The 57,671-nt window shown below is 46.4% G+C and carries 43 protein-coding genes (1 of these 43 running past the window's edge); 33 read left to right on the top strand and 10 right to left on the bottom strand.

What is annotated here, in order from left to right; translation table 11 throughout:
- From J2Z65_RS22805 to J2Z65_RS22755, 11 genes are all read left to right on the top strand, one after another.
- A protein-coding gene (locus J2Z65_RS22805; protein ID WP_167052602.1) for a sensor histidine kinase crosses the window boundary here: on the top strand, positions 1–917 show its 3' portion. 808 nt of this gene lie to the left of the window's left edge; 917 of the gene's 1,725 nt are visible here — the last part of the coding sequence; the start codon falls outside the window, past its left edge; the stop codon is at positions 915–917.
- Entirely contained in the window at positions 910–2,019 is a 1,110-nt protein-coding gene (locus J2Z65_RS22800; RefSeq protein ID WP_167052541.1) for a response regulator transcription factor, read from the top strand. Before J2Z65_RS22805 ends, J2Z65_RS22800 begins: the two co-directional genes overlap by 8 nt.
- 160 nt (positions 2,020–2,179) lie before the next feature.
- The gene (locus J2Z65_RS22795; protein ID WP_167052542.1) at positions 2,180–3,901 is read left to right on the top strand and encodes an extracellular solute-binding protein; all 1,722 of its coding nucleotides are present in this window, start codon (positions 2,180–2,182) and stop codon (positions 3,899–3,901) included.
- A gap of 73 nt (positions 3,902–3,974) precedes the next feature.
- Positions 3,975–4,865, top strand: a complete 891-nt coding sequence (locus J2Z65_RS22790; RefSeq protein ID WP_167052543.1) for an ABC transporter permease — start codon at positions 3,975–3,977, stop codon at positions 4,863–4,865.
- Between the two features lie 17 nt (positions 4,866–4,882).
- Positions 4,883–5,767: a carbohydrate ABC transporter permease gene (locus tag J2Z65_RS22785; protein ID WP_167052544.1), complete on the top strand. Its 885-nt coding sequence runs from the start codon at positions 4,883–4,885 to the stop codon at positions 5,765–5,767.
- Positions 5,768–5,959: 192 nt separating this feature from the next.
- Entirely contained in the window at positions 5,960–11,482 is a 5,523-nt protein-coding gene (locus J2Z65_RS22780) for a glycerophosphodiester phosphodiesterase family protein (protein ID WP_167052545.1), read from the top strand.
- A 102-nt stretch (positions 11,483–11,584) separates the two neighbouring features.
- On the top strand, positions 11,585–12,172 hold the full coding sequence (locus J2Z65_RS22775; RefSeq protein WP_167052546.1) for a glycerol-3-phosphate responsive antiterminator: 588 nt from the start codon (positions 11,585–11,587) through the stop codon (positions 12,170–12,172).
- A 188-nt stretch (positions 12,173–12,360) separates the two neighbouring features.
- Positions 12,361–13,203, top strand: a complete 843-nt coding sequence (locus J2Z65_RS22770) for an HAD-IIA family hydrolase (RefSeq protein WP_193580752.1) — start codon at positions 12,361–12,363, stop codon at positions 13,201–13,203.
- A gap of 60 nt (positions 13,204–13,263) precedes the next feature.
- A complete protein-coding gene (locus J2Z65_RS22765) occupies positions 13,264–14,604 on the top strand; it encodes an ABC transporter substrate-binding protein (RefSeq protein ID WP_167052547.1) in 1,341 nt (446 codons plus the stop codon).
- Between the two features lie 83 nt (positions 14,605–14,687).
- Positions 14,688–15,584, top strand: coding sequence for a carbohydrate ABC transporter permease (locus J2Z65_RS22760; protein ID WP_240159468.1), 897 nt, complete (start codon positions 14,688–14,690; stop codon positions 15,582–15,584).
- A 15-nt stretch (positions 15,585–15,599) separates the two neighbouring features.
- A complete protein-coding gene (locus J2Z65_RS22755; RefSeq protein WP_167052548.1) occupies positions 15,600–16,415 on the top strand; it encodes a carbohydrate ABC transporter permease in 816 nt (271 codons plus the stop codon).
- A 75-nt stretch (positions 16,416–16,490) separates the two neighbouring features.
- Here the strand turns inward: J2Z65_RS22755 and J2Z65_RS22750 are convergent, their stop codons facing one another.
- Positions 16,491–17,048, bottom strand: coding sequence for an S-layer homology domain-containing protein (locus J2Z65_RS22750; protein ID WP_167052549.1), 558 nt, complete (start codon positions 17,046–17,048; stop codon positions 16,491–16,493).
- A 519-nt stretch (positions 17,049–17,567) separates the two neighbouring features.
- Here J2Z65_RS22750 and J2Z65_RS22745 point away from each other — a divergent pair.
- A complete protein-coding gene (locus J2Z65_RS22745) occupies positions 17,568–20,162 on the top strand; it encodes a discoidin domain-containing protein (RefSeq protein ID WP_167052550.1) in 2,595 nt (864 codons plus the stop codon).
- Between the two features lie 87 nt (positions 20,163–20,249).
- On the opposite strand, the gene J2Z65_RS22740 is transcribed toward J2Z65_RS22745, so the two are convergent.
- Positions 20,250–21,245 (bottom strand): LacI family DNA-binding transcriptional regulator, encoded by a 996-nt coding sequence (locus tag J2Z65_RS22740; RefSeq protein WP_167052551.1) that lies wholly within the window; start codon positions 21,243–21,245, stop codon positions 20,250–20,252.
- A 395-nt stretch (positions 21,246–21,640) separates the two neighbouring features.
- Between J2Z65_RS22740 and J2Z65_RS22735 the strand changes: the two genes are divergently transcribed.
- The 5 genes from J2Z65_RS22735 (at position 21,641) to J2Z65_RS22715 (ending at position 28,346) form a co-directional block, all read left to right on the top strand.
- Positions 21,641–22,909, top strand: a complete 1,269-nt coding sequence (locus J2Z65_RS22735; protein WP_167052552.1) for an ABC transporter substrate-binding protein — start codon at positions 21,641–21,643, stop codon at positions 22,907–22,909.
- Between the two features lie 73 nt (positions 22,910–22,982).
- Positions 22,983–23,876 (top strand): ABC transporter permease subunit, encoded by an 894-nt coding sequence (locus tag J2Z65_RS22730; RefSeq protein WP_167052553.1) that lies wholly within the window; start codon positions 22,983–22,985, stop codon positions 23,874–23,876.
- A gap of 17 nt (positions 23,877–23,893) precedes the next feature.
- Positions 23,894–24,772: a carbohydrate ABC transporter permease gene (locus J2Z65_RS22725; RefSeq protein WP_167052554.1), complete on the top strand. Its 879-nt coding sequence runs from the start codon at positions 23,894–23,896 to the stop codon at positions 24,770–24,772.
- Positions 24,773–24,827: 55 nt separating this feature from the next.
- Positions 24,828–27,443, top strand: a complete 2,616-nt coding sequence (locus J2Z65_RS22720) for a GH116 family glycosyl-hydrolase (protein WP_167052555.1) — start codon at positions 24,828–24,830, stop codon at positions 27,441–27,443.
- A gap of 69 nt (positions 27,444–27,512) precedes the next feature.
- Positions 27,513–28,346: a nucleotidyltransferase domain-containing protein gene (locus J2Z65_RS22715; protein ID WP_167052556.1), complete on the top strand. Its 834-nt coding sequence runs from the start codon at positions 27,513–27,515 to the stop codon at positions 28,344–28,346.
- A gap of 481 nt (positions 28,347–28,827) precedes the next feature.
- Here J2Z65_RS22715 and J2Z65_RS22710 read toward each other — a convergent pair whose 3' ends face one another.
- The gene (locus J2Z65_RS22710; protein WP_167052557.1) at positions 28,828–30,285 is read right to left on the bottom strand and encodes a hypothetical protein; all 1,458 of its coding nucleotides are present in this window, start codon (positions 30,283–30,285) and stop codon (positions 28,828–28,830) included.
- Between the two features lie 144 nt (positions 30,286–30,429).
- Positions 30,430–30,846 carry a GNAT family N-acetyltransferase gene (locus J2Z65_RS22705; protein ID WP_167052558.1) on the bottom strand — a complete coding sequence of 139 codons (417 nt, stop codon included), beginning with the start codon at positions 30,844–30,846 and terminating at the stop codon, positions 30,430–30,432.
- 370 nt (positions 30,847–31,216) lie between these two features.
- Between J2Z65_RS22705 and J2Z65_RS22700 the strand changes: the two genes are divergently transcribed.
- From J2Z65_RS22700 to J2Z65_RS22680, 5 genes are all read left to right on the top strand, one after another.
- A complete protein-coding gene (locus tag J2Z65_RS22700; RefSeq protein WP_167052559.1) occupies positions 31,217–31,672 on the top strand; it encodes a CBO0543 family protein in 456 nt (151 codons plus the stop codon).
- A gap of 131 nt (positions 31,673–31,803) precedes the next feature.
- Positions 31,804–33,036 (top strand): TolB family protein, encoded by a 1,233-nt coding sequence (locus J2Z65_RS22695; RefSeq protein WP_167052560.1) that lies wholly within the window; start codon positions 31,804–31,806, stop codon positions 33,034–33,036.
- 120 nt (positions 33,037–33,156) lie between these two features.
- Positions 33,157–34,776 carry a histidine kinase N-terminal 7TM domain-containing diguanylate cyclase gene (locus J2Z65_RS22690; RefSeq protein ID WP_167052561.1) on the top strand — a complete coding sequence of 540 codons (1,620 nt, stop codon included), beginning with the start codon at positions 33,157–33,159 and terminating at the stop codon, positions 34,774–34,776.
- A 98-nt stretch (positions 34,777–34,874) separates the two neighbouring features.
- Entirely contained in the window at positions 34,875–36,074 is a 1,200-nt protein-coding gene (locus J2Z65_RS22685) for an MFS transporter (protein WP_167052608.1), read from the top strand.
- 52 nt (positions 36,075–36,126) lie between these two features.
- Complete coding sequence (locus tag J2Z65_RS22680) at positions 36,127–37,098, top strand: 2-hydroxyacid dehydrogenase (protein WP_167052562.1); 972 nt, start codon at positions 36,127–36,129, stop codon at positions 37,096–37,098.
- A gap of 19 nt (positions 37,099–37,117) precedes the next feature.
- Here J2Z65_RS22680 and J2Z65_RS22675 read toward each other — a convergent pair whose 3' ends face one another.
- The 5 genes from J2Z65_RS22675 to J2Z65_RS22655 are packed head-to-tail and all read right to left on the bottom strand — an operon-like array spanning position 37,118 to position 42,401.
- Positions 37,118–38,230, bottom strand: coding sequence for a GerAB/ArcD/ProY family transporter (locus J2Z65_RS22675; protein ID WP_167052563.1), 1,113 nt, complete (start codon positions 38,228–38,230; stop codon positions 37,118–37,120).
- Between the two features lie 16 nt (positions 38,231–38,246).
- Positions 38,247–39,350, bottom strand: a complete 1,104-nt coding sequence (locus J2Z65_RS22670; RefSeq protein WP_167052564.1) for a GerAB/ArcD/ProY family transporter — start codon at positions 39,348–39,350, stop codon at positions 38,247–38,249.
- A 27-nt stretch (positions 39,351–39,377) separates the two neighbouring features.
- A complete protein-coding gene (locus J2Z65_RS22665) occupies positions 39,378–39,620 on the bottom strand; it encodes a hypothetical protein (protein ID WP_167052565.1) in 243 nt (80 codons plus the stop codon).
- A gap of 5 nt (positions 39,621–39,625) precedes the next feature.
- Positions 39,626–40,819: a Ger(x)C family spore germination protein gene (locus J2Z65_RS22660; protein ID WP_167052566.1), complete on the bottom strand. Its 1,194-nt coding sequence runs from the start codon at positions 40,817–40,819 to the stop codon at positions 39,626–39,628.
- A 19-nt stretch (positions 40,820–40,838) separates the two neighbouring features.
- Positions 40,839–42,401, bottom strand: coding sequence for a spore germination protein (locus J2Z65_RS22655; RefSeq protein WP_167052567.1), 1,563 nt, complete (start codon positions 42,399–42,401; stop codon positions 40,839–40,841).
- Between the two features lie 253 nt (positions 42,402–42,654).
- Between J2Z65_RS22655 and J2Z65_RS22650 the strand changes: the two genes are divergently transcribed.
- Positions 42,655–43,077 (top strand): universal stress protein, encoded by a 423-nt coding sequence (locus J2Z65_RS22650; protein ID WP_167052568.1) that lies wholly within the window; start codon positions 42,655–42,657, stop codon positions 43,075–43,077.
- Between the two features lie 715 nt (positions 43,078–43,792).
- Here J2Z65_RS22650 and J2Z65_RS22645 read toward each other — a convergent pair.
- Positions 43,793–44,842 (bottom strand): LacI family DNA-binding transcriptional regulator, encoded by a 1,050-nt coding sequence (locus tag J2Z65_RS22645; protein ID WP_193580753.1) that lies wholly within the window; start codon positions 44,840–44,842, stop codon positions 43,793–43,795.
- Between the two features lie 273 nt (positions 44,843–45,115).
- Here J2Z65_RS22645 and J2Z65_RS22640 point away from each other — a divergent pair, with 273 nt between their 5' ends.
- From J2Z65_RS22640 to J2Z65_RS22595, 10 genes are all read left to right on the top strand, one after another.
- On the top strand, positions 45,116–46,549 hold the full coding sequence (locus J2Z65_RS22640; protein ID WP_167052569.1) for an L-fucose/L-arabinose isomerase family protein: 1,434 nt from the start codon (positions 45,116–45,118) through the stop codon (positions 46,547–46,549).
- Between the two features lie 13 nt (positions 46,550–46,562).
- Positions 46,563–47,408: a transketolase gene (locus J2Z65_RS22635; RefSeq protein ID WP_167052571.1), complete on the top strand. Its 846-nt coding sequence runs from the start codon at positions 46,563–46,565 to the stop codon at positions 47,406–47,408.
- 1 nt (position 47,409) lies between these two features.
- On the top strand, positions 47,410–48,351 hold the full coding sequence (locus J2Z65_RS22630) for a transketolase family protein (protein WP_167052573.1): 942 nt from the start codon (positions 47,410–47,412) through the stop codon (positions 48,349–48,351).
- A gap of 5 nt (positions 48,352–48,356) precedes the next feature.
- The gene (gene glpK, locus J2Z65_RS22625) at positions 48,357–49,853 is read left to right on the top strand and encodes a glycerol kinase GlpK (RefSeq protein ID WP_167052575.1); all 1,497 of its coding nucleotides are present in this window, start codon (positions 48,357–48,359) and stop codon (positions 49,851–49,853) included.
- 29 nt (positions 49,854–49,882) lie between these two features.
- Complete coding sequence (locus tag J2Z65_RS22620) at positions 49,883–50,821, top strand: nucleoside hydrolase (RefSeq protein ID WP_240159469.1); 939 nt, start codon at positions 49,883–49,885, stop codon at positions 50,819–50,821.
- 390 nt (positions 50,822–51,211) lie between these two features.
- Positions 51,212–51,655 carry a MarR family winged helix-turn-helix transcriptional regulator gene (locus J2Z65_RS22615; protein WP_193580754.1) on the top strand — a complete coding sequence of 148 codons (444 nt, stop codon included), beginning with the start codon at positions 51,212–51,214 and terminating at the stop codon, positions 51,653–51,655.
- Positions 51,652–52,311, top strand: a complete 660-nt coding sequence (locus J2Z65_RS22610) for an HlyD family secretion protein (RefSeq protein ID WP_167052577.1) — start codon at positions 51,652–51,654, stop codon at positions 52,309–52,311. Before J2Z65_RS22615 ends, J2Z65_RS22610 begins: the two co-directional genes overlap by 4 nt.
- A gap of 9 nt (positions 52,312–52,320) precedes the next feature.
- Entirely contained in the window at positions 52,321–53,637 is a 1,317-nt protein-coding gene (locus J2Z65_RS22605; protein WP_167052579.1) for an efflux RND transporter periplasmic adaptor subunit, read from the top strand.
- Positions 53,638–53,651: 14 nt separating this feature from the next.
- Positions 53,652–55,277 (top strand): DHA2 family efflux MFS transporter permease subunit, encoded by a 1,626-nt coding sequence (locus J2Z65_RS22600; RefSeq protein WP_167052581.1) that lies wholly within the window; start codon positions 53,652–53,654, stop codon positions 55,275–55,277.
- Between the two features lie 86 nt (positions 55,278–55,363).
- Positions 55,364–57,112, top strand: a complete 1,749-nt coding sequence (locus J2Z65_RS22595) for a hypothetical protein (protein ID WP_167052583.1) — start codon at positions 55,364–55,366, stop codon at positions 57,110–57,112.
- Positions 57,113–57,671: the final 559 nt, after the last annotated feature.

Raw genomic sequence — 57,671 nt, 5'->3', positions numbered from 1 at the left:
AAAGGGACTACAATAAAGAAATGAATCAATGGTTCTTTCAAATCTTATTGTTTGCGCTCATTTTTCTGGGGCTGAGTCTGCTGATGGCCTGGCTTTTATGGAAAATGGTCTATCTCCCTTTGAACGGATTTAATCGAGAAATCAAATTGATGGCGCAGAATCGTACGCAAGCCGTCACCGTTAGAACCAAAATACCGGAGTTTGACTTCCTTTTGAACCAGTTCAGGCAAATGAAAGAACAAATTTGGAATTTATTCGCCGAGGTTGAACGCAAAGAGAAGCGGAGAGTGGATCTTGAAGTCGAAAAACTGCTCTATCAAATAAATCCCCATTTTCTCATGAATACGTTGGATACGGTGCATTGGTTAGCTGTTATGAACGGACAGAATGAAATCGACCGTCTTGTTTCGTCGCTCAATAAGCTGCTCCACTATAATTTAGGCAAGCTTGGTACGGCTTCAACGATACATGAAGAAATCGAAGCTTTAAAACAGTATTTAACTCTTCAACAAATTCGCTATGATTTTAAGTTTGATGTGCAGATGCATGTGGATGAAGAAGTATGGAGCATGCCAGTCCCTCGTTTCATCCTTCAGCCGCTGGTGGAAAATTCCCTCTACCATGGGTTAAGCGATGACGGATATATACGGGTAGATGTCAATTTAACGAATGCGATTCTGGTCTCTATTCAGGATAACGGTTCAGGCATGTCGGAAGAAACGATTCATCACCTCTTGCATAATTCGGAAATTGAAAACAAAAAAGTCGGGATGGGCATTGGGTTAAATTATGTCAAGCGAATGCTCGAATCGCAATATGGCGATCAGGCGGAGCTGCGCATTCAGAGTGTGATTGGCAAAGGGACAACCATATTCGTAACGATTCCTATTTCGGAGGTGAACCGCCATCATGATTAAAGTGATGATTGTCGATGATGATAAATTGGTTCGTAAAGGACTAATGTCTGCGATGCCTTGGCGCGATTTTGATATGGAGGTTGTCGGGGAAGCGAGCAATGGCGAGAAAGCGTTAGAATTTATAGCCGCCAATGCGGTAGATTTACTGCTAACGGATTTAGCGATGCCCGTCATGTCCGGGATTGAATTGTTAAAAATTGTGCGCAAGCAATATCCAAGCATGTATACGGTCGTGCTCACCTTCCATCAGGATTTTGAGTATATCCAAGAGGCGCTGAGACTTGGGGCTATTGATTATATTGCGAAGGTTCAGCTTGAAAAAGAGCGCTTTGAAGAAGTGCTGGGAAGAATTCATAAGCGAATTCTGGAGGAGCAAAAGCACGCTCCACAGTCCGATCTTTTCTATGAGGGTTCCTTCACACAAGACGAGGATATTCAGGGAAATGTCCAGACAGAGAGAGCCGGCAACGAGATAGACCGAGTGAAGGAACAATGGTCGGGGCACGAATGGATTAGCCAAGATCATCTATTTAGAGCTCAGGTCCTTCAGTTGAAGCAAATGCGTTTGCCTCAAACGAAGCTGATTGGACTGTTGTATGCGTTAACGGATAAATGGAATCTGTTGTTCAATCCTGTTCATATGGCGAAAATTGGGCTCCCGGATACCTTTGAAAGCTGGCAGGGGGTAGAGGAATGGCTAACGGCGACTCGTGATATGATCCGTAAGGCTAAGGACAAACCTGCCTTCTCGCAAGAGGTTGTGGAAAGTATCATGAAAGCTGTGCACATCGTCAATGGAGAAATCCAGGAGCAGATTACGGCCGCAATGATTGCGAAGCGGGTGAATATGAGCAGAAGCTATTTCAGCCAATGTTTCAAAGAAATTATCGGCATTAATTTTAGCGAGTATTTACGCAACCATCGAATCGACAAAGCCAAGGAGTATCTGCTTTATACGAACAAAACGATTCTGTGGATTGCTGAACATGTTGGCTATATGGATGAGAAATATTTCAGCCGTACCTTTCGGGAGCAAACAGGCGTACTGCCAAGCGAATATCGATTGAAGGGTGCAGTAGGTAGAAAAATGTCCGAAAACTAGGGGGTCAAATGCTGAAAATGCCTGAGAAAAAAGCGAAGGCCGGAAAATTCTCGGTCATTTTCCCAACTAATTGTGTAACCGTTTTCCATCCTAGTACCGTAACGGTTTATGGTACTTTTAGGGTGTAGACAAATTCTTAAAGCGAAAGAAGGGGATTTATATGAGCAAGCCTAAAAAAAGCATGCTGCTTTTACTTGCAGGGATGCTAGTTGTATTATCTGCATGTTCAGAGGCCAATACGGCTAAGGAATCACCCAAAGCTTCAACAGCACCGGCGCAAACGGGTGCAGCACAGACGGCCTCAACACAAACGGAGGCAGGTCCTTTCACCAAATCGGCCAAACCGATTACGATTAAAATCGGCAAAGATGTAGACGCAGCGGACAAGAGCTTGCCGGCCGGAGACTCGCCGGAAAGCAACCAATATACCCGCTATATCAAAGACAATTTGAATATCGATACCAAAATTGTTTGGCAAGCGGCTAGCGGGAAGGATTACGATCAGAAGGTTAATTTATCGATCGCCAGCAATGATTTGCCGGATGCGTTAGTCGTGAAGGATACGCAGTTCAGACAAATGGTGAAAAGCGGTCAGCTCGCGGATCTGACAGAGGTTTATAACAAATATGCCTCGCCTGCGATCAAGCATATCATTGAAACGACGCAAGGTCTCGCGCTTAAATCTGTCACCGTTGATGGGAAAATGTATGCCCTTCCGAACGTCACGACGGAATCTGACATGGTTCATATGATGTGGATTCGCAAGGATTGGCTGGATAAATTAGGCCTTCAACCGCCGAAGACGATGGATGATCTGGAGAAGGTCGCCAAAGCCTTCGTTGAACAAGATCCGGACGGGAACGGCAAAGCGGATACCATAGGCATTACGGGACCGCAACTAGGCGGCTTGTTGAATGCGGATTTTATCAATCCTAATAACAATAACTATGGCTTCGATCCCATCTTCGCTTCCTTCCATTCCTATCCGGGATTTTGGCTAAAAGGCGCTGACGGAAAAACAACGTACGGTTCCCTGCAGCCAAAAACGAAGCAAGCACTCTCGAAATTGCGTGATCTTTACTCCAAAGGCTTGATCGACAAGGAAATGACCATTCGTAAGGATGCTCAGGAGTTGATCAAAAATGGAACTTCCGGCATTTACTTCGGCCTATGGTGGGCTGGCGGTTATGGTCCATTAGCGGATGCCATCAAAAATAATCCGAAGGCGAACTGGCAAGCCTACACGGCTCCTCTGGATGTGAACGGTGAATTTACACCGCACATGGGGAACCCGTCGAATCAATATCTCGTTGTTCGCAAAGGTTACGAGCATCCGGAAGCCGCCATTCAAATGGAAAATTTATTGCTGCGCGATGAATCCAAATTCGATGTCAAAGTGAACATTGGCAACTATCCGCTCCGTATCGTGTTTGCTCCAATGGATGAAATGGATGTCACCTACAAGATGATGAAAGAAGTGCTGGCCGGCACGAAGAAACCGGAGGATTTGGACCTCCCCGGCTACAAATTGCTGAAAGCTGACGCGGAAAAAGTGAAAAAGGTGAAGCTAGAGCCGTATGACAAGTATGATATTCAATACTGGGATCCGAACGCAGATTTAGGGGCATGGAAACGGTTGTATTCAACCTTTGTGGGCATATCGCCGCTGCAGCAGCCGTTTAAGAAAACGTATAGCGTGACGTATGCCCAAACGAAAACGATGGAGAGCAGATGGGCTGCCCTTGATAAGTTAGAGAAAGAAACGTTCCTCAAGATTATTATGGGGGCTGCCCCGCTGGATACATTTGATAAGTTCGTTGAAGATTGGAAAAAGCAGGGCGGAGATCAAATTTTGGCTGAAATCGATGCGAACTTGAAGTAGTTAGCTCACACCCAGGCGTCAGAATACTCTGGCGCCTTTCCCTTAACAACAATGAATGGAAGTGATTGATAGCATGGTTACGAAGGGATTTGCCAAACATTACTATCTCATGCTTCTTCCTGGTTTTATATGGTTGACGCTGTTTAGTATCGTGCCGATGTTCGGCATTGTGATTGCTTTCCAGGATTTTAATCCAGGTCTAGGCATCCTTCACTCCGAATGGATCGGCTTGGAAAATTTTAAGTATATGTTTTCATTGAATGATAGTAAAACGGTATTTTTTAATACCTTATTTATTGCCGTCATGAAAATTATCGCGAACATGATTGTTCCGCTGATCTTCGCGTTATTGCTGAATGAGCTGCGCATCGCGGTTTTGAAAAAATGGGTACAGACGATTGTGTATTTACCGCACTTTTTATCTTGGGTTATTCTTTCCGGTATTTTGCTCGACATATTGTCCTACAAAGGGCCTGTTAACGGGTTGTTGGCTATATTCGGCATAAGTCCTACCTTGTTTTTCGGGAAGGCGGAATGGTTTCCTTTTATCATTGTCGGAAGTGATGTTTGGAAGGAATTTGGCTTTAATACGATTATCTTTTTGGCGGCTTTAACGGGGATTAACCCTGCTCTCTATGAAGCGGCCGCCATTGACGGCGCCACGCGCTGGCAGCGTTTGCTGCATGTCACGCTTCCCGGTATGATGACAACGGTCATTTTACTTTCAGTACTAAGCTTAGGGAATGTCTTGAATGCCGGCTTTGACCAAATATTCAATCTCTACAATCCACTTGTGTATTCAAGCGGGGATATTATTGACACTTGGGTATATCGGACAGGTTTATTGAATCTGCAGTACGGGCTGGCAACAGCAATGGGGCTTTTAAAATCCGTCATTAGTTTTGTTTTAATTACCACTTCCTATTTTTTAGCTGCTAAGTTTGCAAATTATCGTATTTTTTAATATAAAGGAGCAGAATTATGGTCAGAGAAACAACAATGGGCTCCAGAGCATTTGATCTTTTCCTTATCGTGCTGTTGGTTGGCATCGCTCTTTTATGCGTGCTTCCTTTGTGGTACACATTGGCTGTCTCGTTAAGCGATAATGCGGCAGCGTCCTCGGGCAGAGTGAGTTTCTGGCCGGTAGGATTTAACTTGAATTCGTATCATGAAATTATGGGCGACAGTAAATTTTTCAATTCATTTTGGATTTCGATACAGCGTGTTGTGCTGGGATCTAGTCTTAACTTTGTCATTATTGTGCTGATGGGCTACCCGTTATCCAAAAATGCGAAAGACTTGCCATATCGAAATGTGCTGATGTGGATTTTGGTATTCACCATGCTTTTTAATGGCGGCTTAATTCCTTGGTATCAAACGGTTAAATCGTTAGGCTTGATTAATAATATTTGGGCGCTTGTCCTTGGGAACAGCGTTCCAATATTCAGTGTCATATTGGTGATTAACTATTTCCGTAATTTGCCTAAGGAGCTGGAGGAGGCGGCACTTGTAGATGGTGCGGGTCCTTGGTATATGCTTGTTAAAATATTCATCCCGCTGGCGGTGCCCGTATTGGCAACCGTAACCTTGTTCAGTATCGTGTATCATTGGAACGAGTTTTTTAACGGCCTGGTGCTCATGTCGAATGCGGATCATTATCCCTTACAAACGTACATTCAGCAGCTGGTTGTCATTGTGGACGCCAACACGATGACTGCGGAACAAATTCAGAAGATGAGTGAGCTCTCCAATCAGACATTGAATGCGGCCAAAATTTTTATTGCCATGATTCCGGTTCTTGTCATTTATCCGTTTCTGCAGCGCTTTTTTATTCATGGGATTACGCTTGGATCTGTCAAAGAATAAGGGTACGGGGATTTTTTACAATATTTTCATAAGAAATTGATGCGTGGATAACAAAGTAAGGATATGCTTAGCTTATAAATACAAAAGAATACTCAGGGTATGAGTCCAGGAGAAAACCCTTTTATTCAGTAAATGAAAAGTGCGCCCGTAAGGTGGGTGTGTACTTTCCGTTTGATGAATGAGGGTTTTTTTGTGTTTTGGAAACATCATAAAAAGCCGAAAGGAATGAAGAGCGAAGTGAAAACAATGTCCACAAGGGTTCTAGGTATTGTAACAATAACGACTTTAATCAGCGGCCTTTTTCAACCAAACGCATGGGCAGCCCAACCTCTTGCAGGAGAAACAGGAAGAAAGGCGATGGAGGTCAACAAAACGTTAACGGCTCCAATCATTGATGGCAACCTGGACGAATCGATTTGGAAAATGGATCAGCCATTAAGCGTTCAAGTTGGACAAGGCTCATTCAAAGCGTCGAAATTCGGACTGCTGTGGGATAATCAGTACTTATATATCGGGGTGAAGGCTGACGACGACACGCTGTTGACCGGTCAATCCGGCAACTGGTTCGAGCAAGACAATATTAACGTTTTTCTTGATCCGAGTCAGCACCAGTCTGCCCCTTTTACCAATAATGATATGCAGATTGGTGTCATGTATCAGCCTGGGACAACAACTCCCGAATTTCATTTCGGTGCTGCACTGAACAATCATGCCGGCAAAGATGAGAAAAAAATACTCCGGGCGATAAATAAAACGGCTTCCGGATGGTCTACAGAGATCGCTGTGCCGTGGGACATGCTTAATTTTGATCCTGTGATACAGAAGCAGTTGGGACTGGAAATTGGAACGACGGATCGGTACGGGTCAACGACGGCAGAGCAAAGATCAAGTTATTGGAGCGCCTTCCAATCCTCCTCCTTCTGGAATGATACCTCAGGTTACGGCACGCTTAAGCTGATCGATACATCGCCAGTCGCAGGAAGTCCGAATCCGGTGCTCTTGGAAGAGAATTTCGACACTTATGCGACCGGTACAGTACCTCAGAATTGGCTATCCGATGTGAATGCGGGCAGCCCTTCCTTTACAGTTGTGCAGGATACTTATGGCAATGGCCGTATGACCTTCGACGGAAATGCCTCAGGCAAGCAAAGCCGGATAATCGCTCCGGTACAATGGGATAACTATACAATTGAAGCGGATGTACGCTTCGATGGCTTTTTGAATACGGGAAGATGGGTTTCCATTATGTTCCGGGCACCTTCCAGCGGGAAGCCTCCTTATCCGCAAATGGCGATCAAACAAAACGGGACGATTGAAACGGCATACCGAAATCCGGATGGCAACTGGTTCTCTCCGACGCCGATCAGCGCGACAGGGCCTCAGCTGCTGACGAATAAGGATTACACGATGAAGGTAAGGGTATTCGACAGTAACGTTAAGCAATATTTTAAAGCTAAGAGCGACACGAACTTTACGTTGTATGGGGACAAAAATCTAGCAGCTAATGTGCTTCCAGAGAAAGGGAGAGTCGGATTTCAGGGGGACCAGAGCAAGGTATCTTTCGACAATTTGAAAGTAACCCGGATCACTGCTGATCGGCTGGATATAACGGTGCCTGCCACCTTGGAAGCATTAAGCGGCGCGGCAAGCGTGACGAGCAGCGTCTATTATTCGGATGGAATTACCGAAGCGCCGCCAGTAAATCGAGTGAAGCTGTATTCTTCTGATGAAAGTATTATCAAAATCAACAACAACCAAATGGTGCCCCTCAAGGCTGGGAAGGTAAGCATTAGAGCTGTCTACGGCAATGTGGAGGCTTCCAAAGAGATTACGGTCACGCCATCTTTGTCGGGAGTCAAGGTTGTTTCCATCAAAGGCAATGAGAGCGGCTATGTGCTGGCGACAGTCGGCGCTTCCCTAGACCTAGGCACCGTGGAGTTTCAAGCAGAATTTAACGATCTCACTACAGGTGTAGTAAAGGGCAATGAGCTAACTTGGACATCGGCCAATCCAGCGGTTGTCTTTGCAAACGGCACCCTGAAGGCGCAGCAAAAAGGTGTTTATACGATGACAGGAACAAAGGATAGCGCGTCTTTCAGTATGCTAGTGCTGGCAAAAGATGCAGGAGATACGGAGTATGTTCTGTACGAGGAAAACTTCGATCATTTGGCCGATGGTACGCTTCCTGCTGGCTGGACCCGAAAAGAAGGAACGACTGCAGCGAATGCTGCGGTAAAATCGGGGGCTTTTGAGATCAATGCGCTCGCTTCTCCGGATAATCCTTCCAGGGTGATCCTTCCATCGTTCTTAAATACATTTGGCAATTACAAAATTGAAGCGGACGTTACCCACTTGCAGGCAAATGATACGGCAAGATGGCACTCCATCATGTACCGGATTCAAAATAACGATTACCCTTATTACCAAATGGCAGTCAGGAAAGATGCCACAGCAGCAAACGGAATTGAGTTCGCCGAGAGAACGCCCGCGAATGCGTGGAATGTAATCGACAGAGGTTCCTATACGGAAGCCATTGATCCGTCCAAAATGTATCACTATACGGTAAAAACCTATGGAAATCGCGTTCAGGAAATGATTAATAACCAAATCTTCGTCGATACGGATCAAGCTTACGCCTATGCCAAAGGCGCAGTGGGCTTACAAGCGAACGGGAGCAAAATGAAGCTGGATAATATTCGCATTACCTTGCAAGAACAGGCGCTGCCTGCCATACCGAATGGCCGGTTCGTAGAAGTGACCGAGCCGGAAACCCGTATTGCGATGGCTGCATCGGTTGTAACTGAGCTTCGAAGCGCAGCAGATTTCGCGAAGCTGAATGCGCCAGAACTGCCTTCAACTGTTATTGCTCATATTGGGCAAGGTCTCAAAGTGACCGATCCGACAGGTCAAACTGAAATCAGCTCTCTGGATGCTTTCTTAGGCTATTTAAGTGAGCGCATGATTCCTGCTTTTTATGTCAAGGACGAAGCCACCGTAGATCAACTGGTCGATTATTTGAGAAAGAATAGTTGGGAAGATGTCGCTATTATTTCGGACAATGGAGAGCTTATCAAACGAGCGAGAAAAGCTTACCCCATCATCCGGGGGATTCTGGATTTTAGCGGCAAGACGAATTTGACCAAAGATAGCCTCTTGGATATACGCAGACAAACAGCGGCAAGCTTAGCTAGAGTTGCGATTTTGCCGCAATCGCTATCGACCCGAGAGAATGTAGCTTACCTTCAACAACGGATGATCATGGTATGGTCGAAGGAAGCGGCCAGCTCCGCCGAGAAGCTGGTTTCCATGCATCAACTGATTACATCAGGCGTGAATGGGATTGTGACGGATTCGCCTGCCGTGCAGTGGGAAGCATTGAAGACGTATAACCGTAACACGACGCTTATTCGCAAGCCATATATTATCGCTCATCGGGGGATGCCGGCGAATTCTCCGGAAAATACGATCGAGAGCAATCGGCTAGGTTTAGAAGCCGGCGCCGAATTCATCGAAAACGATATGTACCTTTCCAAAGACGGACGTATCGTGATTCTTCATGATGGCTCGTTGGAACGGACAACGAATGGAACAGGCTTCATCGAAAACTACACGCTTGAGGAATTGAAAAAGTTAAATGCCAATAAGCCTTATCCGAGCGGATTCCCGGATGTGAAAATCCCGACCTTGGATGAACAAATTGACCTTGCCAAGGAAAAGGGCGCGATGGTCATGGCTGAAATCAAGACAGCTACGCCAGCGCTCATAGAGGCTTATATCCAGCTGCTCAAAGATAAAGATGCGGAGGCGCTTGTGGATACGATGTCTTTCGATGCCAATCAGCTAAAGCGGATGGCCGAGCTAATGCCGGAGATGCCCCTCGGACTGTTGACCAGCGGATATGCAAACGAGACAAACGTCAAAAAATCGCTGCGTGAGACGATGAAGCTTCTTCAAGAGTTGAACGCTTCGTTTAACACGAGTTATACCGGTGTTGGCAAAAATTTCATGGAAGCGGCTAAGCACCGTGGCTTAATCATCTCCCCTTGGACATTGAATGACAAAAATGCCTTTATTCAATTTATGGGGCTTGGCGCGTTCGGGATTACGACGGACTATTCCTATTACGCGTCGGATTGGGCGGCTTCCATTCAACCTGAGAAGATGAATGTTGAGCTGACCACGGATGGAAGTACGACGTTATCGGCTGTTGTTCAGTCCTATAAAGGAACGAAAACGACGATTACACCTGATCTCGTTCTACTTGATGGCCAAGACTTAATCACATTGGACGGTGCGAAAGTAACGGCCAAGAAGCCTGGTACCGCCCATGCGCTTATGAGATATACAAGCTCCATGGACGAATCAAATAAGTATGATATTTATACGGCTCCAATAACCATACAAATAGCAGGCAAAGAAGACGGTGGCGATGGCGGTGATGACGGCGATCATGGTGATGATGGCAATGGAGGGGATCATGATTCAAATTCGGGTTCCGGTTCTACTGTCACTGACGGCAGCCAAACAACCGTCCCATCTATAGCTCCAGCTTACCTAGAGGCTAAGGAAGGAAAGCTCAACGCCTCAGAGCTGAAAGCATCTTTAAGCGCTCACTCTAAGGTAGAAGTGAAGCTTAACGGAGAAACGCTGGAAATGGAAGCCGCCGGTCTACTCGAAGCAAGCCGGGTTCAGGGGAAAACGCTGCTTGTCTCAGGTGATCACGTTTCCTATACGTTGCCATTATCGGTATTGAAGCTTGATGAATTAGCCAAGCAGCTTGGCGTCAGCATGGAGGATGTATCCATTCGCATGACACTCAAAAAATTGAGCGGGACGGATGCGGCGTCCATAGACAACGCGATAACGGCAGCCGGCAGCAAACCGCTAACGAGTGCTGTAAGCTTCGAGGTGGAAGCGGTCAGTCAAACAGGACAATCCGTTCCTGTGAAATTGGGAGCGACATATGTGTCTCGCGATATTATGTTGGATAAGGCGGTTGATCCGAAGAAAGCTACCGGTGCGCAGCTGATGCCGGGAACGAATGAGCTTCGTTTTGTGCCGACACTGTTTGTGACAAAGGATGGCAAAACCACAGCGACATTGAAACGCAGCGGGAATAGTGTGTACACTGTCGTGGAAAATAACAAAAGCTTCCATGATCTTAAAGATCATTGGGCCAAAATGGACATCGAGCTATTGGCAAATAAACTGGTTGTAGAGGGCGTAGACGATAATCGCTTTGAAGCAGATCGTTCCATCACCCGGGCAGAATTCGCAGCGTTATTAGTTCGCGCTTTGGGCTTAGATTATGCAGCATCAACGATCGACTTCAAAGATATAACGGCTAACGATTGGTTTGGCCAAGCGGTGGGTACGGCTGCTGCAGCAGGTCTGCTTAGCGGCTATGAGGACGGAACATTCCGTCCGAATAAAGAAATCACGCGTGAGGAGCAAGCGGCCATGGTCATCCGCGCGATGAAATACGCAGGTATCGATCCAAGCGTAACTTCAGCTCAGCAGGCTGCAGCGTTGGCCCCCTTTGAGGATGCTGACCGCATTGTTTGGGCGAAGGCTGAGATGGCTGCTGCTGTTCAAGCTGGGTTGATGAACGGAATGACTGCCAATACGTTAGCGTCCGATGGTTATGCAACTCGCGCTCAAACGGCTGCGATGTTGAAACGATTGTTAGTCAAAGCCAATTTTATAAATGAATAGCTAACAAAACAAAAAGCTGTTGGCATGGTTTGGATTAATACTCAGAAAACAATCCCATGCTACGATTTTGGTGCAGGTATGTTTCTTTTGGAGGTGCTCAAGATGAACCCATTCCCTATTATCGCTTCAGTCACGAAAGAGGAACAAATTCCGAAGATGCTGGAGAGTAACGTGGATCGAATCAATTTAATGACCGGGCATATTGGGAATTTGGAGTCGATTATTCGACAAGCACATGATTCGGGTAAAAAGGTTTATGTCCATACGGAAATGGTTTCTGGACTTGGCAAAGATGCTTATGCCATCAGCTATTTAGCAGATCAATTTCGTGCAGACGGTATTTTGACAACGAAATCGGCTGCGGTTACAGCTGCGAGACAAGCGGGTCTGAAAAGCATTCAACGTATTTTTGCGATCGATACGGCTGCTATTCAAACGGCGATTCGCATGATTAAAAGCAGTCAGCCTGATGAAGTTGAACTGATGCCTGGCTTAATGCCAAGAGTGATTCGCGAGCTCAAGCAAACGATTAAACAACCGTTAATCGTCGGTGGATTAATTCGCTATGAGCAAGAGATCATAGAAGCGCTGGCTAGCGGGGCTGATTTTATCTCGACAGGCGATCCTTCTATGTGGGTAAACCCATTTACAAACTCTACACACAGTTTTAATATGGCTGTGACAAAATGAAGGTATAGTTACCGTAATAACTAAATATTCAGCACCTAACTAGTGATGATGGGTTGAGAATAGGAGAAAACCCTTGTTCAGCAAAGTGCGAAAATAAGCTCGAATATAGGTAGGTCTATGTTTCGATAAGGCTTGTTTTTGCATGCTTGAACAAGGGTTTTTATTTTTGTTGAAAAAGGGGGAGAACGTTGTCAGAGCACGTGAAAAGTGAAAAAGGAAAAGCACAGAAAGGACTTCTTGCTTTCGATGGATACTTGTTTGATTTGGACGGTACGGTGTATGCCGGCCATCAAATCTTGCCAGGCGTGCTAGCGACACTGGACAAGCTGCGTAAAGAAGGGAAGTCCGTCCTGTTTGTGACGAATACGACAACACATACGCGTGAAGGCGTAAGAGAGCGCCTTTCACACTTCGGAATTACTTGTTCGGAAGAGGACATTTTAACAGCGCTATGCGTTTCTCGCATGTACTTTCAGGAGTATCTACCTGAGGCCAAAGTGTTCATGATTGGTGAGCAAGCCATGAGGAATGAACTGGAGCAATACAACGTAGAAACGACGGAAGATCCATTAAGCGCTACGCATGTTCTAGTCGGGCTCGATAAGCATTTTACGTATGAGAAATTAACGCTTGGCATGAATGCCCTTCGTAACGGAGCCCGGCTGATTGCCGCTAACCCCGATCCGTTCTGTCCGCTTGAGGATGGCGCGATACCGGATACCTGGTCATTGGTCAAAGCACTGGAGACAGCAAGTTCGCAGCCGGTTTATCAAGTGATTGGCAAACCTTCCGTTTATTACGCGAAAAAGGCATTGGAAAAGCTGAATATAGCGCCAGAAGCATGCTTGATGGTAGGCGACCGGGTTACGACAGATATTCGCTTCGGCAAGTCCAGCGGCATGTATACGGCCCTTGTTCTGACAGGAGCGGATTCTCGAAAAGACGTTACGCTGCACGGGATTGAGCCTGACTATGTGCTCGATACACTCAGCGAAATTATTGATGAATCTAGGAACTACGCGCAGTGGTAGGCACGAACCTCCGGTATTCGGAGGATACATATAAAACGAAATCTTGGGAGGATACGAACAATGAGGAAAGTATTTTTGACACTAGCTGCTGCAGCGCTTGTCACAACGGCATGCGGCCAGGGCGAAAGCACACAGAAAGCTGCACCAGCCAGCATCACAGCTTCTACGCCTGCAACGACCGTTAAACAGGATGCGAAACCTGTGGAGCTGCAGTTTTATTTTCCGGTGGCTGTCGGCGGCCCCATTACGAAATTAATCGATCAACTGGCAAATGACTTTCACCAAGAGAATCCGACGATTACAGTTAAACCCGTCTATGGAGGAAGTTATCAAGATACGATGACCAAAGTCGTCACGGCTGTACAAGGCGGGACTTCGCCAGATTTAGCGGTGCTGCTTTCAACGGATTTGTACAGCTTGCTGTCCATGAATGCGATTGAGGATCTGACACCTCGATTCAATAAAGAGTATTTTAATGGCTTTTATGAAGCTTTCATGGGCAATACGAAGTCTGGAGATACAGTGTGGAGTGTTCCTTTCCAACGCAGTACGATCGTTCTTTACTACAACAAGGATTTGTTTAAAAAAGCGGGACTTAATCCGGATAAAGCGCCGTCCAACTGGACTGAAATGCGTGAAGCTGCGAGCAAACTGACGGTGAAAGACAGTGCAGGTAAAACTTCGCAATGGGGAATTGAAATTCCAAGCACAGGCTACCAATATTGGATGCTGCAGGCACTGTCTCTTCAAACAGGCACGAACATTGTTTCAAACGACGGGAAAAATGTTTATTTTAACAAGCCTGAGGTTCAAGAAGCGCTGCAGTACTACACGGACCTGGGTCTGAAAGATAAAGTGATGCCGGAAGGCACATTGGAATGGGCGACCGTGCCATCCGATTTCATTAGCGGGAAGACGGCAATGATGTATCATACGACAGGGAACCTTACAAAAGTGAAAACAGATGCCAAATTCGACTTTGGGGTATCGTTCCTGCCAGCGAATAAGAAATACGGCTCTCCAACAGGCGGAGGCAACTTGTATGTATTCAAAAGCATTTCCGAAGATAAGAAGCAAGCTGCCGTTAAGTTTATACAATTCCTGACGCAGCCGCAGCGTGTCGCACAATGGTCGATTGATACCGGATATGTGGGAACTACAAAAGCGGCTTATGAGACCGACCTGCTCAAAAATTACGTGAAAGATTTCCCGCAAGCAGCAGTAGCCAGAGACCAGCTTCAATATGCGGACAGCGAACTATCCACGTTCCAGAATGGGCAGGTCACCAAGTTGTTTAATGACAACATCCAAGCCGCATTGCTGGGCAAGATGTCGGCGAAAGAAGCGCTGGATAAATCGCAGCAGCAGGCTGATGAGATTTTGAAAAATTTCCGCAAATAACGCAGGTGCCTGAGAAAAGTAGTTATAGAGACTATCACGGCTATGATGCCGTGATAGTTTTATCACAATATGGGGGGATCAACTTGAGACAGCTTGCGCTGCAAACAAGAAGAAAAATAAATTGGAAAGAAAATGCCTTCGCTTATGCGCTGCTTCTTCCTTCCCTTGTGCTGCTTGGTCTTTTTACTTTTTATCCAACGATAAAATCCGTATATTTAAGCTTCTTTCAATCAACGCTTTCCGTCAAGAAGTTTGTAGGATTTGAGCAATACGGGCAAGTGCTGCAAGATGAGGTATTTATAAAAGTAATGAAAAATAATCTGCTCCTCTCTGCTGGCACCGTGCCGACCAGCCTAATCCTGGCCATTTATTTGGCGGTTTTGGTGAATAACAAGCTGAAGGGAACAAGTATCCTGCGAGCTGCCTTCTTCTACCCGACTATAATCCCGATGATTGCAATTGCTAACATCTGGTTGTTCATTTATACGCCTGACTATGGTTTACTCGATAAGTTTCTAGGTTTTCTGGGATTGCCGGTACACAACTGGTTGGGGGACCCGCATTGGGTCATTTTTTCGATGATTGTCATGGTGGTTTGGAAGGAAGCCGGTTTTTTCATGATTTTCTATTTGGCCGGCTTGCAAAATATGCCGAAGGAAGTATACGAAGCCGCTGAAATAGAAGGTGCCGGCTCTTGGCAAGTATTTCGTAAAATTACATTTCCCTTGCTGATGCCGACTACCTTATTTGTCTTAATTATCGCCATAACCAACTCCTTCAAGCTGGTCGACCATTTGTATATTATGACGAAGGGTGGCCCGGACAACGCTAGTAATCTGCTCCTTTACCACATTTATGAGACCGCTTTTAGTTTCTGGGATATGGGCAGGGCATCCGTACTGACTGTTGTGCTGCTAGTTATTTTACTGGCTATTTCTATTTTCAACTATGCTTATCTGGACAAGCGCGTTCATTACTAGGAGGGAAGCTGGCTTATGTTGGCTAGAGCAATTCATCAGACTGTTGTAGTAGTATTAGGACTTATATTTCTAGTTCCCTTGGTGTGGATCATTTTCACTTCTTTTACGCCTTCCAGCGAAGTCATAACCAGAATAAACCCGTTTGCGATCGTCAGTCCGACGTTCAGCAATTACGTTGATGCGTGGGAGACCGTTCCCTTTCTGAGATACTATAGCAATACGATTATTATTGTTGGTGGAGTTTTGGTTGTACAGCTGATTACGGCAACGCTAGCTGCCTATGCATTTGCACGCTTGCGGTTTATCGGTCAGAGCCTTGTTTTTATTTTGTTTCTCGTGCAAATTATGATACCTGCAGAAGTTCTTATTTTCCCAAACTATACCATTATCAAGCAGCTTGGTTTAGTCGATACCAAATTAGCGGTCATGCTGCCGTTCTGGGCATCGTCATTCGGTGTTTTCTTGCTGCGCCAGACATTTAAGCAAATTCCGATTGAACTGGATGAAGCGTCGAAGGTGGATGGATGCCAATGGTGGCGCACCTTATGGCATGTGTATTTCCCCTCAGCCAAGCCGACTTACGTTGCGTTTGCTCTCATCTCGATCAGCACGCATTGGAGCAACTTCATGTGGCCGCTTATCGTGACGAACTCGGTGGAAAACCGCTCCCTTACGGTTGGGCTGGCTATTTTCGCCCAAACATCGGAAACCGGGGCGCAGTGGGGGATAGTGACTGCTGCAACACTTCTGGTCGTTATGCCGCTGCTGCTGGCCTTTTTCGTCTTTCAGCGTCAATTTGTAGAGAGCTTCATGCATACGGGACTTAAATAAAAACGGCTGCCTCTGTGTGAATAACCAGAGCAGCCGTTTTCCGTTTTTTAGAAGGATTGTGTCAGGTTCGGTCGTTTACTCCAAGCTGTTCAACAATCGTTTCATTTCGGGATTGAGATTTAGTATATTCATGATGACAGTAAGAGCTTCAGCACGAGTAGAAGGCCGATCCGGATAGAAGTTGCCATCGCCTGATCCGGTAATAATTCCAGCTTTTGCTGCCTCTTTAATTTGTTCCTCGGCATAAGAGCTGCCGATATCAGCGAAATGAGAGTTGCTTTCTTTTTGTATCGCGCGCATGTTTACGATGCGGCTTAAGAGGGTCACCATCTCCGCACGACTGATTGTTTCGTCTGGCCTGAAGCTCGCATCTATTGTTGCTGTTCCTGACTTGATGCCTGTAACAACGACTTTATCACCAACTTGCTTAATAGCTGCGACGGTTGGATCACTCGTGGTCCATGTCACGTTTGTATTGCTGGCCGTGGCAGGGAGGACCTTCGCGCCAAGCTCGGTCGTTTGACCTTCCCAAATCATCAGATTTGCGTTCGTTACTTCAACGCCTGTAACAGGGATGACATCACTTTCTTGTTTTTCAGCGCTTGTAAAGTTTGGCATCGTTTCTTTTGCCAATGAATCGGCAATCATGGCTGATTTTAGGCGGCAGACGGATCGCTTCCTTGGGATTCTACATGGATTTTCACAATAGGCCCATCAGAAACTATCCCTGTGTCTGAGGAAAGGACGAGTCTTGTCACGCCATTTGCTGTTTCATTGCGAAGCACCTTAACGCCGGCACTCGAAACAGAGGAACTAGGGGGCGTTATTTATCTAGCTTTTGGATATTTGACGGATAAGGGGAAACGATGGTCCGCTATTGTGGTGATTTTAGTCAGCATAATGCGATCTGATGGGAAATAAGTCCCTGTAGTTCCGTTAGGGTAGGGAAAACGGCTGATTTTGCTGAAATAGCGCCTTGTAGTTCCCTCATTGCGAAAGGTTGGAGAGATGTTGGCAGACTTCGCTAGCTTCTGGTCCCATCGCCTATCGTAAAAAAAGACATAGCAGTGTAAGTTCAGACAATGATGGAAAAACACATAGGTAGTAAAATCAAGGGATGATCAAGTGACAGTAGGAGGATAAAAGAACGGTATGAATGTGAATCTAGCCTTAAATCGACCCGTATATAACAGTTCAGAGAGCCCGAATGCCAAGGGAGGCCACGCCGTGGATGGAGAAGCGGGCACTTTTTGGCAGCCATTAAGTTTGGACCGGAAAGAAAACAACAAGGTTTGGATAACGGTTGATCTGGAAGGAGTCGTTTCGTTCAACCAAGTATGTTTGAAATTTGCTTCCGGTTTCATAAGCGGTTACAACATCGCCTATTCGGATGACAATCTCATTTGGCAAGAGGCCTATCGGAAAGCAACGTCCCAAGGAGGAGTCCGTAATACAAGTGTCGCCATATTTCCTCGAGTTATAGCGAGATATGTCAAGCTTGAGATCGAGCTTTTCGATCCCGATCGCGATTTTCAACTGATCGATTTCGCTATTTACGAGATGCCGTCGATTCCATTGGGACCTCTGTTGAGTAGAGTATATGTAACGGATGCTTCCCGGCATTCTTTTGATCAGGATGATACATTGCCGCTATTAAGGGGAGGCAGCACGAAACTGTCAGTAAAAGGCATCATGACAGACGGTACAGAGGCTGATCTGACCCATGCTGATGTTGCGATTTCCTCAACGAATCCGAATATTGCCGCGATGGATGAAACGTACACGCTATATGCGCTTAACCCAGGCATAGCTCAAGTCAAATGCGTTGTTAACCTGCATGGGGTGTCGCAAGAGAACAGCTTCTTTATCGACGTTTGCGATCCGGCTGAACAAATAGCAGATTTATGGCTCACACATTCTTCCCTGGTTATGGAAATCGGCCAACCTGCTCTTCTGTCGTTAGGGAGCGAATATCCAGTCTTGCACGTTCTGGCAAATGAGCGCATGACAGTGAAAGCATCCTTGCTCGACGATTCATCGGGCGAGATCATCTTCGAACTGCCGGAACAGGGAATCGAGCCGCAGATGGAATGCGCACTAACGTTTCCGGGCTATGCGGAGCAACCTGCGCATTATCAAATGCATGTGGAGCTGCAAATGAAGGGAAGCGTTGTATACTATGACACGTTTTATTTTACGGTTCCTGGACCTGAAGCTATTAAGGAGGGCCAGAGCCAAATCGTTTATTTGAATGAAACCGGCAAGCTTTCCTACGTACCGGATTTCAAAGGAAATCGAGTTATCGATTTTTCGAATAGCGGTTATGGAGGGGGCGGTGTCTCTTTGCCGGATGTACCAACGGTCATCAGCGTTGAACCTGTTGAGGGTGACAATACGGACCATATCCAACGGGCCATTGATACGGTCTCGGCTTTGCTGCCTTCTCCAGATGGCTTCCGAGGGGCTGTTTTCTTGAAGAAGGGCGTTTATCTGATCAGCGGGCAGCTTCGAATTTGTACGAACGGAGTCGTATTACGGGGGGGAGGCGCCGGCGAGGACGGCACTATCCTGCATGCGACTGGCACAACGAAGAGGAATTTAATTGAAATAAGAGGGACGCAGACGCCGGAGTTGTTGTCTAACACGTTAAGGTCTATAACAGATCTTTACGTTCCATCAGGCTCACGCCGCCTACATGTCGAAGATGCTTCCTGCTTCCGTCCGGGAGATACCGTGAAGGTGTTCCGAAACGGGAATGAACGATGGATTCATGCCATTGGCATGGATGCGATCCGCCAGAGACCGGTAGCAGGCGGGACTATACAATGGCCTCCGTTTCAATTGGAGTTCGATAGAGTCATCACGCATATAGAAGGTAATTGTATAACTGTCGACGCTCCTATTGCCAATGCCATTGAAAAACAATGGGGTTCTGGAGCGATCGTGAAATATAAGGATGCCGGACGCATCGAGCAAATCGGTGTGGAACATCTGCGGGTAGATGTGGCATTCGATCCAACCATTACGGAAACGAGGATTGACGGCAATGAGGGGGATATCCCTTACTTGGCCGATGAAAATCACGCCATTACTTGTGTCTACATGGACCACGTTAAGCATGCCTGGGTACGGAATCTGGTTGGTTTTCATCTGCAGCATGCGCTCGTGCAAGTTGAACGCGATACCAAATGGACGACCATTCAGGATTGTGCTGTGTATGATTTTGTAAGCATCATCACCGGTGGACGCCGTTATTCGTTTCATTTAGTAGGAGAGTTAACGTTGGTCCAGCGCTGTAAATCCACAACCGCGAGACATGCTTTTACAGTGGATTCACGGGTTGCAGGTCCGAATGTATTTATCGATTGTGAATCCCAACAGGATTATAATACCAGCGAACCGCATCACAGATGGTCGGTTGGCTGTTTGTATGACAACGTAAATGGTCGTATTCACATTCAGGATCGGGCTTGGTTAGGCAGCGGGCATGGATGGTCCGGTGCCAACTACGTCACCTGGAACACGACGAATGAGCTCGTCTCCCAGCAGCCGCCGACAGCGCAAAACTATGCCATCGGGCATGTGGGGAACAAAGGTAGGGCACTGCTGCCTAACCCTTATGATCCCAGACCAAGGCAGGAGGCCTTCTGGGAAAGCTTTGGAACGCATGTAGCTCCGCGCAGCCTATATTTGCAGCAGCTACAGGACCGCCTTGGCCCAGAGGCTGTCCGCAGCATTAGAAGCTGAACATAATCGAATCGAAGCCCGTGGGCAGCTCTGCCATGGGTTTCTTGAGCGAACGGGGGATGTTGACTGTGGTTGATTCATGGGTGTTCATGGCGTCACCGACTCCCCCTGCAGCACATGATGAGCAATCAGTGTCTCAGCAGGAACCTCGTCAGCGTTAATGCGGCGGATTAACAAATCAGCGAGCTTCGTACCGATTTCGTTCACATTGTAATCGACGGTCGTTAGTGCCGGATTAATATATTTGAGAAAATCAATGTTGTCGAATCCCATGAGTCCGACTTGCTCAGGCACGCGGATTTTACGGGCTTTTAGCCATTTCAGGACTTCCAAAGCATACACATCGCTGGAGCACAGGATGGCGCATTTACTGTCGTCAATTTTATCCAACAATAACTCTAATTCTGACAAATAATGCTTCTGTGCGATGACGTTATACTGCATGTCCGGGATCTCGTCGCACGCGCTAATAAAACCTTGATATCTTTGTTCGGGTACATAAATGTTTTCTTTCCCTTTGCGCATGAGCGGCGGACTAAGATAGATTAAATGGCGGTAGCCTTGGTTTGCAAGAAAGGCAACAGAATCACAAATCGCTTGCTTGTCGTTAATCCAAATGTATGGAAACGGACCGGATAGCCGGTTGCCGAACGTAACAATCGGTGTTCGCGAGCGAAGGAGGAAAGACTCGAACTTTTTGTTGTCATTGGCTGGAAGCAGTGCAATTCCATCGACTCTGCGATCTAACAAGTTGTTAATATATTCGAGTTCAAGCTCCTTGTCACGATTGGAAAGCACAAGATAAACGATATAACCCCGTTTCCGAGCTTCTGCCTCAAAGGCATGGAAGAGTTGGGAAAAAATTTGGTTATGAATATCGAACAAAACGATGCCAAGTGTTTTCGTGTGTCCTTTTACAAGGCTCTGTGCCAGAAAATGTGGGCGGTAACCGAGCTCTTCGGCAACGCGCATAATCTTCTCGCGAGTTTCGGGATGAATGCCGGGACGGTTGTTCAACGCGCGATCTACCGTTCCCCGGGTAACGCCGCACAATTCGGCGATTTGTTTGCTGGTTACGTTCATAGGAAGGGACCTCCATAAAAGGCTCTGGTGGTCTAATCGTAGCTTAACCGGGCGTGAAGGTCAATACCCGTGCTCGTGAACGATAAGGGGAGAGTGGTGGTAGGCACTTGGAACGATTTTTCAAATAAAGCGTTTACAAAACAAAATGAATTTGTTAAGATGAGTTCGTTCACGTGCACGATGCAAGTGAGCGGAGCTCCAATGCAGGAAGAGCCAAAGCGGGGGACGCCCCTAACGGCACAGTTAACTTAATGTGAAATTTTTTTCGTCATTTCCGTTCACGTGCACGGAGATGTGTATCCAACCGCGTTTCACAGCTTAGAAAGACATCAGGCCGCACCGGTCTTGCCATTCCGGGAGCGCGGCGCCACAATCTGTTAAGGATGGTGCCCTGTATGAAAAAGGTTTGGGTCTCTTTATTGATTTTTGCACTCGGGTGGTCGTTAGTCGCATGCAGTTCAGAAAGTACAACAACCTCATCGAAATCAGGCAAAGCCGAATTAACGTTAGTTTGGAGCAAAAATGAAGCATCCGATGAGCAATTATCCAATATTTTAGCTGAATTTAATAAGCAAAATCCGGATATTACCGTCAAGAGGGTTGAAGTGGTGAGCAGCGGTTGGGCTGATTATTTCAATAAAATCCAGACGATGATTGCCGGCGGCAAATCGCCTGACGTCATTCGCGTTGCGATCGAAGGCATTCAGATGTTTGCCAAACAAGATTTGCTTCTCCCGTTGGATACCTACATGAAATCAGATCCGGCTGCATTGGAAAATTACAGCGATTTGCATCCAAAGCTTCAGTCGCCATTTGTCATTGACAAAAAAACATACGGCTTCGTATGGGACTGGAACAACGTCGTGATGCACTTTAACACAGATATGCTCAAGCAAGCTGGATTGTCTCTGCCTAATAAAGGCTGGACAAAAGATGATTTCCTCCAGTACGCTCAGAAGCTAACCACCGAAAAGGACGGCAAAAAGACATACGGATTTGCGATTCCGAATTATTATTTCGGCGCTTCCGCCTGGTTGTTTAACAATAATGCCAGTATTCTGAATGACGAAATGACAACAAGTAAATTAGACGATCCGAATGCCATCGAAATGATGCAATTTTTCCAGGATCTCATTTATAAATATAAAGTTGCACCGGTGCCAGGGCCGAAGGATGATCAAATCCAGATGCTAATCAATGGTCAGGTCGGTATGATTTCAGCAGGTAAATGGCCATTTGGCACGTATGATAAAAATAAATTCACGAACATTGATGTGCAGTTCTTGCCGACGTTCAAGACGAACAAAGTTATTTTCGGTTCCGGAGCGTTCCCTGTACTCAAATCGACCAAATATCCGGAAGCCGCCTATAAGCTTTCAGCTTTCCTCAGTGGCGTCTATTCACAAAAAACAACGCTCTCCAACACTTCGATTCCTACTCGGATCTCCGTTATGAACGAAGTACTGCCAAAAACACCGGCTCAAAACTGGAAGGTATACGCAGACAGCGCCGATATTGCCAAAGCGGTAGAGGCTCCGATGCAATACGGCGAAATTCAAGGCGTATTTGATCGCCATGTATCGGAAATTTTGGCTAATCAGTCTGATGCGGCGACAGCGATGAAAAAGGCCAAACAAGAAATCGACGCTATCCTGAAAAAATGACGCCGAATCGTTGGCAGTCCGCCGGCGATCCGCTCGGATCGCCCGGCTCCACGGTTCATGGGAGGAGTCAAGAGTGGGAACCTATCGTAAGATGTCTAATACTATTGTCGGACTGTTATTTCTGGCGCCAGCTCTGTTGTTTTTTGTGCTGTTTATCGGTGAGCCGGTTGTAGCAACTCTTTATTTAAGCTTCACTAAATACAACGTCATTACGCCAGCCAAATGGATCGGCTTTGACAATATCAAACATTTGTTTTCGGATGATCGTTTATGGCTAACCTATGGAAATACGCTCAAATATGTATTGATATTAACGCCCATGCACGCGATATTCGGTCTTTTGATTGCATTAGCCGTAAACCGGAATATTGCCAAAGGGTGGAAATATTTGTACCGCACCATTTTTTACTTTCCCGTGTTAGCGACTTCTGCAGCTGTTGCGGTTGCTTGGCAGTTCATCTTCAGCAAAGATTTCGGCATTCTGAATTACATGTTAGGCAAATTTGGCGTAAGTCCGATTGCTTGGATGCAATCTCCCCAGTGGGTTTACGTAGCTGTAGCGATCTATAGCTTTTGGAAATTTATCGGCAATGCCTTTCTTTATTACTTAATTGGACTTCAAAGTATTCCAGCCGCTTTGTATGAAGCTGCCGAAATCGATGGCGCGAACAAGACGCAGCGCTTTTTCTCCATCACTTTGCCAATGCTTTCTCCAACCATTTTCTTTGTCTTGGTGACTACGCTGATTGGTGCGACGCAAATCTTTGATGAACCGTATTTGATCACATCGGGCGGACCTGGGGACGCTTCCCGTTCAGTGAATATGTATATTTATGAAGTGGCGTTCCAGCATCATGAAATGGGATATGCATCTACGCTCTCGCTCAGTTTGTTCTTGATCATTCTGTGTGTTACGGTCTTTCAATTTTCCATCAGTAATAAATGGGTCAATTACGATCGGGATTAAAAGAGGAGTTGATACATATGGAGGCTTCCAATCTGCAGGCCGCAGGGACTGGGACTAAAATGGGCGCCATGCGGGGACTCAAGCCGGGACGCATTCTTTTGGATGGCGCACTGCTGCTGTTATCCTTTCTCATGCTGACCCCCTTCCTTTGGATATTCTCCACCTCGCTGCGATTGCCGAAAGATTCATTCACGCTGCCGCCTGCTATTTTTCCGACAGCGTGGCATATCGGCAACTATGCAGAGGTGTTTGCGAAGGTACCTTTTTTTGATTTTATATCGAACAGCTTGAAAATTTGCTTAATCATCGTGCTGGGTCACATATTTATTTCGAGCATGGCGGCTTTTGCCTTTTCTCGTATCGCCTTTCCGGGACGCAACGCCCTTTTTCTCGTTTTTCTTTCCGGTCTTATGATTCCGGGACAAGTGACCATTATCCCTCAGTTCATTCTCATGTCGAAGCTAGGCCTCGTCGATACGCATTTAGCGCTTATTTTGCCGGGACTGATTAACCCGTTCGGTATTTTCATGATTCGGCAGACGATGATGTCGATATCCAGTACGTATGATGAAGCCGCTTATATGGATGGTGCCAGTCGAATATGGGTGTTCCTCAAAGTCATCCTTCCGATGTCGTATCCGGCGGTAGCCGTCACTTCAGTCATTAGCTTTATTGGGAATTGGAACGATTTTTTCCGGCCGCTTATTTTTCTGAATTCGTTTGAGAAAATGACGCTGCCGATCGGTATGACCGCATTAACCGGAGCGTTTGGGACCGCGAACCTTTCGGCCATTTTGGCTGGGGTGACGTTGTCGCTCGTCGTGCCGCTGCTTTTTTACATATTCGGACAAAAGTATTTGCTGGATGGCATTACGGCAGGCGGACTTAAAATGTAATTAAGCACAAAGGACTATGTCTATATCATGAGGATTTTAAGGAGGCAATCATCTTATGAGCAACAATCGGTTAAATGAGCAGTTTGCTATGGACAAAAATTTTGTGTATTCAGGTGCCAAAACGAGTCAGATCTCGTTTCCGCTCGGCGGCATAGGTACGGGCAGCATCGGTCTGGCCGGCAACGGGCGGCTCATCGATTGGGAAATTTTTAATCGGCCGAATAAGCTGAGCTTTAACGGTTTCTCCTTTTTTGCGGTAAAAGCGGAACGGCAAGGCGAGGTGATCCTGACCAAAGTGCTGAACGGGGATTTGCAAACACCGTATACCGGCGAAGGAAAGGGGAAATTTGAAGGCTACGGCTATGGTCCCAGACGGGAGAATATGGCTGGATTCCCGCATTTTACGAATACATCGTTTCGTGGTGAATTTCCGTTCGCCGAAATGACGTTTGATGATAGCGACGATCCCATTCATGTCAAATTGAAGGCCTTCAATCCCTTTATACCGCTGAACGATCGGGACTCATCGATCCCCTGCGCTATTTTTGAATATGAAGTGACGAACCGTTCTGCGGATGAACTAGCGCTAAGTGTGGTAGGTAATTTGACGAATCCGATTCGCAAGGGTGGGGTTAATGAAGCCATCGAGGTAGGCGGACGAAGAGCAATTCGAATGTCCTCCGTTCATTATAAAGAGGATGAAGCTGATTTCGGTGATTTGACGCTGCTTGCCGATCATGATGACGTTAGTTATCAGTCGTATTGGTTCCGCGGGAGCTGGTTCGACAACTTGACCGTATTCTGGAAAGATTTCCAGCGACCAGGCCGCTTTCAGGAGCGGAAATATGAAACATCAAGCGAGTTGGATCCGAGGAGGGTTCATGAAAAGCACCAGGATGTCGGTCTGCTGAGCGGGCATCGTACAGTGCCTCCAGGCGGTAAAGCAACGTTCAGGTTCATCCTTACTTGGAGTTTTCCGAATTATGTGAACTTCTGGAATCCAGGCAGTGATCAATTGCCTTCATGGAAAAATTATTATTCGACGCTCTTCCGGGATTCGACCGATACAGCGAATTATGTCATGACGCATTATGATCGCTTACATGCGGAGTCACGATTGTTTAAGGATACGCTTTTTGCATCTACGCTGCCTGATACCGTTCTTGATGCGATCAGCGGAAACATTTCGATACTAAAATCTCCAACCGTACTGCGTTTGACCGATGGGACCTTATACGGCTTTGAGGGCGTGCATACCAATGAGGGCTCTTGTGAAGGTTCTTGTACGCACGTATGGAATTACGAACAGGCTACGGCTTTCTTGTTCCCGGCGCTGGCGCGCTCGATGCGAAAGATCGATTACACCTATGCCCAGTTTGAAAATGGAAAAATGGCGTTTCGCCTTATGCTGCCGGCCGAGAGAACAACTCGCGATAACAAGTTCAGAGCCGCTGCAGATGGTCAAATGGGCGGGATTATCAAGTCATATCGTGAATGGAAAGTGTCCGGCGATACACAGTGGCTGCGATCCCTCTGGCCTAACATTCGCAAGTCGCTTGAATTCGCCTGGGAACCAACCAACGAAGACCAATGGGATGCCGACAAGGACGGCGTTATGGAAGGGCGGCAGCACCATACGCTAGACATGGAATTGTTTGGCCCGAACTCTTGGCTGACGAGCATGTATTTGACGGCTTTGAAGGCAGCGGCAGAGATGGCGAATGCCTTGGGCGAGCCGGAGAAAGCGGCGGAGTACGATGAGATCCGACTCAAAGGAGCGGCATGGACGAATGAGCATTTGTTCAATGGCCGTTATTTCCATCAAATGGTAGATCTCAAAGACAGGTCTATTCTCGAAAAATATGGTGCGGAAGCTGTGTACTGGAATGAAGAGGCTGGCGAGCATAAATATCAAATCGGTGAAGGCTGCGGCATTGATCAAGTGCTCGGCCAGTGGTTTGCTCATCTGGCAGGCCTCGGATATGTGCTTGATTCTGAAAAGGTCAAGCGCGCGGTCCAATCCATTTATGAGTACAATTACATTGGACATTTAGGCAACCACCCGAATGCTTGCCGCATTTATGGGTTAAATGACGAGTCCGGCCTCGTGATCTGCTCTTGGCCAGACGCGAACTCTCCGATTGTGCCTGTTCCCTATGCGGAAGAATGCATGAATGGCTTCGAATATCAGGCTGCTTGCCATATGATTTATGAGGGATATGTGACGGAGGGTCTGCGTGTCGTGAAGTCTATTCGCGAACGTTATGACGGCGAACGCCGCAACCCGTGGAATGAATTCGAATGCGGCAGCAATTACGCACGTTCCATGGCTTCCTTCGGATTGCTGCTGGCGCTGAGCGGCTTCGAGTACGATATGGTTCAGGGACATATCGGCTTTAGCCCGAAATGGCAGGAAGACGACTTCTGCAGCTTTTGGAGCTTGAATGACGGCTGGGGCGAGTTCCGCTGCTCGGACGGGCAGCTGGAGCTGGAAGTCAAGATGGGGAAACTGGCGCTATCCAGCTTTGGAAGCGGATTGTTGACAGGCCGAGGCGTTCAAAGAGTCATGCTTGGCGGTGATCTTATTTCCTTTGAGAGCTCAGAGGGTAAACTTTTATTTAAAGAAAAGTTGATTCTTGAACCGCAAAAGACCCTTATTGTAAAGTTTTAATATGAACGTATGCGGTCTGATGGTCCAACAAGGAGCTGGGCCGCCTTTCCTTTGGAGGCGAAACCATAAATGGAAGCGAATGATGTGATTCAGTCGGTTGTGGGGCAACTGCAAAAAGTGGAAGGAGTCGCGGCCATTGTTTTAGGAGGTTCACGAGCCTGCGGTACAGAAACAGCGGAGTCTGATATTGACATCGGCGTTTATTACCGACCAGAGCAGCCGATCAACATTTCGGCGCTTGAAAAGGCAGCAGAGGCCATGGATGACAAGCATCGCAGCGGTCTCATCACGCCTTTAGGCGAATGGGGGCCGTGGATCAATGGGGGCGGCTGGCTGAAAGCCGGTGGCTTTCCCTTAGATGTGTTGTTTCGGGATGCCGCGAAAGTAGCAAGCGTGATCGATGATTGCAGGCAGGGGCGGATCGATATCCATTACCAACCCGGTCATCCGCATGGCTTCTGCACTTCGATTTATATAGGGGAAGTCGCGCGCTGCCGGGTGCTCTGGGATCCGGACGGACTCGTCGCCGAGATGAAGGAGAGGACAATTCCGTATCCGGAGACGTTAAGGGAGGCAACAATCGCGAAATTTCAATGGGAAGCGGAATTCTCGCTTGCCAATGCCAGGAAAGCCTTAGGGCGTAATGATGTTTCTTATGCGGCGGGGCATCTGTTTCGAACCGTCAGCTGCTTGGTTCAAGTACTGTTTGCTTGTAATGGGGAGTATTTGCTGAACGAGAAAGGAGCTGTCGCACAGTGCAATCGTTTTGGAGCAGCCCCGGCTGATTTTGAAAAGCGCGTGCAGGAAGGATTCGCCTGCTTGAGCGCTGAACGTTCAGGTATCACGAAGGCGATTGCGCTTTTCGCGGCGCTCGTTGGCGAAGTGCAAGCGATAGCTTCGTAGGACGCGAGTAAGCAAGGAGGGGGGAATAGGTTCGCTTTCGTTGTTTCCCTTTATTGAAAGGGAACTCTGGGACGTTATTTGACCCTTAAGGGGGGGGGCATCCCGATTAGGTGGAACTACAGGGTCTTATTTGCTCTAGAATGGCTTGGAATTGGCCAATACCTGCAAAATAGCGGAACGTAGTCCCCCTTCAATGGGGAAATGGCAGCTTCTAGGGGGAATAGCGGATCATAGTTCCTTTTCAGCCCCCCTCATTCATAGTCTGTTCAAAAGAAGGGTCCCGAATTTGCTGTGAACGGTAAGCGATCGATTGGCGCTATTTTGCTGTAATAAGTCGGTAATTGAGTTGCCTTTAGAATGGGGTGAAATCATCGGATTATTTTGTAAAAAACTGAACTTGGCGCAACCATTAGGCGTTCTGGAGTTTGTGGGATTAAAATGAGGACCTCGAATTCATCGAAGCCCTCATGTATTTGGTAGACTAATCTGTTGCGTTCATAGCTGCTAGCTCGTAGTCAAACCAAGTTCGCAACTCGCCGGTGGACCAATTTTCAATCGTATTATTCGCATGTTGGATATAAATATTTCTGTTCTTATCCAAATAATACTCCCCGGCTAACTGCTCTGAAAGACGTTTGACTTGCAGTTTCGTATCCAGGGTATAGATACCTGCACTATCTTTTTCGGAGAAGTCTCCTTTACTATGGCCGAGAAGCACGATATTTAGGCTGCCATCTTCAGCAGCTGGATTGGGGAGGGAGGGATTGGTAATACCAAGAGCCAAAACATCCGATTCGTTCATCTTGTCATTCACCATCTCAACATGACCATTCTGGTCCAGTAATCCTAGACGCGCGCTTCCACCAATATATCCATTACGACCGGGCAGCCTGGCGGAGGCGATCCATACGGTACCGTCAGGATTAGGAATAACCCGATCCAGCTTTTGATTGAAATCTTGCAGCATGGTTGCTTTTCCGTCCTGTACTAAAACCGTATAGGTGCTCCCGTAGTTCGGACCAATCGCGGCTATTTGCAGCGTTAGATTAATGCTGATAATAACGCCTTGATCACCGGCTTTGAATTCTGTGTAAGAATGGACCGGGGCTCCCCAGGTATTCGATTCCCAAACATCGGAGTCTGTCAGTGTATATATTTTCACATCCCCATAATATAGATCCCTGTCTTTGCGCTGCACTGCGGCCGGTTTACCGCCATACGGATGAGCCGAAGCCGATAAGGTCCTGACCATCTTCTCTTGTTCTTCTCTGTTTTTCCACTCTATTCGATAGGAGTTCTTATCCATTTGGATAAGAGACTTATCCGGATTTGGCAGCATGGAGTAGAAATATAAGGAACGATCATCATCTCCGATCATGGGTCCGATAATAGACTGGCCACCGACGAGAGCTAGCCCTTGCGTCTCACTCCAACGGATATCGAGATGAAGAAGATCATGAACAAACCGCCATGTTAAGGGCATGTAAGTAACATCTTGGTAGGTTAGGAAAGGATACGGTTCCGTACGATTATTAATAATCGTGTTATTTATCGTGATTGGTTCATCGGAAAGATGTACGGCATATGTAGCGGAATTACGCTTGGCCGTTAGATCCTGCTCAGGCGGAGTATCGTGGATCGGCGGCGGGAAGTTACGATTAGGCCAAATAAGAAGCCCATTCTCCTCGCTCCAATCAAATTCGATGCCGAGCGTCTGCAGGTTGTTCCATGTCAAAGGTAAATATGTAATGTCCTTATAAACAAAAAACGGGTACTTGCTGTGCATGTAGTCCATCTCCTGCCCGTTAATGGTGACGGGAAACGAGGGGAGCGATGCCTTGACGGACGTGCTTGCTGAAACATGCATAGGCCAAATCGGCAGCAAAAAAAAGATCATGAAAACCATGAATCTCGGCCATTTTTTGACGGTTGTTTCCATGCGTATCACCTAGTTTCTCTAAAATCATATCAGTAACATAGACGCACAGTTTGGGGAAATGTTCTGACAGTTGGAAAAATAATGTAAAAAAATATGAAAAAAAGGTTGCTGGACCCATTGGTCTCAGCAGCCTTTTTCTGTGCTCTAAGGTGTTTTCGAATACACGAAAAACCCGTTTCTTTTTTCCCACCCTGCGGCCGTCCAGAAAGAATGACCGACGTCATTATTTTCAAGTACAAAGATGTGGCACTTCTCCATGCCGATTTCTCTTAGTTGACTTAGGCTCATTTCTACAAGCCGATGCCCAATCCTTTGTTTCCGATAATTTGGATTCACGGCCAGATGATAAATAAACCCTCTTCTGCCATCGTGCCCCGCCAAAATAGTTCCAATGATCTTGTCGTCCTTTTCGCAAACGAAGCAGAATCCCTTATTTCTATGCAGATAGCTTTCAATATTTGGTTTAGAATCTGCATCGCTTAGCACAAGACCTTCAATTTGAGTCCAAAGTAAAAGGGATTGTTCATAATCCTGTATGGTCATTTCTCTAAATGACGGCATCTTATTCACCACATTTCCTTTCGATTTCAGCAAAAAAAACTTCAAGCATATTGCGTTTTCCCTCCGGTAAACGATGAATGAATGCAAGGGACTTGGGAGAAAAGCTCAGCCTTTAACATGAAGTATAGGATACCGAAATTTGATTTGCAATCGGTTCAAGTTGTTCAGAGTTCCCTTATTTATGGCGAGGCATCCATGTTTGGATAAGCGTATGAAGCATGACGATGGGCTTCAAGAAACGGTTGGAGTCCCATATCCAATTCCCTGCTTATGCTAGGTTTTTTATTCCGTGTGACGGATGTGCGGTACATATCATATTTTGGGCAAAAATGGGGAATAATAATGTGTCTACGAACAAAGAGGTGAGACCATGTTTTTTAATATTATTGCAGGATTCTTGATCCCTTGGATTTTTGGGATTTATCTGTATAGAAAATCGAGAGTTCTTATTGTGATTATTTTTCCGATTACAGTAACAATTTCTAGCTTAATTAACGATACGGGATATCACTTGAATTTTTGGGATTTTACACCATTGATTGAGAATGATGAGACGCTTTCAGCACTTCCACTTGATATTGGACTCTATCCCGTCATGGCCTGTTATATGATTTATTGGATTCGAACAAATCATCGACATATTTTTTTGAAAATAGCTTGCTTCTGCTTGATTACGACTGCCTTGGAATACTTGGCATTCATTTTCGGGAAGGTAGAATACAGTAATCACTGGAATATTGGTTGGACATTTCTGTCCTACAGCCTTGCTTATAGTTTGGTATACTTGTATTACAAGCTTCTTATAAAATACGGTATTTATAAATAAAACCCTTAATTTCTCCTTCGACCTAAGGTCAGAGTGAGTTGTTGAGGGTTTTTTAGATCATACCTTTCCGGAATAAATTGGATGACAATGCAAAAAATACGTTTATAACGCTGAATGCAGGGGGTTCATAGGTGAAAACAAAAATCATTGTGATGAGTTTCATGATGTCAGTTTTATTGAGTAGTGTCGGGTTTGCAGAACCGAAGCAATCCTTACAAGCGGCCTTTGTTCGCGGGGATGATTTATGGATTAGAAAAGACGATCAAGAGACGCGATTAACTGAAAATCAAAAGGTTAGCGACCCCAAATGGTCATTTGACGGAAAATTCATCGCGTACTCTTTTGGCGAACAACAGCATGAGATTTGGGTATACAGTATGGAGATGAAGAAACATTACCGGGTTTATCCTGGCGGCGACAATTTCTGGTGGTCTCCCAATAAGAACTATCTTGCTTTTAAAATCGATGGCGTTTTAAATATTTCGAAGATCAGCCGTGATAAAGTCGAACCCTTTAAGAATGTTGCTTTGGGAGTTGATAACTACTCCTGGCTTCCTGATGGCAGCGGCTTTCTAGTTTCTTCACCCGCCCAGCTGCGTCCATCCGGTTGGACAAACGTCGAGTTGTTTATGGTACCGGCAGACGCTAATATGGACAAACGTAAAATCAAACATTTTTATACGCTTCCTTCGGAGTCACCAGGCTTTTTTGCAGTTGGCACAAGTATATTCAAATGGTCGAGCGATAAGAAGTGGATCTCATTTACCGCGAATCCAACGGCATCTTTATCTGCAGATGGGAATGTACTATGCGTGCTGTCCTCGGACGGCAATCAGTTTCAACAATTGGATAACATGCTCCATTACCCGCAGTGGTTTGGTTGGGCGCCTGCGAAGCCCAGACTTGCTTATATTGAAGGAGAAGGCCGAATGGCCGTTCAGAATAAACATTTGAAGCTTAAGGATCTTCCTGCTATGAAGCCTGCTTCCTTTACGCCTCAAGGATTCGCTGATCGGGATTTTACATGGGAAAATGATCGGATGATTATTGTTTCAAGATCGAAGGAAACGAGTGACGATACCGTGTGGCCGCTTCCAGCTTTATATCAGGTGACCATTTCAAACAAAGAGCTAAAGCAGCTCACCAATCCGCCAGAAAAAAGCGGAGACTTCGGACCGTATATGCTTAGAAAAAATAATAAACTGACGTGGATCCGATCGGATGGGAAGCATGCGGATGTGTTGATCTCGAATCCGGATGGAAGCAATGCGGAAATAGCTATCAACAATTTGGATATAGGCATTCCTTATTATGGATGGAGTAACTGGAGTACAGTGTTAGCCTGGTATGAGCCTCGCCGTTAGCGCCTCTTACCGCTCAGCCCGTTCTCTTTTCTGGCGTTCGGGCTGTTGTAATTTCACACAAATTGGAATAACATTAATCGGAGAATTCTAGTGTAAATATTCACCAAAAGGAATCCCAAGATGAACGAGATCTCGCTTGATTTTTTAACGATATTATTGCCGTCCTATATGTTTTTTTATATGGCGATTACTGTGTATGCACGAAATAAGAAAAGCTTGCTGAACCGTGTTGCCTCATTTCTCATGCTGGCCTTACTCTTTTATTTTCTAGGGGAGTATATCAAAACGGCTCTGTTTCCGCAGTTTGAAAGGCATATTGTGCTGTATTGGAACGCCCCGATGCTGCTTTTAGCCATCAGTATCCTAGTTCATTTATGTATGCTTGTTGCTGGCATTGCGAGTTCGAAAATAAAACAGGTTGTCTTTTGGGTATATCTGACGCCACTAACTTCATTAATGCTCATGCTGATGCGCTACGGACCACAGCATTTATATCAGCCGAGGGAGGATGGACCTAGTCCGTTAAGCCCGCTTATGCTAGTCTTAGCGATTTTTTTTGTCGGAAGTTATCTTCTTCTTTCTGTAGGTATATTGCTATTCGCTTGGATTACTACGCAACATTTGAAACGGAAAAGAATGCTAGTGAGGCTTTTAGCCAGTTTATTTACGCTATTGATTTGGATTCTTTTCGTGACGTTCCTGCTATCTATGGCAGTTATAACGAGTTCAACCTCGATAGCGCTTTATTTCTCCGGAACCCTTTTGTGGGTTGTGTCGCTTCGAGGGCTAATTAGTAAATACGACTTCCTGCCCAGTTACCGCGATCTGTTTCACACCTTATTTAAATCCGCTCCGACTGCCATTTTACTTTTGGATATGCAGGGGAGTGTCAGAGAGATGAATCCTCGCGCGGAAAGTTTATTTGGCTATCCAGCGAAAGGAGCGGATGGGCTGCAAATCGTTGAAAATCTATTTTTTGATCAAGATACGAGTTTAATAGAGCGTTGGTCCGAGCTTTCGATGAAGCAGACGAACATGACGAAATGGGAAATGAAGTGGAAGATTCAAGATCAAGAACAGCTAGACATGATCGTCAGTATGGAACATATTGATGGGGCGGAAGAAGGGCTGATAATCCTTCATTTGACCGATATCACCTCACTTAAAGAGACGGAACGCCGGTTGATAGAATCCGAAAGTAATTATCGGCATTTGGCATACCATGATCCCCTTACCGGTCTCTTTAACAGGGCCGCCGTGCATGAGCATGCTAACCGTAAAATAGCGAATGACGAACAATTCGCCCTTATCTTAGTTGATTTAGATCATTTCAAGCCAGTGAATGATACGCATGGGCATTTGATCGGAGATGACTATTTAAAGCATATTGCCGCTTTGTTGGAGCTTCATGCCCGTCCAGGTGATATCGTAGGCAGAATCGGCGGGGATGAATTTGTTCTGTTAATGCCGTTTCACGCCGACGAAAAACAAGTGTATCAGGAGGCGCATGAGCGTTTGTTCCCGCTCACCGTTACACCTTTTCGATATAAGGATAAGATAATTCCTGTTTCTTTTAGTGCTGGAGTGAGTCAGCATGCCAACCAGGCATCGGATCTTACAGCTTTGCTGCAAAAGGCGGACGAAGCCATGTATGCGGTGAAAAGGAGCGGGAAGAGTGCGATATCGGTTTATGATAGTCAGAGAACGAATTTAGTAAAAGTCGAGGCAACTGGCAGATGATTATCGAGCAAATAGGATGATAGGAAGATGTGATAAATTAGATCTGGAGGGATTGCAGCGTGGAGAAGCGTTTGGAAAATCCTAAAAGGATCTATGCCATGCAATTGGCAACGATTTTTCTAGGCTTCATCGTTTTTGGTTTTTCAGAGAATATCAAAGGCCCCGCAATTCCAAGAATTCAATTTGATTTCATGTTAAATGAATCGCAGCTTGGCACACTGTTGTCGCTCAATGCGCTTGGTTATTTAATCGCTTGTTCATTCACAGCCTTTTTAACTCGATTATGGGGGATTAAAATCGTAAGTATAACTGCTTTTGGAGCTATGATCATTTCAGGGATCTTTATTTATTTCTCCGGCAGTTATCCGCTATTTTCCTCGTCTTATTTTCTCATGTACATCGGCAATGGGATGCTTGAGATTGCGTTAGCCATTTTAGGTGCGAGAATTTTTGTGAAAAATACGGGGACGATGATGAACTTGACTCATGGCTTCTATGGACTCAGTTCTACTGTAGCCCCCTTGATTGCAACAGGGCTTATGACGGTAAGCATGTTCGGTCATACGCTCGATTGGCGTGGTATGTATGTAGTCATGCTTTCATTGTCCATTTTTCCGATCCTATTTGCCTTGCGCAGTTCCTTCCCTGTCGACAAGCTCCCGCATGGGGACCGGGTGCCTCTGAAAATGCTCATGCGAGACCCCGTCTTATGGTATATGGTACTGATCCTTTCATTCGGCGTGGTATCGGAGTTGGCGGTTGGCGGTTGGTTAGTTAATTTTCTGGAGAAAGCTTACGCATGGGAAACGGTTAAGGCTTCCGGGATGTTGTCTGCTTTTTTTCTCTGTTTTGCACTTGCAAGGCTTCTATTGGGAGCGGTTACGGATAAAATCGGATTCACTTTGTCGCTGATTATTTTCTCGGGATTTTCTGCCGTTTGCACGTTTGCCGCGATTGCGGGAGGAGAACCCATTGCTTTTTTGTTCGCGGTAGCGGGAATTGGCATAGCGATGATTTATCCGACGGTTATGGCGTTTATTGCAAAAAGATATCCTAACGGCAGTGATACTGCGATAACGTTTACGGTTACGTTAATGGGAGTAGGCAGTGTCGTCGGCAATTATCTCATTGGAGGTGTCATTGAATTGGTTAAAGAGCTTTATGGAGCAGACACCCAGATCGGACTGATTCGCGGTTTGCAGACCGGATATGGATTCATCGGCTTGTGCGCAGCGATATGCGCAGTATGCAGTTATCTGCTCTACCGCATTTTAAAAAAGAAAAAAGAACTTATATGAATCTTGCAATTTATGGTACGATGCATTCATAGTCTGGAAGGGAGTTTTGAGGATGAGGCCAAAAGTATTTCTTGCAAAGCAAGTTCCAAGCGAAGTGGAAGCTTACATCGCACAGTACTGCGATTATCGGAAGTGGGACAGGGAGGAGGAAATTCCTCGTCATCAGCTTTTAGAGGAGTTGTCCGACGCGGATGGACTTTTAATTTCTGGCGGAAGCATTGATCAGGAACTGTTGGATCATGCACCGAAGCTCAAAATTGTTAGCAATGTCTCGGTTGGTTACAATAATTTCGATACTGCGGCTATGAAGGCTAGGGACGTGATGGGGACTCATACCCCGGGCGTATTGGACGAAACGGTGGCTGACACGGCTTTCGGACTCATCCTGGCTGCAGCCAGAAGAATTCCGGAGCTTGACGCTTACGTGAAGGCCGGCAACTGGAAAAAGGGCAGCGATGAGCGCAATTTCGGCGTAGATGTCCATCATGCTAAGCTCGGGATTATTGGTATGGGACGCATTGGGGAAGCGATTGCAAGACGGGCGAAATTCGGCTTCAGCATGGATGTTATGTACTACAACCGCAGCAGAAAAGAGGATGCCGAGCAGAAGCTTGGCGTAGTTTACCGCTCCTTGCAGGAGCTGCTGCAAGAATCTGATTTTGTCGTGTTAATGACGCCGTTGACGCCAGAAACAAACCGATTAATCGGCCGTGAAGAACTAGCTCTTATGAAGAAAACGGCCATCTTTATTAATACGTCACGCGGGCAAACAGTTGATGAAGAAGCACTTATTGAAGCATTGGAAAAAGGAAGCATCCGCGGCGCAGGTCTTGATGTTTTCGAGCAAGAGCCAGTAGATCCGGACAACAAGTTATTGAAAATGCCTAACGTTGTCACTCTGCCTCATATCGGATCGGCTACGCACCAAACGCGTTTCGATATGGCGATGCTTGCAGCGAATAATTTGGTGAAGGGCGTGCAGGGGGAAGTTCCTCCTAACCTTGTCGCCGAGTTGAGGAGATAGGGAGAAGCCGGTATGCGGATTATGCGTGCCGGCTTTTTTTATTTGACAGTCCCTTCCGCATCCAGCCGATCAACAAAATGGCAAGTGGATAAATAATGCCTAAGATGAGGGCAAGAGGAATATAAGTGTGGTTATCCCATTTCTGTTCAAAGGCTTCATTCGGGTAAACAACAAGGGATAGGACGATAACTATCAGCCCAATAGGATTACATATTGTTTTGTAGTCACGCAGCTGGAGTGCATGGGCTAAACCTTTAAGCGTAGTATGAAAGTACATTGAAGTTTTGAAGTAAATGGATACAAGCCAAAGGAAGGCTACGACCACTTCAATTCGCTGCAAAAAATTTCCGATGCTTATTCTTTGTGCCAAGGCGTAGCTGGGGAAAGCTTGCATGGCTGTCGTATCAGCCCCTAAGACCAGAACACTGGATACGACGAGCAGAAGCAAGGTTATGCCGCTAATAACAACACCTACGAGATAACCTTTCTTAGCTCTTTGTATATTCGATACTTGATGAAGAATGGGGGTAATCGTAATAAATAAGGTGATAAAGGTAAAGCAGGTGATTCGGATTGCAGGCCTAAGAATAGTAAGCGGAGCTGCTTCCCCAATCGGAAGGAAATTGTTTAATTCCATATTTGGAATATTCATCGTCATGAACAAAATAAACAAAAGTATGAGCCAGGGAAAGAAGATTTCAGCCGTTCTTAGAAAAACGACCGTTCCCAGTTTGGCTCCCATCATAACGATGACCATAAATAAGATATTTATGGATTGGACAGGCGTTGACGGCATGATTTGAGTGACCATGAAATTCCCCACGTAAAAAACGTCCTGTGCACCAAAGATAAGCGTTAAAAGGGAAATGATCATGGTGATGAGCCTGCCCAACCACTTGCCGAACACGAGGTCATTGATGTCGAATAAAGAAGAAGCCGGGAAATTCTTGGCCACGGACATATAGAGGATTGTGAGAATAATGCCCATACCAATACTCAGCAAAAGCGGCATCCATGCATCCTGCTTGGCATCTGCTGCTACCGACGCCGGAATGACCAGAATAGCTGTTCCAATGGAATTGAGGATGACGATAATCATGAGTTGCCGCGGGGAAATGGACTCTTTGACCATGCAAGCACGTCCTTGTTTAGCCGTTTTTGACTTTTTTTCTACGAATATAGCCAATGCAGATCAGTAGAGCAGGATGCAGGCATCCGAAGCATATTCCCAGCGACACCCATGCAAATTTATCCCATTCATGGATGTAGGCCACATTCGGGTAGACCATTAACGAAAGTACGGTCACAATGAAACCTGTTGGCGTTGCCAGCGATCTGTAATTTTGAAATTGAAAAAGAGAGGCAATGGCTTTGAGCGTTACGTGAAAATAAAGCGAAAGCTTGAAATAAATGGAAATAAACCACAAGAAAGCGACCGTAACCTCGATCCGTTGAAGGAAGTTCCCGACACTTATTTTTTTGGCGAGCGCATAGGTTGCATAAACATATCGTGACGATGGGTCGGCGCCCATCACAAGAATGCCCAAAAAAGTGATTACGATCATCATGATCCCGCTCATTATGCCCCCATAGAAGAAAGACTTGTTGAATCTTGCAGGAAATTTGGCCTCTCTTGAGATTAGGCAGACGGTAAAAGCGATCGGAAAATAGGAATACACGACCATGAACAAAGCCGGACGGGCAATGGACAGAATGCTTGCTTCACCCATCGGAAGAAGATTTTTCATACTGGACTGAGGCGCCACAAAGATCACCAAAAGGAAAAACAGCAAAATAATCCATGGGAAAAAGATTTCTGCGGTTCTCCCCAAAATGACCACGCCTAGCTTAGCGCCAATGACGACGAACGTCATCATGAGAATATGAATGGATTGGATCGGTGTCGTTGGCATAATCTGTGTAGTCATGAAGGTGCCAATATAGAATAGGACCTGCGCGCTGAGCACGAACATCATATAGATGTAGAAGAAGTTCACCGCTTTGCCAAGCCATTTCCCCAGTAAAAGCTCATTCATGTCAAAAAGCGTCATAGCTGGGAACATGTTGGCCAACTTGACATACATCCAAATAAATAGCAAACCGCTGCCTACAGCCGCCATTCCGGCAATCCAGGCATCCTGTTTTGCTTCTGCTGCCAAAATGGAAGGGACGACAAGGATGGTTGTTCCCACCGAAAACAAAAAAATAAGTATCATGAGCTGCCGAGCCGTTAATGTGCTTTCGTTATTCATGCCCCGCCTCCAATGCCGAGCCTAACTTTACTTGTTAATTAACCCGATTTGCAATAAGAGTTTGGTTAAAGGGGCCATGAGCAGTGTAATCCAATCGGCCGGATTTGGGAGTGCTTTCCCCATACCTTTGAGCGTAGCAAGCGTGTTGCCAAGCAGCATGAGTGAGATGTACAGCCAGACCTCCTTTTTACATCCTTGTTTCCATAAGCGAGGAACTTCATACCACGCGATAAGAATGGAAAGTGCAAGTATACTAATGCCAACTAACATAATGGCTACTCCTTCATGTCATTTACAACCGAGTCCCCCATAGTTCCTGCACCTCTCACTTTGGCAATGACATTCAGGTGGGGATCCACTTGTTTAAAAATTTGTTCCCAATGATCCTTGACTTTGTTCCAATATTTCGGATCGGCACGGTGAACAGCCTCGCCAAATCCATAAATATCTGCTCCTAGCTGTTGCGTCTTTTTAATCGTGCTTTCCATATTGCTTTTCAAAAATTCAACGTATTGTTTATCCAGATACGCGATCGTTTCTGTTTTGAAAAGGTTAATTTTACACTCTACATCGGAGACGTTCCCTTCCGTTCGAGTTTCAATGAAGATCTCGGGATTATCGTTTTTTACGACAGCGTATATTTTACTTTTAACACGGGCGATATCGATCCCAATGTTCCCGCCTTCCGGACAGACAAGATGGATGGAGGAGCGCTTGGATTGATTGGTGATAACCGAATAAGCACGGGACTCCTTTTCATTAAGCCAACCAACGAGCTTATCTTTTTTAATGATCGCATTTCCCGAATATTGCAGCCGCACACGAGGCGTCGTGTAATTGATATTGTTGTTGTTCGTGCCTGAAGTATGATCTCCGATGATTTGAATGCCTGATATGACGGAGCTTTTCCCAGGGGTCACGATCCCGCTCGATAATTGATCGAGTTTAATCGTAACCGCAGAGGTCCACTCTTTTTTGGCTGCTTCAAGGGAATTGAAAATATAGTTCGCCGGGACTTTCTCAAGCGGCGTCATGACGCTTAATAAGTCCTTGGCTGAGCTATTCCTTGCAATGACAACATCGAAATCTGTCCGGAATTCGCTCCCTCTCATAAGATAGTCCATCGCCTTGACAATCCCTTTGGTGGCTAGGTCCTCCGATAAGACAAGGATACGAATGTGTGCGAAATAGATGTTTCTTGAGATGGACGACGTCAATCTTCTGACAGCTTCATTCAAGGTCACGCCTTTGGAAGAATAGACGATAACGGGAATTTCATGATCCCCTTTGGCTTTTGTAACACTTCCCGGATTCACAATCTGAACGGTTAACTCAAACTGACCATCCGACATATCAATGCCCACACCTTCGGCGATGGCAATATCGTTCAACTCTCTGCGGCTCCAACAGCCGCTTAATAATAAGACGATAGATAGTAAGCAAGCTGTTAGTCGCATCCAGGATATCAAATGGGCCTCGTTCCTCCCTTTAAGGTTTGAAGGGCTTTCTACCCGCTTTCTTGATCACATTATTCGTATGAACGGTACGGACTCTTGAAAATAAGGATTGAAAGGGCATCCGAAATAAGGCGTCCTTTTGCTTGTTCAATTCTAACGGGGCAAAAGGGCTTAGGTAAGGTACGCCAAACGATTGCAAGCTGTTCAGATGCAAGATTAACCCAAGCAAACCCGCCAGAATCCCGAAAAATCCAAAGGAAGCCGCTAAGGCCATCAGCGGAAACCGCAGAATGCGAATGGCGTTTGATAAGTCATAGGACGGGAAGACAAAACTGGAAATCGCTGTAATGGAAACCACGATAACCATCGCGGCGGATACAATGCCGGCTTCGACCGCTGCTTGTCCGATCACCAATGTTCCGACGAACGAAAGTGCGGAACCGATGCTCCGCGGCATGCGCAGTGCGGCTTCCCGCAGCACTTCGAACGTAATCTCCATTAATAAGGCTTCGATGAACGCAGGAAAGGGAATGCCTTCCCTTTGGGCTGCAAGGGAAATGAGCAGTTGAGTCGGCAGCATCTCTTGATGAAAGGTTGTGATGGCTACATAGAAAGATGGCGCTAGCAGTGCAATGAGAAACCCGGCATAACGAAGTATTCGGACTAAAGTGCTGATATCCACGCGATGATAGTAGTCCTCGGAAGCTTTCAGGAACGTCTCAAACAGAGCGGGGGCAATGAGCACGAAAGGGGTGCCGTCAACAAGAATGGCAACTTTGCCTTGAATCAGTTCAAGTGCGACGACGTCCGGGCGCTCTGAGTTATACACAGTTGGAAAAGGCGTAATGACTTCATCCTGAATGAGTTCCTCCACATTGCTGCTTTCGAAAATACCGTCTATCTGAATCTGACTCAAACGGTTGCGAGCCTCGATAATGAGCGATTCCTGGGCGATACCGTGCACGTACATCAGGACTACATCAGTTTGGGTCACCTTGCCGACCTGAAATGTTTCCACCCACAAATTCGGATCTTTAATTTTTCTCCGGATGAGAGCCGTATTCGTTCGAATCGATTCCGAGAAAGATTCCCGCGGTCCGCGCACGACGGTTTCTACATTCGTTTCCGTCACACCGCGGTCTTTCCAACCCTTTGTACTTGCGGCAAGACAGGTGGTATAGCCGTTCATCAAAATGATGGAGTCGCCCGATAGTAGATGATGGAACAACTTTTTCATATCGGAGACTTGCTGGATTTCGCCAATCGTCAGTGTATGTAATTCTAATACGTCAAATGGATTTTGCTCAGGATCAATCTCCAAGGAATCTGTCATCATGGATCGCATGATGAAATCATTTATGACGTTGCCATCCACAAGGCCGTCGGTGTATAGAATAGCAACGTCCTCTGTAATCGAGTTATAAGTAAATTCTCGAATCACAATATCGGTGCTGTTTCCAAGACATTGCCTGACATAATTCGTATTTTCTTGAATGGTTGTAAATAAAGGCATGGATGCCATCGGTTCGACGATAGTGTTGCTTTGTTTTGGAAGCGTGGAATGCTTTTTGGAACTCAGCCAATGAGCGAACATATGGTATTTTCTCCAAGCTCTAGGATGTTGTGTTAGTATCTTTTCCTTAACTTTCCTGAGGTATGCGCGCAAAGAAAGCCCATTCCAGCTTGAGGCTTTGAATAAGCTTCCCGGAAATGGTGACTTGTCCAAGGAAAATGTAAACTTGGGGTTTGAAAGGGCATAGATTCGGGTACTTATGTCTAGGACGAGACTGACAACCGGCGTTAATTTACGTTTATATTGGAGGAGAAATCAAGGGAGGGAAAAACTAATGTACAACCACATTCTTGTTCCTATCGACGGTTCTGTGCAATCCGATCAAGCGCTGGATCATGCGATTATGCTCGCCAAGCATATATCCCCGCAAGCGCGAGTAACCGCACTTCACGTTAATCAGCTGCTGACACTAAACGAACCGCCAATAAGTGTTCCGCTTAGTGACATCCTGGAAGAGGAAGGTCGCAAAATTATTGAGCCAGCGTCGGCAAAATTATCGGCGAGTGGTCTTATATTCGATTGTGCGACATGGACGGGAGACCCTTCAACCGTGATTTGCCATAAAGCGGATGCGGATGGACACGATTTGATCGTCATGGGCAGCCGCGGGGCAGGTCTCATGTCTGAAATCCTCCTTGGCAGCGTAAGTCACAGTGTTGTCAAGCATGTGCAATGTCCGGTATTGATAATTAAATAATGAATAATTGAGAGGAATCTCCCGAATTTAGCGACGATTTATAGGGTTCATCAATCAAAAAAAGCTGCACTTATCGGCCTGAAAGCCGAGAAGGAGCAGCTTTTTTGATGGTACAAGCCTATTGCCATTTGGAGAAGGGGGAGGCTGCGGGTGGGGGCTCAATGTGGACTACTCTAGGATCGCTCCTACTGTATGAAATCGATGCTTCTAGGAGTCAAAGGGAACGATGATCGCTCTATTGCATGAAATCGATACTTCTGGAAATCAAAGGGAACGACGTTCCGCTATTTTCCATGAAATCCGTGATTCCTGCAGTCAGTGGGAACGATGATCCGCTAATTTGCCAATATGAGCTTAAAAGTAAGCTCAATGGTTTAAATAAGGTCTTGTAGTTCCCCCTAAGCCGCAAGAATGGCCCATCCCGCTCAAATAGCGCCCTGCAGTTCCCTCAATATCAAAGGGACTGCTCCTGAGCAAAGTATGATCCCTTATATTTCATGAAATCGATGCTTCTGGAAGTCAGTGGGAACGGCGTTCCGCTATTTTCCATGAAATCCGTGACTCCAGCAGTCAATGGGAACAATGATCCGCTATTTCCGTGAAATTCTTGTTTCCTGAAATCAATGGAACTACGATCCGCAACTTTGCCGTAGTGAAACTATCTACTTTCGCGACAGCCACAATTACGCCCAAGCCCATGCAGCCCTCAACTGCATCAGTTAGCGCCAGTACGCGGAGGGTGAGAGGAGTGCCGCTCGATAAAACGGGTGTCCACCCTGATTTTGGAGGTGGCCTCTACGCCGTGCTCGATGGATTCGATCAACAAGTCGACGGCCAATTGAGCCATCCGCTTTTTCTCCACGTGGATGGTAGTAAGCTCCGGCGAAATGATGCGGGACTCCGAGATATTGTCAAAGCCAATGACAGACACTTGTTCAGGCACCCGGATGCCAAGCTCGGTTAATGTTTTCATTGCGCTGATAGCGATGTAGTCACATTCGCAAAAGATCGCTGTCGGCAGCTGGCGGCCCGTCTCCATATAGGCTTTCAGCTGGCCCTTAAGATCTTCCTGGGACGACAGCATCGTTGGTGCAACAGCAAAAATGTGATCAGGATGAATCTCCAGCCCCTGCTCTTGCAACGCTTCATAAAAACCCACTTTACGCTCCTCGAAGTTTTGAATACGAACGTTCGATGCAATATAGCCAATTTCCTTGTGACCGATGCCGCATAGATGAGTTCCAGCTTGATAAGCTCCCATAAAATTATTGATGCTGACAAAATGAACAGGCAGTTTATCGAAACAGTTGTCGAGGACAACAAGGTGAGGCCCCAGCCGATTGGAAATGTCCAATATTTCTTCAGGACTAAGGTTATTGCCAAGCAAAATAATGCCGTCGCTTTGGTGATCCTCCGCGAGCGTTCGAATTTCGCGTTCAAAATGCTCCATATCTACCGATGAAAACAGCAAGGAATAGCCTTTAGAGCGGCAGCGATCCTCAATATAATGAATCAGCTCTCTAAAAAAGGGCTGCTGATAATATGCCTCAAGCACGATGCCCGAGTTAGTAAAAACCAGAAAAGAGAGCGATCTCACGGAGCTTTCGGCTGAAGTCGCCCGAGGCTTCGGGGAATATCCGCTTTCCCTGGCGATTTCAAGTACACGGTCCCTGGTTTCGGAGCTAATCCCGGTCTTACCGTTTAGAGCAAGCGATACGGCAGATTTGGATACACCGGCCAGTTTTGCAATATCTTCCATTTTCAAATCAAACAATCCCCATTCACTAAATTAGTTGAGTGAGTTTAGTTTATCCTTAATGAATAAAAAACGCAATAATAGAACTTGATTTAACTAAACATTTTATATAAATATAAACTAAACTTATTTAAAAACTGCATTGACGTCCTAAAATTGTCATGTTAGCATAGGTTTATTCATAAAAATAACTAAACAAACTCGAGTGAACATGGAAAAAGTTGAGTTTAAAATCAACTCTTTTGTTTAGTTGTTTAGCTAAACTTTTCAGGAGGCACATCTATGAAAAAATTAAAGCTGGGTTATGCGCCCACCCGCAGATTCGTTTTTAGCGCAGAAGATGCGTTCAAGTACAAAGTGCTGATTAGGGAAAAAATCCAAAGTTTCGGATTGGACATCGATATTGTCGATCTTGAAGGGATCAATTCGGAAGGGCTGTTATATGACGATAACATTAACGCCGATCTCATTATCAATCGTTTTAAACAAGAGGAAGTCGATGCGGTCTTCTTCCCGCACTGTAACTTTGGCACGGAGGATACGGTTGCACGGGTAGGTAAAGCGCTGGGCAAGCCGGTACTGCTCTGGGGGCCGCGCGATGAGGCTCCACTCGAGGATGGCATGCGGCTTCGGGACACACAATGCGGACTTTTTGCGACAGGCAAGGTGCTTCGGCGCTTCAATGTTCCATTCTCCTATGTGACGAATACGCGTGTGAATGATCCTGTTTTTGAAAGAGGCTTCTCGAATTTCATTTCCGCTGCCAATGTTGTTCGTCAGTTCCGTTCGCTGCGCATTTTGCAAATCGGCCCTAGACCGGCGTCTTTCTGGACGATGATGTGCAATGAAGGCGAGCTGCTGGAGCGGTTCGGCATCGAGCTGCATCCGATCACGCTCGTTGACATTCAGCGCGCATCCAAGCGTATCGAAAACGGCCAATCCTCAGAATTGGCACAAGCGATGGATTATATCAAAGAGAAGCTGGATTGGTCTGAAGTGACGGAAGCGGATGTAAGGCGTATCGCGTCGCTGAAAGTGGCAATGAAGCAGTACGCGCAGCAAACAGGCAGTACGGCGATAGCCATTCAGTGCTGGTCATCTTTGCAGGAAGCCATGGGAATTATGCCTTGCTTGGCAAACGCCATTTTGACTGACGAACAGATCCCGGTAACATGCGAAACGGACATCCACGGCGCGATCACTTCTGTAATGGTTCAGGCAGCTGCGATGAATGAAGCGCCGACGTTTTTTGCGGATTTAACCGTCCGCCATCCGGAGAATGCCAACGGTGAATTGCTGTTCCACTGCGGGAATTTTCCAGTTTCTCTTTCCGTCGAGAATAAACCGAAGCTGCGCAAGCATTTCTTGTTCGATGATCATGCGCCGGGAACGCATGAAGGTGAGATTAAGGGCGGCGGCATGACCTTGGCACGTTTTGACGGCGATCATGGCGATTACCAACTATTTCTGGGTAAAGCACAGGGCATTCAAGGACCGTATACACGTGGGTCTTATGTATGGGTTGAAGTGAACGATTGGCCGTTATGGGAAGAGAAGCTTGTGAAGGGACCTTATGTGCATCATTCCGTAGGTATTCATGCCAATGTCATCCCAGCTTTATATGAAGCATGTTCGTATATTCCAGGGCTAACACCGGACCCCGTTGATCCGACGGAAAGCGAAATTCAGGCTTGGCTGCGAGGCAAAGGTCTGTAAATAAGGAGGACATATGGAAATCAGGGCGCTTCAAGCGAAAGCAACGCAAATCAGGATGGATTTATTGCAAATGATTGCTCAGGCACAAACCGGCCATACCGGCGGTTCACTCAGCAACACCGATATTTTAACGGCACTATATTATCGCATTATGAATATTGATCCTGCGAGACCCAAGGCTGCAGATCGGGACCGGTTCGTTTTGAGCAAAGGTCATTCGGTAGAGTCGCTTTGGTCGATTCTCGCCGACCGCGGCTTTTTCCCAAAAGAGGAGCTGGCGACATTTAGCAGGTTCGGCACGAAACTCATCGGACATCCAAACAATAAAGTGCCCGGCATCGAGATGAACACAGGCGCGCTGGGGCATGGATTGGCTGTTGCAGTCGGAATGGCGCTTGCCGCGAAGAAGGATAGCGCAGCCTATCGAACTTACTGTCTCATGGGAGACGGTGAGCAGGCGGAAGGCTCCGTATGGGAAGCCGCGATGGCGGGAGCTCACTATAAACTAGATAATTTAATCGGGATTATCGATCGCAATCGGTTGCAAATCAGCGGTACTACGGAAGACGTGATGGGTTTGGATCCACTTGAGGACAAGTGGACAGCTTTTGGCTGGCATGTTGTTTCGATCGACGGCAACGATATGCAAGCTTTGGTGGAAACGTTCGAAGCGGTACCCGCTCACCGAGGCAAACCGACGCTCGTGATGGCGAATACGGTTAAGGGCAAAGGCGTTTCATTTGCAGAAAATGTTCCACATTGGCATCATCACGTGCCTAACCAAGCCGAATTGGAGAAAGCTCTGGCAGAGTTGGCGGCCGCATTCGAGAACTACGAGCAGAAAGGGCAGGTGCGTTAAAATGAACATGATTCCAAATCGTCAGGTCATATGCGAGACGCTGCTGGAACAAGCACAGCATGACCGTTCCATCATGGTGCTTGCCAGCGATTCAAGAGGTTCGGCGGCTATGGGGCCATTCGCCAAAGCGTTTCCGGAACAATTCGTCGAGGTGGGGATCGCGGAGCAAAATATCGTCGGCATTTCCGCAGGGCTTGCCCACAGCGGTAAAAAGCCGTTCGTTACTTCTCCGGCTTGCTTCCTTAGCATGCGCAGCATTGAGCAAATTAAAGTAGATGTGGCTTACTCTGCCACGAACGTCAAGCTCGTCGGCATCAGCGGAGGCGTTAGCTACGGCGCGCTTGGCATGTCGCATCACTCCGTCCAGGATGTAGCCGTTATGCGGGCAATACCGGGTATCGCTGTAATGATGCCGGCTGACCGTCATGAAACGAAGCGGATGACGGAAGCGCTAGTTAACCACGATGGCGGCGTCTATGTTCGGATTGGCCGTAACGCGGTAGAAGATGTGTATGAGTCAGATAATTATGAATTCATTATAGGTAAAGCAGTTAGGATGCGCGAAGGCAGTGATGTGACGATCATCGCAGCAGGTGAAACCGTTCGCGTGGCACTGGATGCTCATGAGGCCCTGAAGGAAGCGGGCATATCTTGTCGCGTTATCAATATGCATACGATTAAGCCCTTGGATGAAGCAGCCATTATTGAGGCTGCGCAAGAAACAGGCCACTTGATTACTGTGGAAGAGCATAGTGTTCATGGCGGACTAGGCGCAGCTGTATCGGAAGTTGTCGTTCAAAATTGCCCAGTACCTATGCGTATAATCGGTATCCCGGATGAGCCGGCCATTGCCGGTAAAACCGCTGAGGTTTTTAAGCATTATGGAATTAGCAGCAGCAATCTTAAGCGTGTGGCGCTTGACATGCTTGGCAGACAGGAGTAATGACGATGGAGAAATCCTATCTGCTTTCGATTGATCAAAGCACTTCAGCTACGAAAGCACTGGTTATCGACCGCTCAGGACAGATTATTGCCCGAAGCGCTATCTCGCATCGTCAATACTATCCGCGTCCTGGTTGGGTCGAACATGATCCTATGGAAATTTACGGAAATGTCATTCGATCCGCGCATGAAGCTTTAGCCACTGCCGGGATCGGGCCGGAATCGCTAGCCGCATTAACGATGACGAATCAACGGGAGACCGCGGTGCTGTGGGATCAAACGACAGGGCTTCCTGTGCATGCCGCAATCGTATGGCAATGTCAGCGAACGGCTGACCAGTGTGCCATTTATAAAGAGGCCGGTCATGAGGAGACGGTACGCGACAAGACTGGGCTGATGCTTGATCCGTACTTCTCGGCCGCCAAATGGGGCTGGATGTTGCAGCATGCGGAGGATATCGGCGAGAAGCTTGCGGAAGGCAGGCTTCTTGCCGGCACAATCGACAGCTGGCTGCTGTGGAAGCTGACCGGCGGCAAGGCGCATGCGACGGATTACACGAATGCCAGCCGCACCTCGCTTTTTAACATCCACACTCTTCAGTGGGATGAGGAATTATGCCGCCTCTTTGGCGTGCCCGTTGAATTGCTGCCCGAGGTTAAATCCTCGGATGAGATTTTTGGCTACACGGGAGATGTGGCGTTATTTGGTGATTGCCACGTTCCTATAACAGGAGTGATCGGCGACTCGCAGGGTGCTTTATTCGGAAATCAGTGCTTCGAGGCGGGCATGGCCAAAGCCACTTACGGCACCGGTACTTCGGTGTTGATGAATGTTGGGGAGAAGCCGATTCCCTCTGGCAATGGGCTAGTGAGCGCCATCGCTTGGGGCCGAGGGGGCAAATTGACATACGCCGTAGAAGCCGTCATTCGCACCTCTGGCGACAGCTTGACTTGGGTTCGCGATAATTTGGGTTTGTTCCGCACATTTGAGGAAATGGAGCGGATGCTCGAACATACGCCGGATAGTGAAGGTGTTTATTTGGTGCCCGCGTTCGTTGGGCTTGGCGCGCCTTACTGGGATTCTTATGCCAGAGCTTCCATTACGGGGATGAACCGTGGGACGACCAAGGCGCATATCATCCGGGCCGCTATTGAAAGTATCGCTTATCAAGTATACGATGCTGTGAAGCTGATGGAAGATGAAACCGGTGTCGCGCTTCAAGAATTGCGGGCAGATGGCGGTGCTTCTGACAATGGGAGCCTGATGCAATTTCAGGCCGACTTGCTGGGTAAATCTGTCGTGAAGCCGGAAGTTGCGGAATTGTCCGCATTGGGCTCCGCTTATTTGGGTGGTGTTGGGATCGGCTTCTGGCCTTCACTCGAAGCGGTATGTTCAAAGCAAAAAGGTTCATTAACGTATCAGTCCAAAATGAAACCGGAAGTGCGTGAAGCCTATTGTTTGGGGTGGAAAAAGGCTGTAACTTCCGTGTTATCGTATGTCTGAAAGATAGATGCGAGGAGGAGAGGGAGTTTATGCCGCACCATTTTATGCCCTATGAGGTTCCAGAGCAAAAGCAGGTTCGCGTCATTATTAATACCGACGCCAAATGCGAAGCGGATGATCAATACGCGATCGTGCATGCGATTTTGTCACAACGCTTACAAATTAAGGGGATTATCGGTGCCCATTTCGGTACAAGAAGCGATACAGCAATGGAAGAATCTTATGAGGAAGTTGAGCATGTGCTTCAGCTAATGGGAATGAGAGATCAGTATGACGTCTATCGGGGGGCTCCTCACAAAATCCCGGATGTCCGCACACCAGTGCCTTCCGAAGGCAGCGAGCTGATTATCAATGAAGCGATGAAGGATGATCCGAGACCTTTATTTGTCACGTTTCAAGGACCGTTAACCGATTTGGCTTCCGCTTATTTGCAGGAGCCGAGAATCGCGGATCGCCTTATTGCTGTTTGGATCGGGGGAGGTACGTATCCTGAGGGGCATGAGGAATTTAACTTATCCAATGATATCGATGCGGTTAATGTCGTTTTCAACTCACCTATTCCGTTGTGGCAGGTTCCTAAGAATGTGTACGAAATGGTTCGCGTTGGCATTGCCGAGCTGGCGGTAAAGGTTCGTCCTCATGGCCGCATCGGCAGCTATTTGTATGACTACCTTGTCAATCACAATATGCAAAACGGACATCGTCCGGAGTGGCCAAAAGGGGAAACCTGGGTGCTCGGCGATTCACCGGCCGTTTCTCTGCTGCTGGAAGAGCAAAGGTTCGATTATGAAATGATCGAGGCGCCGAATGTCGATGCCGATATGCTTTATATCCCTAAGCCGGGCAACCGCAAAATCCGTGTGTATCGTAGTGTGGACTCAAGGTTTATTTTGGAGGATTTTTACGCCAAATTGGCGTTGTTTGCTCTCTATGAAAAGGAGCGGGATTCACAGCAGCGCGGGCAGTAGCTTTACTGTGATGCAGCACGCGCAAACTCTCCTCATTAGCGTTGTGAAACAAGCTTAAATATCGTGGAACCGCATTCCACGCTCCCCGAACTCACTGAGCGAGCACAAAAGGCCGTCTCGTACCGTAGCCGAAGATTTACGAATACATACCGTTTATTAAAAGATCACTTGATGGTGATCTTTTTTTATTTTCAAGCTGAAGATGGGAATACTTCAAATCTCCTGTTTTATTGCTCGCTCAGGAGCCGAAAAATATAGGATTTTCCCCTTTTCCTTGATATTCCAAATCACAATTCTACATATATCCAGTTTCATAAAAGCATGGTATGATGTGTGATGTCGCAATATTTCGTATGCGAATGATATAGGTTTGTATAAGGGGGGCGCATTTTGGAAGAGGTTAGAGATCTTGTGGCTGAATTTACGAGGCTGCATAAATTACGGGCTTCTTTATTGTATCGAGAACTTCAGCGAGAAGAGCTTACGGGACCTCAATTGTTTATTTTACGGGAATTATTTCAGAAGCAACCTAGAAAGCTTGGGGATCTTGCCCAGTCTGTGCAGCTCAGTAATAGCACAGTGTCAGGTATTGTAGACAGGCTGGAACGTGATGGAATGGTGGAACGCAAGAGAGATGAGCAAGATCGCAGGGTGGTCTGGATTGGTACGACAGATATTTGCCAGCAGATGAAGAAAGCGAAGATTGAGACCATGAATAGTGAGTTTTATGCAGGTTTAGAAAACGCCTTTACACCTGAGCAAATAGAGACTTGCAAAGAAGTGGTGGGAACACTTATTAAACATTTGGAGAAAAAGCTGGAGGGAACGGAATGAAACGTAAATTAATTTTAATTATTATTCTGGCTGTTATTGTGATTAGCGGAGCCTATATCGGCGGTTATTACTGGTATCAGGGCGCTAACTACGTTGCGACAGACAATGCCCGTATCTCTGGAGATATTTATCGCGTCATGCCTCGTATTTCCGGCAAAATCAATACGCTGGGCATTAAGATGGGCGATACGGTTGTGGCGGATCAAATCGTCGGACAGCAGGATATTACGAACTTATCGAATAGTTTATTAGATCAAGCGTCATTACGCTCTCCAATTAGTGGAACAGTGATTCAAACTTCTGCTAAGGTTGGCGAAGTGGTGGCTCCCGGGCAGTCCGTAGCCATGATTGTGGATAAGAACGCCCTATACGTATCCGCCGACATCGATGAGACGAAGATCAAAAAAGTCCATGTGGGGCAGCTGGTAACATTTGATGTCGATACATATGGCAAAACAGAGTTTCAAGGGAAAATAATGGAGATTGGTCAAGCGACAGCATCTACTTTCTCCTTGCTTCCGACAACAAGTTCAAGCGGGAATTTTACCAAAGTAACACAACGGATGAGTGTAAAAGTTTCTATAGACGATCATAAGGGATTGGATCTAGCACCGGGAATGAATGCTTCGATCAAAATCCATATCAAAGGGGAGTAAGGATTGCCCATGAAAAAACATCTTAATGTAGTCTTAACTTTAAGTGTTCTGGCCGGTTCAATGATACTTGCGAGCGGCTGTACTTCCTCGCCGACTAGCGCTGCACAATCAACCGTGCCTTCGGTCAAGGTGATTACAATCAACAGTTCGAATGCAGTCGGAGCGAGCGGTAAATTAGCAACGGATCAAACCGTTCAAGTCGTGTCCAAAATAGGCGGTAAAATTGCCTCTGTTTCCGTAGAAGAAGGCGCCAAAGTGAAAAAGGGCGATCTGCTTGTGCAGCTCGACACCGAAGATTTACTGCAGCAGTTGGATCAAGCACAAGCGGGTCTGACGGCTTCGCAGGCCAAATTGGCGGATACGGAAGCTGGTGCCCGTTCGCAGGATGTGCAGGCGGCAACGTCAGCGGTTGAGCAAGCCAAAGCGGCTGTTAATCAAGCTAAAGCAGGGGTGTCGCAAGCACAGGCGGCTTTTGATCTTGTGACCAAAAACTACAATCATGCAAAGAATTTTTATGATCAAGGCGATGTTAGTTCGGACGAATTGGATAAAGTAACGCTCGATTACGAAAAAGCCAAGTCGGCTAATGATTCCGCTATTTCGCAACAACAGGCAGCGAATGCGCAATTGTCTGCCGCAGAGGCGAAGCTAGGCTTGGTTAGAGAAGGTGCAACGGCAAATACTTTAGAACAATTAAAAGCCGATGTAACAGCAAAGCAAGCTGCTTTGAATCTCGTTCAGATCGCTATTAAAAATGCCGGAGTCGTGTCCCCTATCGATGGTGTCATTGTTAAAAAGAACGTAAACGCAGGGGAAATGGCGCAAGCGGGTGCCGCTTTATTGACCGTTGTAAACATGGATAAAGTGAAAGTTGAAGTTAGCGTGCCTGAAGGAATGATTAATTCGATCAAGCAAGGAGCTAAAGGAACCGTTATTGTCCCTAGTATTCCTGGTAAAACGTTCGAAGGAACGATCTCCTTTGTAAGCCCGGTTTCCGACACGAATAATAATACATTTCCAGTTAAGCTGACGGTAAACAATCCAGATGGAACTTTACATGCAGGTGCTGTAGCTAGTGTTGCTTTCGGAGACAGCAGTAATGAAAGTCGTATTGAAGTGCCTAAAGTCGCTCTTATCCAAAAAGACGGCAAATCCGTCGCTTTCAAACTCAGCGGTGACGCCGTACAATCTGTCGTGCTGCAGACCGAAGATAAGAACCAAGACTGGGTATACCTCAAAGGAGACTCGGCTCTGAAACCGGGTGATAAAATCGTCTTGAACCCAGGTGACAAGCTGACAGACGGAGCCAAGGTTCATGCCGAGTAAAGGAGGCTGCTACAATGTCAACAACAACGGCAGATACAGCTACTCCGGCAGTTGAGCAGCAAGAGGAGAAAATCACCGTCTATCAGTGGTTAGCGCTGTTAGTACTCATTCTAGGCACCTTTTTAGCTATTTTGGACAATAGTTTAATGAACGTCGCGATACCAAAACTTATGGCTGTATTCGGTTCTACATCTACGGAAATTGAATGGGTTGTTACGGGCTATATGCTCGCATCTGCTGTTGTTGTTCCTATGGGTGGCTTTCTAGCTGACCGATTCGGTTACAAAACAACGTTTCTGACAACGGTGAGCGCTTTTATCGTTGGCTCAATTTTGTGTGGGATTGCTTGGAGCGACACGAGTCTTACTATTTTCCGAATTATTCAAGGGCTTGGCGGCGGCTTTATTATGCCAGTCGGTATGGCCATGCTTTACCAGATCATGCCTCGCAGTAAAATTCAAGTTGCCATGGGAATCTGGGGGATTGCGGCGATGGCTGCGCCTGCCATGGGGCCTACCTTAAGCGGATATTTAATTGATAATTTTAGCTGGCGGTATTTATTTTACATTAACGTTCCAATTGGTATCATTGCCGTAGGTCTTGGTTTGATTATTTTAAAAGAGACACCGAGACGTGCAGGACTGAAGTTCGATTATGTCGGCAGTATCTTATGTATGATTGTTTTCAGCACGCTGCTCTTGGCATTAACGGACGGCCAGGCGGACGGGTGGACTTCATTCTATATCGTGAGTTTGTTCTTCATTTCTATCTCAAGTTTTATCCTATTAATTTGGATAGAGCTTGGCAAAGAGAATCCAATTATGGATTTTCGATTATTCAAAAACTCAGTGTTTACGTTAAGTTTGGCAGCTTCAAGCTTCGTTATGATTTCCATGCAGGGCGGGATTTACATGATGCCGATTTTTCTGCAAAATGTAACGGGATTGACGCCAATGCAAACAGGGCTGGTTATGATGCCGCAATCGATAGCGATGGCATTCATGATGCCTGTTGCAGGGAAGCTTGTTTCCAAATACGGGGTCGTACCGCTAAGTATCGTAGGTTTGGCTATTATTGGCTTTACGACCTTAGAAATGCATGTGCTTTCTCAGCAAACGTCTACTCATTGGATAAGCGGCTTGCTCGTTATCCGAGGGATTGGGATTGGTTTGTGTATGATGCCGTTATCTTCAGCCGGGATGAATACTTTGCCTAACCATTTGATTGGCAGAGCCTCCTCCGTGTCTAACGTTGTTCGTAACGTCATGGCATCGCTTGGTATCGCCTTGCTGACCAGTATTATGAATAACAAATCAACGCAGTTCGGAGTAAGATTCAATGAATCCATTTCTACGAATACACCTGCGTATGCTGATTTTCAGACAAATGTCGTTCATCGTTACTTAGAACTAGGGACGGACGCAAGCTCAGCTTCCGGTGGTGTTATCGGCGTTCTTTTCGGACTCGTACAAAAAGAGGCTTTGACAAGAGCGATTGCAGACACATTGATGGTATCTGCGATTCCAGCTTTCATTGCGATCATCATGGTCTTTTTTATGCGGAAGAAAAAGAAAAGCCAGGCAGTCGAGCAGCAATCTACGGATTCTGATGCTCAGCACCATGTGATGATTGAAATGTAAATGAAGATAGTTTTGCTAAAGCAAAACTCGGCTTATGCTTACGAAGAAAGTTTTGCTAAAGCAAAACTCTTAGGAGGAACTAAACGATGAGAATTCAATTCAAACAAGTAGCTATGACGCTCGTTCTGTCATCTTCTTTGCTGATGTCGGGACTCCCGGCGCTAGCCGATGGAACAGATGCAGCTGCGGTTCAAACGATCGCAGCTCCAGTCTACCAAATAAGCGACAGCCTTCAAGTTACGATTGAAGGTGTCACTAGTGAGAAAACAGCAAACGGAGTACGTCTTGGCTCTGTCATCAAAGTAACGAACACAAGCAATCAAACCCTTCGAATTCCAGACTATGAGCTTAAAGTCAAAACAACGGATGGTATCGTGTATACTTTACGCCCAAGCAGCAGCAATGCACACGGGGTGCAGCCGGAGTCGGAAGTCGAATTGACCTATTTGAAAGTCATTAACCGTCAAACGGAAGTGGCTCTAACCGATCTATCGCTGATTGATGTTAACTATGATGTGTATCCGAAACAGGAAAAAACGTTGCTTTCGGCCCCGATCGACGGGCTGGTATGGAATGGAAATCGCGGAGAGTTTAAAAAGGCCCCTGCGTCCATAAAGTGGGGAGAATCGTTCAGCATTCCAACTGTGGCATCGCCATTGCAATATAAAACAGTAGATGTCACCAAAAGCAACAGCAATGAAGGCGTTGTTTATGTTGTGAAGCTCTTGGTTACCAATCCGAACGATCAATCCGAAACACTGCCAACAATTGAATTGGATGGTAAGTCCAAAACGAATCTGTATACAGGCAAGCTGGTTGAAGCAGATCCTGTCGTGCTGGATGCAGGCCAGAGCAAATATGTGCATTTTGCGATTCGCGCCGATATGGATACCGTGCTGGACAGCATCAATGTTCTGACATCGGAAAGCTTTACGCAAGCAGATGCAGCAGGTAACGTAAAAACTACAGCTTTCACGATTGGAAAACTAAATATTGAGATGCCAGGCGCTGCAAGTGCTAGTGGCAGCTATACTTACGGCACGCCGATTACTTTTGAAAAATGGAATGACGTGATTAATCAGGATCTTGATGTGGCCTTGGTAGAGCTGCATGTTGCGGACAACAAAGATCAAGGCAGCAAAGTGGCTTTTGCTAAGTTTACTTTGACGAACAAGGGTGTAAGTGACATTCCTGTCCCTGCTTTCCAAACCATGTTGTCGAGTCCGTCAGGCTATGATTACACAGGTTCCAGACAAAATGATGTTCAGAAGTCTATCGCACCTGGAACATCAACGGTTGTCAGTTATGCATTTGTTCTGCCCGTTGCTGAGACGAGCGATACATTCACGATGAAAGTGCAAAATGAAATCAATGGACAAACGGGCGGAGAAACGAAACCGACGTTCAAATCAACGATTGCCTCTTATCAAGTAACCGCACAGGAACAAGAGGACAGGCATGAGATCTCTTTGTATCCGTACAAGGTTAATTTGAAAGACTATCTCTTGTCACAAATCACGGTCCCAGGACAAACAATAGCTCTCAATTACACTTATAAACTACAACTATATCTGGATCTCATTCGTGATCCTAAGGTGTTGGTTGACAATAACTTTTCCAAATTGAAATTTGAGCTGGTTGATCGTTCGGGAACCATTTTGGGTTCTAAAATATTCCCGTTCACTGGCACGGACCGTTTAGTTAATGGCAAACAAACGTTAACCTTTAGCAATTTAACAACGGATCAAATTCAAAATAATGTTATCGTTAACGTTTATGAAGTGCTGAATACGCCTGCAGGCGAGGTAGATCGACTACTTACAGAGCTGAAATAGCAACGATAGGTGACCCTTACTTTGTGAGGGTCTTTTTTGTGCGACGGGCAGTCGCAACTTTAGCGGATATACGCTATGAGCAACGAATACAAACGACGATGACGTTACCTTGGTAAATACGAGTCGAGAGTTTGGAAAGTTATTTTCTCGAAGGTGAAAGTCCTTCCTCAAGCTTTCTGGTAAGACTTGAGAAGCTTAATCTAGGGCAATATCGCGAGGTACTTGTCTGAAGGAGATGCGGAAAATCGAGAGATCCGTAGGCGGATGAGCAGACCCAAATGCGAAAGCGTGAAGCACGCAGCGGCAGGGTAAGTCGGCGACTGTGCGAAGATAACGGGAAGCCTAGGAAAAAAAATTGCTATCCAAATGAACCAGACGAATGGCAATGGCTTATCAAGTGAAGGTGCTGGGTATGTTCAGAAGGAAGATGCGATGACCCCGTGAGATTCTCCACTTCCCTGAGGAAAAAAAAAAAATCAGGATGGCTACATATAAGGTTTCGCCGAAGTTGTAGTCGTGGTGGAGAATTCAGACGTTCTCATAGTACGGAAGTAACTAG

Source organism: Paenibacillus aceris (assembly GCF_017874035.1).
GTDB lineage: Bacteria > Bacillota > Bacilli > Paenibacillales > NBRC-103111 > Paenibacillus_E > Paenibacillus_E aceris.
This window is presented reverse-complemented; position numbering and strand designations above follow the sequence as displayed.

Excerpts from the sequence above, each read along its gene's own strand:
- J2Z65_RS22765 (WP_167052547.1), top strand. The coding sequence starts at position 13,264 with ATGAGGAAAGTATTTTTGACACTAGCTGCTGCAGCGCTTGTCACAACG.
- J2Z65_RS22690 (WP_167052561.1), top strand. The coding sequence starts at position 33,157 with ATGAACGAGATCTCGCTTGATTTTTTAACGATATTATTGCCGTCCTAT.
- J2Z65_RS22600 (WP_167052581.1), top strand. The coding sequence starts at position 53,652 with ATGTCAACAACAACGGCAGATACAGCTACTCCGGCAGTTGAGCAGCAA.
- glpK (WP_167052575.1), top strand. The coding sequence starts at position 48,357 with ATGGAGAAATCCTATCTGCTTTCGATTGATCAAAGCACTTCAGCTACG.
- J2Z65_RS22720 (WP_167052555.1), top strand. The coding sequence starts at position 24,828 with ATGAGCAACAATCGGTTAAATGAGCAGTTTGCTATGGACAAAAATTTT.
- J2Z65_RS22775 (WP_167052546.1), top strand. The coding sequence starts at position 11,585 with ATGAACCCATTCCCTATTATCGCTTCAGTCACGAAAGAGGAACAAATT.
- J2Z65_RS22610 (WP_167052577.1), top strand. The coding sequence starts at position 51,652 with ATGAAACGTAAATTAATTTTAATTATTATTCTGGCTGTTATTGTGATT.
- J2Z65_RS22680 (WP_167052562.1), top strand. The coding sequence starts at position 36,127 with ATGAGGCCAAAAGTATTTCTTGCAAAGCAAGTTCCAAGCGAAGTGGAA.
- J2Z65_RS22735 (WP_167052552.1), top strand. The coding sequence starts at position 21,641 with ATGAAAAAGGTTTGGGTCTCTTTATTGATTTTTGCACTCGGGTGGTCG.
- J2Z65_RS22605 (WP_167052579.1), top strand. The coding sequence starts at position 52,321 with ATGAAAAAACATCTTAATGTAGTCTTAACTTTAAGTGTTCTGGCCGGT.
- J2Z65_RS22630 (WP_167052573.1), top strand. The coding sequence starts at position 47,410 with ATGAACATGATTCCAAATCGTCAGGTCATATGCGAGACGCTGCTGGAA.
- J2Z65_RS22655 (WP_167052567.1), bottom strand. The coding sequence starts at position 42,401 with ATGTTCGCTCATTGGCTGAGTTCCAAAAAGCATTCCACGCTTCCAAAA.
- J2Z65_RS22795 (WP_167052542.1), top strand. The coding sequence starts at position 2,180 with ATGAGCAAGCCTAAAAAAAGCATGCTGCTTTTACTTGCAGGGATGCTA.
- J2Z65_RS22790 (WP_167052543.1), top strand. The coding sequence starts at position 3,975 with ATGGTTACGAAGGGATTTGCCAAACATTACTATCTCATGCTTCTTCCT.
- J2Z65_RS22705 (WP_167052558.1), bottom strand. The coding sequence starts at position 30,846 with ATGCCGTCATTTAGAGAAATGACCATACAGGATTATGAACAATCCCTT.
- J2Z65_RS22650 (WP_167052568.1), top strand. The coding sequence starts at position 42,655 with ATGTACAACCACATTCTTGTTCCTATCGACGGTTCTGTGCAATCCGAT.
- J2Z65_RS22620 (WP_240159469.1), top strand. The coding sequence starts at position 49,883 with ATGCCGCACCATTTTATGCCCTATGAGGTTCCAGAGCAAAAGCAGGTT.
- J2Z65_RS22685 (WP_167052608.1), top strand. The coding sequence starts at position 34,875 with ATGCAATTGGCAACGATTTTTCTAGGCTTCATCGTTTTTGGTTTTTCA.
- J2Z65_RS22800 (WP_167052541.1), top strand. The coding sequence starts at position 910 with ATGATTAAAGTGATGATTGTCGATGATGATAAATTGGTTCGTAAAGGA.
- J2Z65_RS22745 (WP_167052550.1), top strand. The coding sequence starts at position 17,568 with ATGAATGTGAATCTAGCCTTAAATCGACCCGTATATAACAGTTCAGAG.
- J2Z65_RS22675 (WP_167052563.1), bottom strand. The coding sequence starts at position 38,230 with ATGGTCAAAGAGTCCATTTCCCCGCGGCAACTCATGATTATCGTCATC.
- J2Z65_RS22635 (WP_167052571.1), top strand. The coding sequence starts at position 46,563 with ATGGAAATCAGGGCGCTTCAAGCGAAAGCAACGCAAATCAGGATGGAT.
- J2Z65_RS22710 (WP_167052557.1), bottom strand. The coding sequence starts at position 30,285 with ATGGAAACAACCGTCAAAAAATGGCCGAGATTCATGGTTTTCATGATC.
- J2Z65_RS22740 (WP_167052551.1), bottom strand. The coding sequence starts at position 21,245 with ATGAACGTAACCAGCAAACAAATCGCCGAATTGTGCGGCGTTACCCGG.
- J2Z65_RS22785 (WP_167052544.1), top strand. The coding sequence starts at position 4,883 with ATGGTCAGAGAAACAACAATGGGCTCCAGAGCATTTGATCTTTTCCTT.
- J2Z65_RS22670 (WP_167052564.1), bottom strand. The coding sequence starts at position 39,350 with ATGAATAACGAAAGCACATTAACGGCTCGGCAGCTCATGATACTTATT.
- J2Z65_RS22715 (WP_167052556.1), top strand. The coding sequence starts at position 27,513 with ATGGAAGCGAATGATGTGATTCAGTCGGTTGTGGGGCAACTGCAAAAA.
- J2Z65_RS22700 (WP_167052559.1), top strand. The coding sequence starts at position 31,217 with ATGTTTTTTAATATTATTGCAGGATTCTTGATCCCTTGGATTTTTGGG.
- J2Z65_RS22640 (WP_167052569.1), top strand. The coding sequence starts at position 45,116 with ATGAAAAAATTAAAGCTGGGTTATGCGCCCACCCGCAGATTCGTTTTT.
- J2Z65_RS22595 (WP_167052583.1), top strand. The coding sequence starts at position 55,364 with ATGAGAATTCAATTCAAACAAGTAGCTATGACGCTCGTTCTGTCATCT.
- J2Z65_RS22755 (WP_167052548.1), top strand. The coding sequence starts at position 15,600 with ATGTTGGCTAGAGCAATTCATCAGACTGTTGTAGTAGTATTAGGACTT.
- J2Z65_RS22725 (WP_167052554.1), top strand. The coding sequence starts at position 23,894 with ATGGAGGCTTCCAATCTGCAGGCCGCAGGGACTGGGACTAAAATGGGC.
- J2Z65_RS22665 (WP_167052565.1), bottom strand. The coding sequence starts at position 39,620 with ATGTTAGTTGGCATTAGTATACTTGCACTTTCCATTCTTATCGCGTGG.